Below are 57,671 nucleotides of genomic sequence, written 5' to 3'. Positions count from 1 at the left end.
AACCATAGTATAACCATACCAATTAGTCCCCAAACTTGTAATTGATAATCTACTTTTAAAGCATAATTGGAATAAGCCCAAATACAAAATGCGATAAATAATCCAGCGACTAAAAAATGTAAAAACATAAATAATGTCCAAACCGTAGGATTAGGACCAAAAAGCCCATACAATTGACTTTTGTTGTTTTCTAGATCATTTATCTCTAAATGTAATTGTGGTGACCAAAATTGTTGTTGCGCTTTTGGTAATTTAATAAACACATGATCATCCACTCTGGAGACTATAAATTGCTTCTGGTACAGTCGTTTAGCTTCAAAAGCTTCTAAAACAGACGTATGTGATTTATTTAATTCTATCTTAAATCGTGGACGCAGCACGACTTCATTTAAATTTTCGTTCATAATTATCTCATAATGAAAGTAAAATACTATTTTTTCTCAAACTAAACACTACCTTTGCACTCGCTTACAGGATATGTAATGCATAAAAAAACAAAGATATGGGTAATATAGTAGCTATTGTAGGAAGACCAAATGTTGGTAAATCAACTTTTTTTAATCGTTTAATTCAACGTCGTGAGGCAATTGTGGATGCTGTTAGTGGTGTTACAAGAGATAGACATTATGGTAAAAGTGATTGGAACGGAAAAGAATTTTCGTTAATCGATACAGGAGGATATGTAAAAGGAAGTGATGATGTTTTTGAAGCAGAAATCGATAAACAAGTTGTTTTAGCTATTGAAGAAGCAGATGCTATTATTTTTATGGTAAATGTGGAAGATGGTGTAACAGGAATGGATGAGGATGTTGCAAGATTACTGCGTAAAGTTACAAAGCCTGTCTTTTTAGTAGTTAATAAAGTAGATAATGGTAAGCGTGAAGAAGACGCTGTCGAGTTTTACAACTTAGGACTTGGTGAATACCATACTATTGCTAGTATTAACGGAAGTGGTACTGGAGATTTATTAGATGCTTTAGTAGCAGCATTACCAGAAGTAGAAGAGGAGGAAGAGGAAGTAGATGCTATACCACGTTTTGCAGTAGTTGGTCGTCCTAATGCTGGAAAATCATCTTTTATAAATGCCTTAATTGGTGAAGATAGATATATTGTTACAGATATAGCTGGTACAACCAGAGACTCTATTGATACAAAATATAACCGTTTTGGATTTGAATTTAATTTAGTAGATACTGCTGGAATTAGAAAAAAATCTAAAGTAAAAGAAGACTTAGAGTTTTACTCTGTAATGCGAAGCGTACGTGCTATTGAGCATTCTGATGTTTGTCTTTTAGTAGTTGATGCTACCAGAGGATTTGATGGACAAGTACAAAATATATTTTGGTTAGCACAACGTAACAGAAAAGGTATTGTAGTGCTAATTAATAAATGGGATTTAGTAGAAAAAGACCACAAGTCAACTATCGAATTTGAAAAATACATTAAAACACAATTAGAACCTTTTACTGATGTGCCAATTGTATTTATTTCGGTATTAACTAAGCAACGTATTTATAAAGCTATTGAAACCGCTGTTGAGGTGTACCAAAACCGATCTAAACGTATCAAAACTAGCGAGCTTAATGAGACTTTATTACCTATCATAGATAATTATCCACCACCAGCTTATAAAGGTAAATTTGTTAAAATTAAATACGTAATGCAATTGCCAACACCACAACCGCAATTTGCTTTTTTCTGTAACTTACCACAATATGTGCGTGAAGGATACAAGCGTTATTTAGAAAACAAATTACGTGAGTTGTATGACTTTAAAGGTGTGCCAATTAGCGTTTACATGCGTAAAAAATAATTTTAAGGAAATTTTAAGTTTCTTTTAAGACTAAAGATAATATTACAAGGTTACTTTCGTTTTTGAAAATAAAGAGCTACTAATCAGGCTTTATAACATCAACCAAAAACCAATGCGTAATCTAATCATTATCACTGCACTGCTGTGTACCACTTTTTCATTTAGTCAATCCAAAGAATTTATTATAACAGGTCAGGTGCTTGATGACTTAGATCAAGCACCTTTAGAAGCCGCAACGGTTTATCTAGAGCGTGTCAAGGACAGTAGTTTAGTAACGTATACTATAACAGATAAAGATGGATCTTTTAGTCTAGAAGATGCTAGTGCTGAAGAAAATTTAAACCTTCTAGTGTCTTACGTAGGTTACCAATCTTACAAGAAACAAATAGCTATCAAAGCAGGCGGAAATATTAATTTGGGTAAAATTAATTTGCAAATTAGTAATGCCTTAGATGAGGTAGTTATCAAGTCTTCAGCTCCTGTAACTATTAAAAAAGATACTTTAGAGTTTAATGTAAATTCATTTAAAACAAAAAAAGACGCAACTGTTGAGGATTTACTAAAACAATTACCAGGTGTCGAAATTGATGAAGAAGGTAAGATTAAAGTTAACGGTAAAGAGGTTAATAAAATATTGGTAAACGGTAAACCCTTTTTTGGAAATGATCCTTCTATTACAATAAAAAACTTAACTAAAGAGATTATTGAAAAAATCCAAGTTGTTGATACCAAAACAAAAAGTGAAGCCTTTACAGGAGAAGAAGGTGATAAAGAAAACAAAACCATAAACTTAACCATAAAAGAAGAAAACAATAAAGGTGTTTTTGGACGTGTTGCAGCAGGAGTTGGGACAGATAAAAGGTATGAATTTGCCGGAATGTTTAATAGGTTTGACAACGACCAACGTATTAGCGTTTTGGTTGGTGGTAATAACATAAACTCGCCAGGATTTAGTTTTGGTGAAATCGAAAAAATGTTTGGTAGTGGTGGAAGCCGAAGTTGGGATAGCAATGGTTCTTTTAGTATTAACGGAAGACAATTTGGAGGTGGTCAAGGGATTACAACCTCTAAATTAGCAGGAGCCAATTATGCAGATGCTTTAAGCGAAAAAACAGAAGTTGCTGCAGATTATTTTTTCTCAAACAGTAATTCTGAAAACGAAACGTCTTCCCAAAGGGAAACTATTTTATCCGATTCTAGATATTTTTCTAATTCTACATCTCGCTCAAATAACGATACACAAAGTCATACTGTAAATTCGGATTTTGAAATAAAAATTGACACTACATTTTTTATAAACATCAAACCATCCTTTGCTTACTCTAAGAGTACAACAGATTATACTAGTCAAGACGAAACTTTAGATCAAGATAGAGCGTTAACCAACCAATCTACATTATCATCGTTTGTAGATAATCGCGTTAAAAACTTTTCAAATGAAATTAGCGTTACTAAAAAGTTTGGTAATAAAGGTGCCTTTTTAAGATTTGGATTGGATAACAGTTTTAATAATAGTGAAAGTGAAGACTTTATAAATTCTAATACCGAAGTGTTTGGATCAAGTCCAGAAACTATTAACCGAAACCAATTTACTGATGGTGATAACTCAAGCAACAATTTACAAACTGACATAAGCTATAGATTGCCAGTTATTGAAAAAGAATTTTTTGTAAGTTTTGATTATGAATACCAACGTAATAAAGACGAAAACATACAAAGTACCTTTGATTACAACTCTGGTACAGATAATTATGATGCTTTTAATGAACTGTTAAGTACAGATTTTGAATACACTGATATAAAAAGTGCACCAGGAGTTAGCTTAAGTTATAATAAAGAAAAATGGTCAGCTAGAATAGGTGCAGATTACGTGTCTAGAACTTTGAAAAATCAAGATGGATTACGACCGCAATTTAATGTTGAAAGAGATTTTAAAGCAGTCGAACTACGATCTAATTTTAATTATAGATTTAGTAAAAAGGCTTCTATTTACGCCAATTACAGACTATCAAATAGACCACCATCTTTAAGGCAATTACAAGCGTTTGAGGATGTATCAAACCCATTAAATACAGTGGTTGGTAATCCTAATCTAGAGCCAACTAATGAGCATAGTTTTTACATGGGCTTTAATGCTTATAATTGGCAAGAACGTTCTGGTTTTTATATGTATGCTAATATTTCTAGAAGTCAAAATGCAGTAGTGTCCAGAACAACAATTGATCCAGCAACTTTAAAACGTATTACTACTTATGACAATGTAGACGGTAATCAAAGTGGGTATTTTGGATTGGATTATAGTAAAAAGTTTAAAATAGACTCTTTACAATCTGTAAGATTTAAAATTGGTAATTGGTCAAACTTTTCAAAAAATATAAACTATAATAACGACGTGCAATACGCAAGTAATGTATTGGTGTTTAATCCAAACTTTGGGATTGATTATGTTTATAATACTATTTTTGAGTTTAAACCACGTTACCGAATTTCATTTACAAATAACAAATATGATATTGAAGCTTTTGAAGACAGAAACTTCACATCTCATAATTTAGATTTAAATACTGCATTTTTTCTTCCAAAAGGTCTAGAATGTCGAAATGATGTCACCTATAATTATAATCCAAATATAGCAGATGGTTTTCAAAAAGATGCTTGGTTTTGGAATGCTAGTGTAGCGTATTCAGTATTAAAAGATAAAGGGTTAGTCACGCTAAAAGTTTATGATTTATTAAATCAAAATACCAACGCAAGGCGTACAGCTACTAATGACTATATACAGGATACGCAAAGTACTGTATTACGTCAATACTTTATGCTTAATTTTAGTTGGAAATTTAACAGTTTAGGGTCTAAGGGAGAAACTAGAGATAATGGTATGTATTACATGGATTAATTAATCCATAACCTACATAAAGTCTATAATAAAAAAAGCAGCTTACCTTAAAACGTAAGCTGCTTTTGTGTTGTATAATATGTGATTAAATAATGTGGATTGTTTATAGTTATGTGCTTTTTAATACATGCATTTATTTAAAATAGCTGAGGTGTTATGTTAGTAAAAGTTTGTAGATAAATTAAATATTGCAAGTCGTTATTTTAATCCAAAGTGATTTATAGGACCATTTCCTTTTCCTAAAATTTTGTTTTTCCCATTAGCAATAGCCATGTTTATATATTCACAAGCTTGCTTAACAGCATATTCTAAGTCATCGTCTTTACTTAAAAATGCAGCTATACTTGAAGATAAACTACAACCAGTACCATGTGTATTATTTGTGTGTATTCTTGGGTTTTTAAACACAGATAATGTATCAGTTGAATAATTGTACAATACATCAAACATATCGTCTGAAGTATCTTCTAAATGACCACCTTTTAATAATACAGATGTTTTAAACGTTAGGCCAATATCTTTTGCAGCAGCTTTAACGTTGTTTTTATGGATTACATATCCAATTAATGTTTCTGCTTCCTTACTATTTGGTGTAATTAACAATGCTTTTGGTAATAATTTTTTTAAGCAATCTATAGCTTGATCTGTAATTAACTTGTCGCCTGATGTTGCTATCATTACAGGATCTAGTACAACGTTTTTTGCATTGTATTCAGCTAATTTCATACCAACAATTTCTATTACTTCACAAGAATGGAGCATGCCTATTTTTATGGCATCAAAATCAATATCAGAGAACACAGCATCCAGTTGTTTTTTAATATGAAAAATAGGCATTGGATGTATATCAAAGACACCCTTGGTATTTTGCGCTGTAGATGCAGTTATGACACTTGCTGCAAATGCGCCACATGCCGAAATACTTTTGATATCAGCCTGTATTCCTGCGCAACCACCAGAGTCGCTACCAGCAATAGTTAATACACTTTTGTAGGGTGTTTTTATATTTTCCATGATTCTTTATTATAAGCACTATCCCAAAACATCCATTCTAATTTTGAAGCTTTTTCAAAAGCTTTATTCATGTTATTTATACTTTCATGTGATGCTTTAATAGTATGTTTGTTAGTTATTTCAATTGCACTTTTTACTGAATTTGCAAATGCTTCTCCACCATAGGTGTTAATCCAATCTTGGTAGGGATTGTTGTTTTTATTTGTCTGATTGGCTAAAATATAATCTCCAATCTGTTGGTAAATAGTAAAACATGGAAGCACAGCTGCAAGACCTTCTTCTAAAGATTTAGTATATGCCATACGCGATAAGTAACTTATATATAGTTCGCACGTAATTGAAGCTTCGTTTGTTATAATTTTTTGATTAAGAAAATTTTGATGCAAGGCATTTTCTACATTTATGATTCCTGTGGCTGCATTCAAAAAAAACTGTGTATCATTTTCATCATAACATTTTATACCTATTTGTGCCAAAATCTTTTTGTATTCAGATAAATAAATAGCATCTTGATTTATATAAAAATAAAATATGTCTTTTGGAAGCGTTCCAGCCATAAGCTCTTGTATAAAATGATGCGCTTTTATTTGTTCTAAAATGTGTGCTGTTTTTAAATTTATTTTTTCGTACCAGTTTGACATATAATTTCTTTTAATTGTGCTGTTGCTTGTTCTGGATTGTCAGCTTGTGAAATAGCCGAAACTATTGCTACACCATCTGATCCATGTTGTATTATACTTGCAGTATTTTTGTTGTTGATACCTCCAATACAAATAATAGGTATGCTGCATATTTTTTTTATTTCTTTTAAGCCTTCAATACCTAATGGCAAGTCTAAATCTTTTGTTTTTGTATTAGTATTAAAAATTGGAGATATGCCAATATAATTCACGTCTAGATGGTTAGCTTCCAAAGCTTGTTTTATATTACTTACAGACCAACCAATAATTTTGTTTTTGCCCAATAACTTACGAGCAAGTCCTACAGGCATATCCTTTTGACCAATATGTACACCATCTGCATCTATAGCTAAAGCAATATCTATTCTGTCATTTATAATAAGTGGAGTCTTGTATTTTAAACAAAGATTTTTTACAGCTAAGGCTCTAATATAAAATGCTTTTGTGTTTAGTTTTTTTTCTCTTAATTGAACTATGCTCACGCCACCTTTTAAACTAGATTCTAAAACATTTAAAAACGCTGTATTGTCAGTTATTCGTTCATCAGTAACATACATTAGAGAATAATCTTGCTGTTTCATTCTTTATTAGAAATTTGGTATAACGCATCAAGAAAATTTATTTGAAAACTCCCAGTGCCTTTTGATATTTTTTCAGCCTTATTACCTGCTTTTCCCATTAATTCCATTGCCATATATGAAGCCACATGGTAGTTTGAGTGTACTGCTACACAAGATCCAATGATGCTAGTCGCAGTGCAACCCATTCCGGTAACTTTGGCCATAATAGGTTTTCCTTTGGTTACTTTATCAATAAGCTCTCCAGTAATAATATAATCTACAGCACCACTTATAACAATGGTACTATTTAATTTTTTTGAAAGCTCTTGAGCTGCATTTAATGCGTTTTCTGAACTTATTGTACTATCAACACCTTTAGTATTATTGCTTAATTGAGTTAATGCTAAAATTTCTGATGCATTTCCTCTAATAACCGAAAGTTTGTATTGTTCAATAATTTGTAGAGCAGTTTTAGTTCTGTATGAAGAAGCGCCTACACCTACAGGGTCAAAAACAACTGGTATACTAAGTTGGTTAGCTTTTTTAATGGCTAATTCCATTGCTTCAACCCACTTTGGGCTAAGTGTTCCCATATTAATTACCAAGGCAGAAGAAATGGAAGTAATCTCTTCGACCTCTTCAATTGCATGAGCCATTACAGGTGATGCGCCAATAGCAAGTAATGCATTGGCAGTAGTGTTCATCACCACATAGTTGGTAATGTTATGAACTAAAGGTGTCTGTGCTTTTAATTCATTTAAAATTTTGTTGAGTTGTTGTTTTTTAGACATAGTATTTATTGTCAATTTTTATAATAAAAAAAGCCACTTTCGTAGCTGCGAAAGTGGCTTGTATAATTATATATCCAATTATGTACAAGGCTCGTTTCCCTCCGCTGTTGTTAAACATATCAGGTTCATAGGGTATAATCTCAGCCATATTTGGGCACCCCTAACGATTTTGTAAAGTTACTTTTTTTGTTTGAATTTGTCTATATAGTTTATTTGTTAAATGGTTAAATTGTTGAATATGATTTTATTCAACGTATACTTTTTGAGTGTATTCCATAATGTTTTTCAAAATGATTTTATTAACGCTTTCTTTATTAATAACTCCATTTTCATTATTTCTTCCCCAAAATTCATAAAGACTTTCTACTTCATCTGACAATAAAAAATAGTCATATTGTTCTTTCTTAAATCTTTGAAGTTCCTCAAAATTGAATGTTCTTTTCTGTATCAAATTTCCGTTTTCAATCTCCAAATATTCAAATATTCCGTTTTCAGGTTCTTTGTCAAATTCTCCTCTAAATTCATCAATTCTTATAAGTCCAGAATACCATTCAAACTTGTTATTTGGAAATAATTTATCTCGAAATGATTGCATATTAAAATTTATGTCAGTCAACCAATCTAGTTCTTTAATTAAAAGCTTATTATTTTTGACCTCAAATATCGCAACGTATCCTCTCCACAAAGCACTACAACTTATTTCAAATTTAGGACGTTTTTCTGGATGTTGTCGAAAGTACAGTTCTATTAGTTCAGTATTAAGATAATATTCTTGATTTTCATAAATTAGTTTATCTCTGATTTGACGTGTCATTTTTTAATTGCGTAAAACGTGTATGTATATGGTTTGTTGCGTGATTTAGGTACTAATTTAGCAATTATAAACCGAATAGAAAATCTGTGAGGGTTTTTGGAAGTATTGGAGAACCAGGCAAATTAATTATGTATGGTCTTGCGCCACGTGTTTAATAAGTTATTTTTCTTTCTTCTATGAGAGATGGTTGGTTGTGCGTATTAATTAATCTATAAATAATATTACCTTTTTTATCATATTTATATTCTATTGTTGTAATAGATTTTATAGTATCTGAATTTTTGAAAAATAGTTTTTCTCCATAAATATAATTATTTCTGTCATCAAATTTTCTGTTAGTGTAAGAAGTGAAAAGTTTTTTTCCTTTCTTATACCAATTTTGTTCATATTCATTCCCGTTTTTGTCATACTTATGCTCAATGATATTTTTAATACTATTGTCTTCTAGATTGTAACTTGTAGATTTAATTATTCGACCTTTTTTATCGTGAATTATAAGTGTTTTATCTTTGAGTTTATTGTTTTTGTCATAACCAAAATCAACATAATCAATTTTATTTGATGCGTATTCAAAAATTCTTTTTCCAGATAATTTATTGTTATGATAAAATTCAAATATGCTTTTTTTGAAATTCTTATGTAACTTATAAATAGAAAGGATATTTTCAGTAGAATCTGTATAACAAACGCTTTTGATAGTAAGTTCTTTTTTATTAAATAGTCGTTCACATTTTTTTCCGATTGTGTCTCCTTTAGAATTGATACTATAATCTTTGAATATTCTATTTTTTTTATCAAAGAATGAAATTTCTGAATATTTCATTTTTCCTTTTTTTATAGTGTCATCAATTTCAATTACATCATAAAATGTGATTTGTATTTTTTTTGGATTGCCTATATATTTTTCTTCAAATCTACTTTTGTAATCAAAAGTTTTACAACTTGTTACGGTTATTAAGATTAATAATATTAAATGGATTTTTCTCATTTTTGGAACAACACAGATATATAAAACCATTATATAATTTAATATTACCAACCTCCAGAAGCGCCTCCACCTCCAAAGCCACCTCCACCGAAGCCTCCACCAAATCCACCTCCTCCAGAAGAGCCTCCAAAACCACCTCCAAATCCTCCAGAACCGCTTCTGTAACCTCCACGTCCAGAGTTGCTTAAAATGATAGCTTCTAAAATACTTCGTGTCGTGTTGCTACCACCTCCAAAGTTATCTGTACCATTGCCACCTTTTTGGTTTTTAGATACAGAGATTAGTATGATGACAAACACAATAAACAAAAAGAATATAAGTCCTACAGGGAAGTCTCCTGCGTTGGTGTTCTGTCTAGAGCCTTGATATGCTCCAGTTAAAACTTCAAAAATAGCATCAGCACCACGATTTAAGCCTCCATAATAATTATTTTGCTTAAAGTATGGTATTATGTCTCTTTCTATAATACGACGCGACATAGCGTCTGTTAATAAATGCTCTACACCATAACCAGTACTAATATTTATTTTACGGTCGTCTCTGGCTAATAAAATAAATACACCATTATCTTCTTTTTCTTGACCAATTCCCCAAGCATGTGCCCATTGTGTACCTAAATAATTAATATATTCTCCATCTGTGGATGCTATTATAGCAACCACAATTTGTGTTGAGGTTGTGTCAGAGTATTTTATTAATTTGTTTTCTAAAGTGCTTTTCTCACTTGCGGATAACAAATTTGCATAATCATAGACGCTAGTTTGTCCACCATTTGATAGGCTTGGTTTTTCTGGTATTTTAAATTGTGCAAAACTTGTGCTAAACGATAGTAACAGTAATAATACAATGATTGGCATTGTATACTGTTTTATAGATTGCTTAAAAACTGCTAACCGTTGGTTTTTTAATTTCATCCTTTAGAGATCGTATTAGTCAACTGGTTAGTGTCATTGTCTTGGACTGGAAAATGGGTTTTTAGTTGTTGGCCTGCATGTAAAATACCATCTACTAACCCTTGTTTAAACTGACCATTTTTAAATTGATTTTGGATAATTAACTTAGTGTTGTCCCAAAAATCTTTAGTCACAACATCGTTAATACCTTTATCTCCATAAATACCAAATTTATGGTCGTTTACAGCAACGTAAATTAAAACACCATTTCTGTCTTTTGTATTATGCATTTTTAAAACAGAAAACACTTGTAATGCGCGACCTTCAAGGTTGTCATTACAAGTGTTTTCAATATGCACACGGATTTCTCCAGACGTATGGTCTTCTGCTATACGTATAGCCTCAACAATTTCTTGTTCTTCGGTAGTGGATAGAAAAGATTCTACGTCTTCAGGTATCATGTTTTTAGTCAAATTTAAATTCTACATCAGGTACGTTTTCAGATCCTGGATCAGCTTTGTATCTAGCCATTTCTTTAAATCCAAACCATCCTGTTAATAAGCTGTTAGGGAATTTAGAAGTATAAATATCATATTTATTTACTTCTTCATTATATCTATCTCTAGCAACATTTATTCGGTTTTCAGTACCTTCTTGCTGAGAGATAAATTCTTTAAACTGTTCTGTAGTTTTTAACTCTGGGTATCTTTCAAAAGAGGCAATAAGTCTACTAAAAGATCCACTTAATTCACTTTGTGCTTTTTGAAAAGCTTCCATTTTTTCTGGAGTTAAATTACTAGCATCAATATTAACAGATGTTGCTTTTGCACGTGCTGCAATAACTTCGTTCAACGTTTTTCTTTCAAAGTCAGCAGATCCTTGAACCGTTTTAATTACACTGCTATATAAATCATTACGTCTTTGGTAGGTGCTCTCTACATTAGACCACGCAGTTTTTGCATTAGCTTCTAAAGTTACTGCTGTATTGTTTATTCCTACTGCCCATTTGTATAAGCTAAAAGCAATTATTGCAATAATAATTACTGGTACAAGCCATTTTTTCATAATTGTTGGTTTTAAAGTTGTTCTTTTAGTTTGATTAGTTGATCTCTTACACCTTCCAATTTAGCTATAATTTCAAAATTATCAAGTGTTTTTTTTCTTTCTTCTTTTAAATGAATTTTTGCACCATCCAGAGTAAACCCACGTTCTTTTACTAAATGAAAAATTAGTTGAAGGTTTTTAATGTCTTCAGGTGTAAATTTTCGATTGCCTTTTGCTGTTTTTTTTGGCTTAAGCTCGTCAAATTCTTTTTCCCAAAAACGGATTAATGATGTGTTAACATCAAATGCTTTAGCGACTTCACCTATGGTGTAATACCGTTTTTCTGGAAGGTCTATAATCATTAATCTAAAGATTGGTTTTCAAGTGAAGCACGTTCTAATAACTTATTAAACTCTTCAGGTGTTAAACTACCATAGTAAAAGTTAATTGGGTTAATACGTTCTCCATCTTTAAATATTTCGTAATGTAAGTGTGGTGCTTCAGAGCGTCCTGTACTACCTACAAAGCCAATTAAGTCACCACGTTTAACACGTTGGTTTTTTTGGACATTATATTTAAATAAGTGCGCGTATAACGATACATAACCATAACCATGATCTATTCTAATATGGTTTCCATATCCAGCAGAATTACTGTCTGCACGCTCTACAATACCATCACCAGATGCATAAACAGGTGTACCTCTAGGAGAGGTAAAGTCCATTCCCCAATGCATTTTTCTTAATTTAGTAAAAGGGTCAGATCGCATACCATAACCAGAAGCCATGCGTGTTAAGTCTTCGTTGCTAACAGGTTGTATAGCAGGAATTGCAAGTAGTAGTTTTTCTTTTTCTTCAGCTAAAACAGCAATTTCATCTAAAGATTTGGATTGTACTACAATACGTTTTAATAGTTTATCTATGCGTTTTGAACTGCTAATAATTAATTCTGAATTATCATAACCATCTAGTTTTTTGTATCTATTTACACCACCAAACCCAGCTTTACGTTGCTCTTCAGGTATTGGGTTAGCTTCAAAATATAAACGGTAAATGGCGTTGTCACGATCTTCTATATTGGCTAAGACTGTTTCTGCCTCTTCCATTTTTTTATTAAGTAAATCAAACTGTAATTCTAAGTTTGATAATTCTCGTTTTAACGCTTTCTCTTTGGGCGATTCAAAGTAGTGACCACCAATAAAAACAAACAAAAAACCAAATAAGGCAGCAGCAACTAAGAATAAAGATATAAACTTAAATGTGCGTCTTTTTTTGCGCTCTATTTTTTTATAAGAGAGCGTTTCAGAATCATAATAATATTTTACCTTACTCATTATCTAATTTATACTATTTTTGCAATTAATAAACCTGAATTTTTCAGTTAATTAAATAGTAACGAATAACAAATATATAAATTGTTTTAATAAGCGTTAAGCTTATGCTAACAAGATTATCAACATAGTATTATGAACTCTCAAGACATACGCGCAACTTTCCTTAAATTTTTTGAAGATAAAAAACATAGTATCGTACCTTCTGCACCAATGGTGTTAAAGGATGATCCAACATTAATGTTTGTTAATTCTGGTATGGCTCCTTTTAAAGAATACTTTTTAGGTAATGGTCAACCAAAAAATAATAGACTTACAGATAGCCAGAAATGTTTACGTGTCTCTGGAAAGCATAACGATTTAGAAGAAGTTGGTTATGACACCTACCACCACACATTATTTGAAATGTTGGGTAACTGGTCTTTTGGCGATTATTTTAAAAAGGAAGCAATTGCTTGGGCTTGGGAGCTTTTAACCGAAGTGTATAAAATTGATAAGGATATATTATACGTTACCGTTTTTGAAGGAAGTGATGATGAGGATAACCTTAAAATGGATACCGAAGCTTTTGATATTTGGAAACAGTACATTAGTGAAGACCGTATTTTAAAAGGAAATAAAAAGGATAACTTCTGGGAAATGGGAGAGCAAGGACCTTGTGGACCTTGTAGCGAAATCCATGTTGATATTAGATCTGCAGAAGAAAAAGCTAAAATAGATGGTAAGACTTTAATAAATGAAGACCATCCACAAGTTGTGGAAATATGGAATTTAGTTTTCATGCAATACAACCGTAAAGCAAACGGAACCTTAGAAGGTTTGCCTAACAAACATATTGATACAGGAATGGGATTTGAGCGTTTATGCATGGTGTTGCAAAACGTACAATCTAATTACGATACAGACGTATTTACGCCAATAATTAGAGAGATTGAAACCATTACTGGGAAAGATTATAATAAAGAAGAAAAAGTAGATATTGCTATTCGTGTTATCTCTGATCATGTTCGTGCTGTAGCTTTTTCTATAGCAGATGGACAATTGCCAAGTAATACAGGAGCTGGTTATGTAATCCGTCGTATTTTACGTCGTGCAGTACGTTATGGTTTTACTTTTTTAGATAAAAAAGAACCATTTATTTACCGTTTGGTTAATGTTTTAACCGAAAAAATGGGATCAGCTTTTCCAGAATTAAAAGCCCAAAAGCAATTAATAGAAAATGTAATTAAGGAAGAAGAAGCCTCTTTTTTAAGAACATTAGATCAAGGTTTAGCAATTTTAGATCGTATTGTAGACAATGCAACAGATAAGCAAGTGTCAGGATCTAAGGTTTTTGAACTTAAAGATACCTATGGTTTTCCAGAAGATTTAACGGATTTAATTTTACGAGAAAAAGGATTCTCTTATAATAAAGGTGAATTTAATAAGCGCTTAAAAGAACAACAAGGTAGAGGTCGTGAAGCATCAGAGTTAAAATCTGATGATTGGACAGTGCTTATCCAAGATGAAGACCAAGAGTTTATAGGTTATGATCAATTAGAAGCTAAAGTTAAAATTACAAAATACCGTAAAGTCGTTTCTAAAAAAGATGGCGAAATGCACCAACTAGTCTTTAATCTAACACCATTTTATGCTGAAGGTGGAGGACAAGTTGGAGATAAAGGATATATACAAGCTGGGAATGGTGACGTATTTTATATTGTAGATACTAAAAAGGAAAACAACGTTATTATTCACTTAACTAAAGAGTTGCCTCGTGATGTAAATCAAGTGTTTGTAGCAAAAGTTGACGAGAAACAACGTTACAGAACAGAATGTAACCATACAGCAACACATTTATTGCATCAAGCTTTAAGAGAAGTTTTAGGAGAGCATGTAGAGCAAAAAGGTAGTGCAGTACACTCTAAATATTTACGTTTTGATTTCTCTCACTTTTCTAAGTTAACTGTTGAAGAATTACGTGATGTAGAAAACTTTGTAAACTCTAGAATAGAAAGTAAGTTACCATTACAAGAAGGTCGTAACGTACCAATGGAAAAAGCGATTGAAGAAGGTGCTATGGCTTTGTTTGGCGAAAAGTATGGAGATGCTGTGCGTACAGTACGTTTTGGTCAGTCTATAGAATTATGTGGAGGAACACACGTGGATAACACCGCAGATATCTGGCATTTTAAAATAGTGTCTGAAGGCGCAGTTGCTTCAGGTATACGTCGTATTGAAGCAATTACAAATGATGCGGTTAAGTCTTATTATCAGGACAATAATAGATCATTTTTTGAAATGAAAGATATGCTTAACAACGCACAAGAGCCTGTTAAAGCATTACAGAATCTTCAAGAGGAAAATTCAAGTCTAAAAAAGCAAATAGAACAATTACTTAAAGATAAAGCTAAGAATATAAAAGGCGAACTTAAAAATGAAATAACAGAAATAAACGGAGTAAACTTCTTGGCTAAACAATTAGATTTAGATCCTTCTGGTATTAAAGATTTATGTTTTGAGCTAGGTAGCCAATTTGACAACTTATACTTGTTATTTGGAGCAGAAAATGATGGTAAAGCTATACTGTCATGTTATGTGTCTAAAAGTTTAGTGGACGCTAAAGGGCTTAATGCAGGAACCATTGTTAGAGAATTAGGTAAACACATCCATGGTGGAGGAGGTGGACAGCCATTTTTTGCTACAGCAGGAGGTAAGCATCTAGATGGTATAGCTAATGCTTTACAGGCAGCTAAGGATTATATCTCTTAAATGTGATATATAAAAACTAGTTGTTTACTTGTGAATCTTCAAACCAAAATACCATTAAAAAAACAAGAGTATAATCTGATAGATTATAACTCTAAAGTGTTTTTATTAGGCTCATGCTTTGCGGAAAATATTGGCGAAAAATTTGAATATTTCAAGTTTCCGCACTATGTTAATCCGTTTGGTATTTTGTTTCATCCAATAGCGATTCATAATTTAGTATCTAATGCATTACATGGTAAAAAATATACAGAGGATGACGTGTTTATTAATAACGAGCAGTTTCATAGTTTTGATGCACATTCAAAATTAAGTCAGCATACCAAAAGCTTATTATTACATCAACTTAATGCAGCTTCGCAAAAGACTAGTCATTATTTAAAACAAAGCACACATGTTGTCATCACTTTAGGTACAGCTTGGGTATACCGTTACTTAAAGACTAATAAAATTGTAGCCAACTGTCATAAAATTCCGCAGCAGCAATTTCAAAAACAAATATTAAGTGTAGATGCTATTGTAGCAGCATTACAGTCAATTATACAACAAGTAAAAAAGGTAAATCCTAGGGTTAATTTTATATTTACAGTATCACCTGTTAGACATATCAAGGATGGTTTTATAGAAAACACACAAAGTAAATCGCATTTACTTGCTGCGCTTCATAAAGTGTTGGATGACCAATCTCATTATTTTCCTTCTTACGAAATTATGATGGATGAGTTACGTGATTACCGTTTTTATAACCAAGATTTGCTACATCCAAGTCCATTAGCGGTCGATTATATTTGGGATAGATTTAAAACGGTTTGGATGGCAGATTCTGCTATTGCTATTATGTCTGAAGTAGATACTATTCAAAAAGGATTACAGCACAAACCATTCAATCCAAACTCAACTGCACATCTTAAATTTGTACAACAATTGGTAGAAAAACAAATTACGCTAACAAATCAGTTTCCTAATATTAAGTTTTAGTAATTTGTAAGTAGTTGATTTGTAGCTTTTTTAATACAAATATTGCTTACAACTAATTATTTATCCTTTTTGTCGAATAAAAAATATTAAACGAAAAAGTAGGCTTATTTTTATAAAGCTATTAATCATTATATTTTCAAACACCAACTACAGAACTCCCAATCTAGTTTTTATGTTGGTGTTTTTTTTGTTACTAATGTTTTAAGTTTTTTTCGATTCTTAAAAGTCTCTTTTTAATTAGTAACGGAAGGTTTTACATGTTGCTAAATTTTTCAATAATTATTAAAATCTCAAATGCTTTTTTTATGTACTTTTATGGTATGCGAAAAATAGTAATAGGTATAGTAATTGCGTTTGTAATTTCTTTTGCAATAAAGAAATGTACAGAGGGAAGTGCAGATAAAACAGTTGTAAGAGAACACTCTGCGTTAATCCAAAAACAAATAAATAATGTTGGTAAATTAATTGTTACCGAAGGGTATTTTAGTGATGCCTACAGTTATAAAAATTCAAAAGCATTGTTTGCTAATTTAACTTCAGATAAACAGGCATTAGTTATTGTAAATGCTGAGGTTACTGTGGCTTATGATTTAAGTAAAATTGAATATGAAATAGATAGTATTAATAAGGTTTTAAAAATAAAATCTATTCCTAAAGAAGAATTAAAAATCTATCCAAATTTAGAATATTACGACGTAGAGAGTGGATACCTTAACGCTTTTAATCATGACGATTATAACAAAATAAAAGAAATTGTTACAACACGAATAACAAAAAAAATAGAGGCATCCAATTTACGTATTAATGCTAAAAACAGATTGGTAAGCGAGCTGTCTAAATTTTATATTTTAACCAATAGTTTGGGTTGGACGTTGCAGTACAACGACAGTAAAATAGATAATCCAGACAGGCTAGAAATTTTAAAACTATAGCTTATTATATAGGCTTTGCCATCCACCACCATTCATAACCTCTACACCATTGCTGCGTAAAATTGCTGCAGCACTACCAGAGCGCATACCACTTGCACAACAAGTAATTACTGGCTTGTTCCATTTTTTTATATCTGCAACTTTTGCTTGTATTTGTTGTAACGGAATATGTTTAGAACCTGGTATAGCTCCAGAGTCATATTCTGCTTTTGAGCGTACATCTAATATAATAGCACCTCGATCTGTAAATTCTTTTATTTTATTGGCTTTATTTCCAAAAAGAAAACTAAAAATTCCCATAGTATAATTGTTTATTACAAAGCTACTAATTTGAAACTTAAAAATCCTTAAATTTGTGTAACTTCAATTTGTGTAACTTCAACTTAAAAAAAAGCAGTATATGTCTCAAGCATACGTTAATCAATCCATTGAAAATAACATAGGTTACATCACTTTTTTTACACCAGAACATAATGCGATGCCTAGTCCAATTTTGAAACAATTGGAATTAGCTATTAAAGATGCAGGTAAAAATAATGACATTAAAGTCATTGTTTTAAAAAGTGGAGGCGAGCGTACATTTTGTGCAGGAGCAAGTTTTACAGAGTTAGTGGCTATTACTAATTTAGAAGAGGGTAAGCGCTTTTTTTCTGGTTTTGCAAATGTAATTAATGCGATGCGTAAATGTCCAAAGTTAATTATTGGTCGCGTACAAGGTAAAGCTGTTGGAGGAGGTGTTGGATTGGCAAGTGCAACCGACTATTGTTTGGCTACTAAGTTTGCTGCCATAAAACTTAGCGAAATTAGTATTGGAATTGGACCTTTTGTTATTGAGCCTGCTGTTACTAGAAAAATGGGGCAAACTGCGTTTTCTCAAATGACTATTGATGCCGAATCATTTTTTACTGCAGAATATGCAAAAGAAAAAGGCTTATATGCTAATGTGTTTGACACTGTTGAAGCGTTAGATAATGCTGTAGATACTTTAGCTGCTAAATTGGCAAGTTACAATCCAGAAGCTTTGTTAGAACTTAAAAGAGTACTATGGGAAGACACAAATGAGTGGTGTGTTTCTCTACTGGAGCGTGCCGAAATTAGTGGAAAACTTGTTTTAAGTGATTTTACTAAAGAGAAATTGAAGAGTTATAGTTAATTTTACACCACAATCTCCTGACTAGCAATCTTAATACCATCGTCAATTAAATGTCCTACTTCAGGTCTATTTTGTTTAATCGTTTCTAAATGATCTAAAATAGTATTACATAATTCATTTTCATTTCCTTTTTTAGCTAATTCAAACAACTCAACTGGTAATAACCAATCCATCGGAAAACGGTTAATTAATTGCTCTAACACTTTAGTTCTAGAAATAGTAAAGTTAGTCCCTTCTCTGTAATCACGTACCTGTTTGTAAAGCGCTATAAGTTCTAGTTTTTCAGGTGATTTTTCCTCATGTATAGTTGTGCTACTAATGGTGTGTGTAATTAAATCAAAACTATGTAAGTCGGCAGTACCAGAATATCCTGAAAGTACCTCCTTACCAACAGCCATATCATATTGTCCCCATTCTGGTTGGAATAAAACAGTATTGTTATGTGTTACCGTACAGTTTTTAAAGCTAATTAATATAATTTTACCTTGTAGGTTTCTAGTACCAGTAATAATTTCACCTTTAACAATAATACCACCTTCAAATTCCAAAGTAACTGTTTCGCCTTCATAAATATCGTAAGCGCGTAAATCTCTAGGCGACATGTCTTCAATAGCCAAATTGATACCTTTTAATTTGCCAATAGGCGATCCAAAACCATCAGGATGCTCTAAAGTGCTATGTCCAACTAGCTCTTTATCTCTGTTAGCTAAGGCAGTTTTTCCGGTAGTTTGTATGTAGCTTACTTTACCATTATGTTCTATCATATTAGTAAAAACACCAGATATTTGTAAACCAGTACTCAGCTCGATAGTTCCTAAAGCTTCGCTTTGTATCAGTTTTTTAATTGCACTTGGTCCACCAGTACGCAAAGCCATAGTATTTGCAAATTCTTCTAAAACTAAACTTAGATGTGCAAAATCCGGAGTGACATATAATTGTGGTTGCGGTTTTGTGATATCAAAATTCTGAAAGGTAGAGTCAATCGTGTAAGGTAACTTTTTTACCTTATCTGTCATACACCAAGCACTCTCACCAATAGACGATAATAAACCAGCACCATAAATTTTTGGATTATCTATTGTGCCAATTAAACCATACTCAACTGTCCACCAATGTAAATTTCTAATCAAAGCCATTTCACTTGGTTCACCCATGTTATTCTGTAAATCTTCAACTGCTTTTTCAGCTAAATCAATTTGATCTTGTGGTGTATTAGGAGCTTCTTTAATAATAGATAAGTGTCGCACAGCTTCATATAACTCGTAATCTTTGGCAGAGCTTATCGCTTTACAACCAATCTCACCAAAACGTCTTAAATACTCAGCATACTCAGGATTAGCAATAATTGGCGCATGACCAGCACCTTCGTGGATTATGTCTGGAGCAGGCGTATACTCAATATGTTCCAATTGTCTAATATCACTAGCAATAACAAGGACGTTATACGCCTGAAATTCCATAAAAGCATTAGGAGGTATAAAACCATCCACAGCAACAGCAGCCCAACCAATAGCTTTTAAAATACGGTTCATACCATACATATTAGGTATAGCATCCACACTAATACCAGTTTGTTGCAAGCCTTCTAGGTACGTATTATGTGCTACTTCACTTAAGTAATCCACATTTTTACGCATAGCATAACGCCAAACTGCTTGATCAATAGCAGAGTAATCCTCATAATCCTGAGGTTTAATAAATTGTCTTAAATGCTTAGGTAAACGATCTAAAATTGGATTAGATTCAATATTTTTAAACGCCATAGTATTGTGTTTCACTTGATGTAAAAATACAAAAATCGTACTAAAAGACTCTTAAAAAAAACAGTAGTTTATTCAAACAATCAAAACAACTTAGTATATTTGTACCATGATTAAATTAGCAACATTTTTATTTATAAGCGGAGGAGAAATATTTTTCATCCTACTTATCGTTGTTATGGTATTTGGTGCTAAAAATGTACCAGATATAGCCAAAGGTTTGGGTAAAGGTATGCGCCAACTTAAAGACGCAACTAATGATATTAAAACCGAAATCACAAAATCTGCAGAACGTAACGGTCTAGACACAAGCATCACCAATGATGTAAACGAAGAGCTTAAAAAAGTTAAAGACGATCTAGAAGAGTTTACAGGATCTGTACGTCGTAAACTATAATTCAAAATTTATTTTAATTATTTGGGCGTTACCACAAGGGTCGCGTCATCCATTATATCTTTTTTTGCCATATATGGCAGCAAAAAAAGGATGTCATTCCTACCGCTAACGCAAAGCATTACTCTTAAAAATGTATCGATTTACTATTTTGTGTAGTGGTTGTTTGTTAATTTGTAACTTTTATTAACTTTTCTTTAAGAATAATTTATATATTTAAGCATCAACCTTAAACTATATAAAATGAAAAAACGTGTACTTCAATTGTCATTACTAGTAATGACTTTTGCTTTTTTTAATGCCTGTCAGGATGAGGCCTATCTAGACAATCCTGAAGAAACCACAGTTAACGACGACCAAAAAGCAGCGTTGACTATCCCAGAAATTAATGCTATAATTAATACTAGTCTTACTGAAACCGGAAGTTTTGATTGGAAGGACGTCACACCACATACCTTATGGAGTGCAGTTGTTAGAGGTAATAATATCCTAACCATTGGATATGGAGAAGAAGGAGAAAGTTTTGCAGAGGTCAAAACAGAGCGCTTAAAGTCTACCTTGTCTAATATAGAACAACTAGTAGAAGCTAATGAAGCTTACAAAAAAAGCGAAAAAACAATGTTTGAACATGATATAATAAATGTTGTAGACGTTAAAGTAGAAAACTTTATAACTATAAAACAATTATTACAAACAGATGGTGTTAGATATTTAGAACCAAACGGTTATAATCACTACGAAACCGTAAATAATGCTCGCTCAAGCTCAGGTTGTGATAAAAATGCAGATGCCATAAACGCATCACATTACACAACAATAGCACCAAATAATGCACAAGTATCTTGGCATTTTAACAAGCATAATATTCCGCAAGCATGGAATTATAGTACTGGATCAGGTATAACTATAGGGTTGATTGATACAGGTGTATCAGCATCACAAAGCTTATTAAATTCCTCAGGAATTAATGATGGGTATTCTAATGGTCGTTTTGTACAAAAATATGGAACCTTTATAGATTCCTCTTGGTGGTGGTCTAGTAACTATGATGGACCTCATGATAAATGTGGACATGGTACAGCTATGGCGTCAACTATGGCAGCACCACGTAATGATAATGGTATGCCAGTTGGAGTTGCCTATAACGCAAATTTAGTAGCTTATAGAGCAACAGAAGATGTTTTGCTTAATGACTATCATGAGCGTAAAGGTGTGTCTGCAGCATTAACGCAATTAGGAAACAGAAGTGATGTCAAAATCATATCTATGTCAATTGGTTATGTGTGGTCTATTGGTAATATTAAAGATGCTGTTAAATATGCATATAGCAAAGGTAAATTAATTTTTGCAGCAGGTGGGACCTCTACTAGTTTTACAAATGGATTTGGCGTAATTTTTCCTGCAACTATGAGTGAGACTGTTGCTGTTACAGGTGTTGATGATGGTCCAAATTATGACAGATGCGAAGTGTGTCATAGCGGAAGTAAAATAGATTTTACAATTATTATGGAAGGTGATAATAACACAAGTAAAGCGCCTCCTGTATTAGGATTTTATAATGGAGATAGACGATACACAGGTGGATCATCTGTAGCAACAGCAACTACAGCTGGTATTGCAGCATTAGTTTGGTCAAGACATCCATCTTGGTCTAGAACACAAGTGTTAAATAAATTAAAGCAATCTGCCGAGTTTTATCCTAATAAGAACAGTAGTTTTGGTTATGGTAATATTGATGCCTTACAAGCAGTGCAGTAAAACATTTTAAGTGTTAGTTAAAAAAGCCTCTCAAAACATTGAGAGGCTTTTTGTTTTTTATTTATTAGTTACTGTCAACTTATGTTCCCAGCTAAGACCACTAATATCTGTCATCTTGATAGTATACTCACTATTGGTTATTGTTGTTAGTTTACCATTTTTTAAGTGTAATGTTGCTTTTGCGCCCAAAGGAACAATCAAACTATGTTTGCCAGGTTTTATTTTAGCGACATAAAAGTTTGAGATATTTTTAGGTTGTAAGCTTGATAATTCTTCTTGATTATAACTCATAATTAATTTATTTGTATCGTCAAATAGTTCAATACCAATAACCCAAGAGCCATAAACATCTACACCTTCTGTTCTAAAAACATCAAAAGATAATGTGTTATCTTCAATTTGTCCATTAGTAATTTCTAATTTTGGTTTCACAGATTTGTTATGGAGTGTTCCCCATAAACCACCATGAAAAACTTGATTTGTCATTAAGGTCATGCCTAAAATGGCTAAAGACCCAATTAGCACAACTTTAGGAAAAAGCTGGTCTTTAATTGGTAGAATACCAGAGCCTAACCAAGCAAACCATTTTTTTGTAGTGAAAGTATAATTGCGGTTTATTAAATAATTATCTAAAGAGTATTTTCCGCTTCCTGTTAAAAACAAAACAAATCCTGTAGCAATTCCCAATACACCAATTTGCCATTCGTCAAGACACGTTGTACCAATCCATCCTGACCCTAAAAGTATTCCCATTGCTAATCCAAAGACACCAATACTCATTAGTCTAGTAAACAACCCAAGGAGAATAAATAAACCTACAATTCCTTCTATTATTGTAAATATGACCATGTTTAACCAAAGTATATCTGGGTTTTCTACTAGGTATTGAATAATTGGTTTTATACCTAAAGCGTTTGGTAAAAAGTGGTTAAACTTTTCTCCAATGTATCCAGCAACCTCTGGGTCTAGTTTATCTGCCAAAATGGTACGCCTCCAAAATGCCGAAAAGTAAGTCCATCCAATTACTAGTCTTATTGCCAGCGTTAATAGGCCTGCGTCATTTTTTATATTTATAGTTTTCATTTTTAGTAAATTAGATAGTTAATGTTAAGAATCCATTTTTTGTAAGTTGAAAACCATAAAGGATTCCATTTTCTGTAACTACAATACTATCAGGTAATTGTTTAGGTGTTATATTAAATTTTTTAAGTGAAATACCACACACAAAGACTTTTATATTTAAGAATTTTGCTTCTTCTAAAAGGGTTTTAAATTCAGTGTTATTAGGAATATCTTTTACTGTTTTACCGCAAATAATTACGTAAAAGTCACCATAGTTAATACCGTCTTCCGTTGCTAAAGATTGGGCAGTTAGTAATACAGGTTTAAGTTGTGGGATATTTTTGGAAAGGATTAAGTAATTATTTTTTGTAGTATTAAAATCTTGTGCTTGTAATTGTTGAGTTCCACATATGAAGCTAAATAGAGTTGTGAAAATTAAGATTGAATTTTTCATCAGTTTTATATTTTAAAATTTAAGAAAACAAGAGGTCATTAGATGGTATATATTACCATAGCTAAAATTAACGGAAAGTATATTCTTGTAATTTCTGTTTTGGTTATCAAAAAAGTGTTATCAGCTTTGTGTGTACTGATACTCTAGACTAGAAAATATCTAATTACAGATAGTCCTTAAAATTTTGATATAAAATATAAAGGGGAATTTTAGAAACCGAGTAGTTTCCTTTTTGGTCAGGTTGTAAGTAACTTTTTGAAATATCTGATACAACAAATGCTGTATTAACATCAAGTATTATTGCTGTAAAGTCTACAGAAGAAGTGCTTTTTTGAAAACTAGTATTGGTAATTTCAAAATCATTACAATCCAAATAACTTACAGTCGCTTGGCTTTTGTTTGAAACTTCAGTTTGTGTTAAGCCAAGTTCAACTTGAATAAAATTTCTAACCTTACAAGGTGAAAGTAGTAACAGTAGTACTAATCCTAATAAAGGAAGTACCGTATGTTTTGTATGTAAGTTTAATTTGCCTTTCACAATTCAAATTTAAATAAACTTTAAGTAGTAAAATGTTAATCTTTTTATATAATTAGTTGATGTGTTTCATGGCGATTCTCTAACATCTTCTAATAGGGTTGCACTTAAATTTGTGTCGTCAGATTCAGAAGATTTATGTAATACAGATATGTCTCCAGTGGATTCTAAAACCACAGCCTCAACTTGTTTAAAGTCTAACACATTTGCTTCTCTTAGCTTAGCTATTAATTGCGATTTTTCAATTCTAGCATGTTTTAAATTGTCATGTAAAATGGTTTGACCTTTCATTAATAATAAAGGCTTATTTGATATTAAAGTGTTTATACTAGGAAACTTTTTTTGTAAAGTAGAAAAAATATAAGTTAAAAATAGTAAGCCTGCAATTGCAACGCTACCATGTGTAATGGAAGTACTTGACGTTAAAGTTGAAGAGATAATACTACCAATAGCAATAGTAAATGCAAAGTCGTATGCTGTAAATTTAGCAAACGAGCGTAATCCAATAATTCTGGTTAATATAATAATGACTACAAATAATATTAGGCTTCCTAAAATAGTTTCCCATAAAGGGTCACTTAAAGAATATATCCAATCCATGTTTATGTTTTAGTGGTTAATTTTTTACGTTATTAGCTTAAATTTCGTAAAAATAAATGGCAATAAAAAACTTTAGTTAAATGTTGTTAAATTGCTACTCTCTGCATGCAATTATAATGTTTGTTTTACTTTATTAATAAATTGCTTGTTCTTGGTTTTAAGGATAAGGACACCGCATTTGGCTTGCTCTCCAAATAAAGCAGCAGCGTTAGCTGGTTTTACAATATAAAAATCTTCAATATTATAAGAGTTTATTAATTCTAGAACCACTATCGTTTTAGGATACGCTATAGGATCAAGTAAATAATAATTAGGTTCGTTTAAATTTAGTAAAAACATAATCTTACAATCGCACTCTAATTTATCTGTGAAAAAAGCAGGTTTACTTTTGTTTTTAAATTTAATTCTAGAATATTCAGTTTGAGCTTTAAATAGTGTGTCAGCGTTTATTTTCTGCTTGAAAATAGTAACTCTATTGACTTTTAATTCTAGTTTCTCAAAATTATTTAACCATGTAATATTGTCGTTTAAAGTCAAGGTTTTATCCTCAGCAGTATTTTGAGCACTAATTATTTGTGCAATTAGAATTATAAAAATCAGTATTAATTTATGCTTCATATTATAAAAGTATACTATTTAGCTTATTAAATAAATAGTAACTAGTGAAAAAGGCGTTTGGTCGAGTTAAGTCTTTTTTTTAATGAGTATTATCAATAGGTTTAATAATCATGAATTAATCTTGAGCTAGTCTTTATTGCTCAGATTGATAAATTGTGGGTACTTTTGCACTAAATTAAAAAAGGAATTTAGATGTTGGATTATGTAGTAATTGGTGGCGCACAAGCAGGATTGGCTATGGCTTTTCATTTAAAACAAATGGATGTAAATTTTTTGGTGCTTGATGGAGAGTCAGAGGTTGGTGCATCTTGGCTAAACCGATGGGATTCTTTAAAGTTATTTACACCAACAGAATATAACCATTTACCAGGCTTAAAATTTGATGCACCTAAAGGATATTATCCAACTAAGGTTGATGTTGCTAATTATTTTAAGAATTATGTCAAAAAATTTAATATACCAATACAAGTAAACACTTTAGTGACCTCTGTTAGTAAAACTGAAACAGGTTTTTTTGTTCAGCATAAAGCTGGCGAAATTGAAGCTAAAAACGTTATTGTTGCAACAGGTCCATTCCATATACCATATACACCACCTTGTCATACCAAAATTTCTAAAAGCACTTTGCAAATGCATAGTAATTACTACAAAGGTGTTAGGCAATTACAACAAGGAGATGCTTTGGTTGTAGGAGGAGGAGATTCTGGGTATCAAATACTAAATGAAATCTCTAAGGATGCATCCAGAACAGTTTACTTTTCTGGTGATACAACAGTAAAATCGTTACCTCAAAATTTTTTAGGTAAAACGTTGTGGTGGTGGTTTACTGTTGTTGGTTTTTTAAGTTATAGTAAGTATAGTTGGATAGGAAAAAAAATTAACTCATCGACACAACCCGTTATTGGAACAGATGTTAAGGGAATTTTGACAAGAGAGAATGTAATTGCTGTAGGACGTACAAAGGATGCTTTAAATAATGATGTCTTTTTTGAAAAACAAAAAGTTTCAACCATTAAAAATGTGATTTGGGCAACAGGTTATCGTCCCAATTTTAATTGGATACAAGGTTTAGAATTGGATGCTAATGGTTATCCAAAAAATTATAGAGGTGTTAGCAATATTGACGGATTATACTTTATTGGTTTACCTTGGATGTATACACGTGGCTCTGCGACATTAGGTGGTGTGTCTAAAGATGCAAGTTATTTAGCTAATGTAATGGTTACAAAGGATAATATTAAATAGCTAATTAGTTTTTGGGCGTTTGTAGTAATATTCAAAAATGGGTCTCTCTATGTGGTCGTTTTCTTCATATTCATAATGAAACAAAATAGCTTCGGCATCTTTAATATCTTTTTCAGTAATTAAATCTTTGCAGCATTTAGCCAACTCTAAATCACTTTTAAAAAATGAACCAAGTCGTAATCTAAAAATGTTTAACGGACTTTTGTCACCAAGTAAATACCCAATTAAAGCAATAGGTTCGATTTCATCAGTATGGCAATTTTCTAATATGCGTCTTTCTACTTCGTTTATTTTAATTCTGTTTTTAAAATAATGCTGAAGGATGTATCTTTTTTCAAAAGTAATCATCTTATTAGTAAAAAAATCTTCGTTTTCTTCTATAGATAAAGTAAAGTCCATATAGTTAGTTTTTATTTTTTGCTAGTACTTTCACACAAAACATAGTTTTTAAAAATATCTTCTAATTCCTTCTCTGGATTATCTGTAATACCAGAATGAGTTTTAGAGCTTTGTATTACTGTACTGCGTGAAGCTGCTAACCATCTAAATCTGTCGGATAATTCAAACTGTCCAATAGTTCCGCTAGATTTGTCACCTTTACAAATTAAGTCCCAAGACTTTAAATATGTATTTAGTTCTTTTATATTTAGTTCGCATGCAAATGCAGCCAATTTAGCCTCGTCTATTTTAAATTTAACCTCTAGATATTTTTTTCTTTTAGAAAATAAAATAACACCAATGTTAAAAAACTCCTCACGTTCTACTTTAGGTACTAAACGTATTATCGCGTATTCAAAAGTAACTTTATCTTGCATCTTTAGCTTCTTTAACTAGTAAGTTAATCTTTTCAAGTCTGGAGTTTAAATACGTTTTGTAAGCAGCTTTCATTTGGTTTGGCGTAAAAGTGTCAGACTCATTTATTAGCCAATCTTCAGGTATGGTATTAATTATAGTGTCAATAGTATTTAAACTTAATATTTCAATAATTTGTTGCGATGCTTCATCAAATTTTGAAGCACGATCTAATAAAACATGATCTTTAATTAACGGAAATGTTCTGGTTAAATGATTCTCCCAAGTCTCCCAATTATGATGAAAATAAAAACTTGCTCCATTATCAATAACCCATAACTCTTTATTCCAATTAAGTACATTAGGGTTTTTAACTGTTCTGTCAATATTACTAATAATGCTATCTAATAATACTACTTTGGATGCTGTCAAAGGATCTGCAACGGATGCCAAAGGATCAAAGGTTATACTACCGCTTAAATAATGTAGTCCTAGGTTTAAACCTACGCTAAACTTAAGTAAGTCTTGTATTTCTTCATCTGGTTCTGTTTTGCTAAACGAGTCATCCAAATTCATAAAAACCAACTCTGGTACTTTTAACCCAATAGCTCTTGCTAATTCGCCACCAATAAATTCGGCAATTAATGCTTTTTTTCCTTGTCCTGCACCTCTAAACTTTAAAACGTATAAAAAGTCGTCATCTGCTTTTACAATAGCAGGTAAAGAACCACCTTCTCTTAGAGGAGTGATGTATTGTGTAACATCAACGGTTCTTATATCTAATTTACTCATTAGTAATATTATATTTTTCGGCTAATAGTTAAGCCATCTCTAATAGGTAATAAAACGGTTTCTATTCTTGGGTCTTCTTTTAAAAGTGTATTAAACTCTAAAACAGCATTGGTAGAAACGTCTTTTGGATCCACTGGTTCAACTACTTTCCCGTGCCATAAAACATTGTCAGATAATATGATTCCGCCAGGTCTTAATTTATCTATTATTAAATGAAAATAATTAACGTAGTTAGGTTTGTCAGCATCAATAAATACCAAATCAAAAGATTTGTCTAGCTTTGGAAGTATATCAATTGCGCTTCCTAAATGCTGATGTATTTGCTGTCCAAATTCTGATTTATCAAAATATTTACGCTGAAAATCTTCCAACTCCTCATTAACATCAATAGTATGTATTTCGCCTTCAGGATGCAACCCTTCCGCTAAACATAAAGTAGCATAGCCAGTAAAAGTCCCTAATTCTAAAATAGATTTTGGTCTTATTAATTTAGAAATCATACTAAGTACGCGACCTTGATAAGGTCCGGACAACATAATAGGTTGTAATATTTTTTGATACGTTTCTCTAGTTAATTGTTGTAATAATTCAGGCTCATCTTGACTGTGAGCAACCACGTAGTCGTCTAGTTTTTCTGGTAAAAAGTACATAAATAATGTTTAACCTATTATAGTGTTGTAAAGTGATTTTATTAAAAGCACAATGAGTAATACTGCTAAAACTATCAGTGGAATAATAGTTTTAAATTTAATGTAGTTTGCTACACTATCCCAAAAAGACTCTTTTTTCATTATCCTAAAATACGTTTAACAAGTTTGTCTTTAGCAGCTTGGTCATCTCCACATAACCATTGGATTACGTTGTCTTCCCAAATAGCATCACGTTCTGTTTCTGTAATGATTTTTCGGTCTATGGCTAAATCTAAAATTTTTCCAGGGTACGAGCTTTGTTTTTCGCTTTCCATTTCCCCTAAAGGATAAGGATCATCAAGTCCCATTAACACCTGTTTAGAACCTTGGTTTTTCAATAATAAATCTAATCCACCAGTATCGTGTACTAAAGTGTCAAAAAAGATGTTTTTATGTCCAACCGCTTTTCTTGGGTGACTTTTTCCTTCAAATAAATCGGGTCTACCATCAAAACCTTGGATACGTCGTCCTAAGTTTATTTGTGCTAATTGTCCACCATGCGCAAAACAAGTACGCATATTTGGGTACTTATCTTGATAACCATTTAATGTTAAAAAGTGGTACGCATCTGCACATTGTGCCAACATCCATATTAAATGAAAACGCCAAGAGGTGTTTTCTAGTTTTATAAACTTTTCACCATCGTAAGGGTGGATTTCTACAGCTAGATTATACTTGTTAGCCATTTCAAAAATAGGCTCATTTTCTTCATCAAAAATACAACGCCACGTTCCTATAGTATCCATGTAGTGGGTTGGTAAGCATAATAATTGCATGCCTAATTCTTCCACACAACGTTCAATTTCCCAACAGGCTCCTCTAACAAAACCAGGATGTACTACAAAACCGCAAGTAAATTTACTTGGGTTTTCGCGTTGCACTTTGGCATTAAAATCGTTTTGAAATTTAAGGGCTTGCTTCATTTCTTCTACACGCAAACCATTACCATATAATTGCGATAGATTTAAAACAACAGCATGGTCAATTTTAAAACGTTCCATCCAAGCTAGTTTTTCATCTAAAAAGAAACTAGAATCTGTAATTGGTCTGTTCCAATCTTTTTGAAGCATAAATTTTCGGTCTTTATCGACCCAAAAAATTTCTTTGTCTTGCATAAATTGAGGGATTTCCTCTGGATATGGCAATAAGTGTGAGTGACCGTTAATTCTAAGTTTGCGTTTTTCCATATGTTTTGTCATTGCTGGTCTTTAAACCTGGCAATCTTTGTCTTAATTATTTATTCTATTCATTTTTTGCTTGTCCAAAAAACGAATCAAAAAAAGACATCCAAGCCAAGGAATTTTTCAGTTTTAAACTGAAAATCGATACGAAAACTTCGCGTCGAACATAGTTCTCCTGATCTCGAAGCTTTTCTTTATCTATTCTTCGCCTTGGCGTTCAATTTTACAAATTGATTGGGGACTTTCAATTAAGCTAATGTTATTTTTAATCCCGACTTTGTTTTTTTGCTAACTGCTAACTAGTTTTCTAATTTTACCTTTTGGGGTGGTTGCATGATAGCCGAGCAGTTTGGGCATGTACGCTTGTCTAAATCGCCATAATATTTATCGAATATTTTTGGCATATCAGTTTCGATATTTTTTACTGTAAAATCTTCTTCATACAATTTAGTTGTGCAATTTTCACAAAACCAAAGTAAAGCATCTTGCACACCTTTTTCTCTTGGGTATTCAATGACTAAACCAACTGTATTTGCACCACGTTGTGGCGAGTGTGGTACTTTTGGTGGTAATAAAAATATTTCACCTTCTTTAATATGAATGTCTTTTGGGACACCATCTTCAATAACTTTTAAGATAATATCACCTTCAATTTGATGGAAAAATTCAGGTGTTTCGTTGTAATGGTAATCCTTTCTATTATTTGGTCCACCAACAACCATGACAATAAAATCGCCATCCTTCCAAACCACTTTGTTACCAACTGGTGGCTTTAAAAGATGTCTGTTTTCTTCAATCCAAGCTTTAAAATTTATAGGTGGAAATAATTTACTCATATTATAATATTTTGGGCGTTTCCCTAAATAGGGTCAGGCTTTCAAGGCTCGCTCTCTGCGAGGAGCTCAAACAAACCTTTCAAACCTTTAGGTTCACGAAATCAATATTTTAAAATATTAATCTGTGAGTAATCCTTAACGCAAATTCATCAATTCAATAAAATTAGTGATAATTGAACAGATTGCCACGATTTTTTAAAAAGAAAAAAATCTCGCAATGACAGATAGAATTATAAACTCTTTGTTCTTCCGCCATCAACCGGAAGATTAATTCCGTTAATATAAGCAGCGCGTTCACTTGCTAAAAAGGTGATTGCATCAGCTAGTTCTTCAGGCTTTGCAAAACGTTTTGCAGGCACAGCACTTTTCATAGCATTTGCAGATTCTTCTTCTGTATTTCCTGATTTAGCAGATTTATTTTTAATAATTTCAGCCAAACGATCTGTACCTGTCGCACCAGGTAAAACATTGTTTACCGTAATACCAAATTGACCAAGCTCATTAGCCAATGTTTTACTCCAATTGGCAACAGCACCACGAATGGTATTACTCACGCCAAGTCCATCTAAAGGTTGTTTTACTGATGTAGAAATTACATTTATAATGCGACCAAAGCCCTCATTTTTCATAAACGGAACCACTGCTTGTGCTAACACATGATTACATTTTAAATGCTGAGTAAAAGCAGCTTCAAATTCGTCTACATTTGCCGAAAATACTGGTCCTCCTTTTGGTCCACCTGTATTGTTTACCAATACATGAAACCCATGATTGTCTTTTATATACGCTTCTACCTTTTCTTTTAATTCCTTCGGATTAGAAAAATCGGCAACTATATAATCGTGATTTCTATGTTGAGGTAACTCGGTTAACGTTGCTTTTAACTTGTTTTCATTTCTAGCAATCAGTGTTACTTGTACACCTTCTTCAGCTAATGCTAAAGCGGTTGCTTTTCCTATTCCTGCTGTGCTTCCGCAAACTAATGCGTATTTATTGTTTAAGTCTAGATTCATGTTTTTAAACTTTATTGTTGTTGTTATAGCGTATTTGGTAAGTCTGTAAACTGTTTTCTAATTTTCTAATAGAGAGATTAAAACTATCAATCTCTATTTTAGAATAGTTGTAATTGCTGTCACAGAATTTTAAATAATGTTGAGCAGAGTTCCCAAAACCTTCTCTTAATATTTCTAATTCGTATATCTCAGACCAACTTACAAAAGTGTTGTCGGATAATGTAATTCCTTTATTGTTTAAAATTAATTGAGGTTCTCTATTTATTAATTTTTTAAAAGCTTGTGTTAAAATAAATAAGCAGATTATAAACATAAATAAGCCTATTAGGAAATCTTTGTTCTTTTCTTCAAACATCAAATAAGCTCCAGAGGTTACACCTATTGATAAAAATAAAACAATAAAAAAAGCTGTAGTAATTGAAAAGTAAATTTTTGTTTCTTGAGGTACTTTTGGATCTTCATAGACCAAGTCTTTCTGAATAAATTTTTTATCAAGTGTATCTAGAATTATTTTGTCTTTTTTGGATCGGTATTCTGTTTTTTCAAAAGAGGTTCCGTCTTCCCAAATAAGCATGCTGCGTATGGCTTCTTTTTTTAATGCGTGTACATTTCTAACATTGGTAAATGCCCAAATGCGCCATTTTGTTATTAAAACACTCCACGTTATCCAAGCAAAAACAAAACCTATAAACATACCAATTACTGCTACCCACTCTGGAAACACACCTTGCTTTGCTAGGAATAAAGTAAATAAAGGTGTGCCAATTAAGCATAAAAACACGGGAACGTTGACCATGATTTGCCCTTTGGTAATGGCTTGTTTTACACTTATGTCTTTATTGGTTTTCAATATTTTGATTTTGTAAAGAAGTGATTTGATGGGTTTGCTTAGATGTTAAATACTAGTTTTTTAAAGAATCTAGACAAAACTTGTGTGATGTGATTCTGAAACGCGTTCAGAATGACGTGCGAATAAAATTCTTATTTTAATAGCAGCTAATATTTTATACAAACATTCTTAGCTTCAGTAAAAAAGCGTAAGGCTTCAAAACCACCTTCGCGTCCAACACCAGAAGCTTTTACACCGCCAAAAGGCGTTCGTAAATCACGCATCATCCACGTGTTAACCCAAACTATTCCGGCTTGTAATTGGTTACTCATGCGCATGGTGCGTTTTAGGTTGTTAGTCCACAGTGTAGCTGATAAACCGTACTTTACTTTGTTTGCCATTAGTAATACTTCGTCTTCTGTTTTAAATGGCATAATAGTAACTACAGGTCCAAAAATTTCTTCTTGATTGACTCTGCAGTCATCATTTGGTACCTCAATAACTGTTGGTTCTAAATAGTAACCGTTTTCATAACCTTTTACAGTCACTTCATTTCCGCCACAAAGGATTATTCCATTTTCCGCTTTAGCGATATTTATATATTCTTTTACTTTTTCTAAATGTGGTTTGGATACTAATGCTCCAATATTTGTGGATGCTTCAGATGGATGACCAACTTTTAAAGCCTTTACTTTTGCAACAAAATCTTTCTTGAATTTTTCATAGATAGAAGCTTCTACAAAGATTCTGCTTCCGCATAAACAAATCTGACCTTGATTAGCAAATGATGAACGCACTGTTGTGTCTAACATATCATCATAATCGCAATCTGCAAAAATGATATTTGGGTTTTTACCGCCTAATTCTAACGATAGTTTTTTAAACATTGGAGCTGCTACTTTTGCAATATGTGCTCCTGTTGCTGTGCCTCCTGTAAAACTAATCGCTTTGATGTCTTCGTGCTCAATAATGGCTTGACCAGTTGAGCCTCCTAAGCCATGTACAATGTTTAAAACGCCTTTAGGTAAACCTGCTTGGTTACAAATCTCGCCTAATAAATAAGCAGTCATTGGAGTGATTTCGCTTGGTTTGGCAACGACGCAGTTTCCTGCAGCAATTGCTGGAGCGATTTTCCATGTAAATAAATAGAGTGGAAGGTTCCAAGGAGAAATACAACCAACAACACCAATGGGTTGACGTAAGGTGTAATTTATGGCTTGTCCAATACTTTCGTGACTTTCGCTGGCAAATTGTGTTATGGCATTCCCGAAAAAACGAAAGTTACTTGCTGCTCTTGGTATATCTACTGCTTTTGCTAAGCTAATTGGTTTTCCGTTGTCTTTACTTTCGGCTTCTGCAAAGCGTTGTAAGTTAGCTTCTAATAACTCTGAAATCTTTATTAATATTCTACTACGCACTTCTATACTAGTTTGTGACCAACTTGGAAAAGCTGATTTTGCAGCGATATATGCGTTTTCTACATCCTCTTTTGACGAGTTTGGAATTTGTCCGTAAACTTCTCCATTACTAGGATTGTAATTGTCTATCCAAAGGTCTTGCAATGGATTATGGAATGCTCCGTTAATGTAGTTTTGAATCTTCATTTATTGTTTCTTATAAGCCATTACTTTAATTTCAACCACTAAATCAGGATGTGGTAATTGATGTACAGCAACTGTGGTTCTGGTTGGTCCTGTTTGTTTATCAAAAAATTCAGCGTAAGCTTTATTATAATCTGCAAAGTCATTCATGTTTACTAAAAATGAAGTCACATCTACAACGTCTTTTAAACTGGCTCCAACTTTTTTAAGATTGGTGTCTATGTTTTTTAAAACTTCTTGCGTTTGTGTGTAAGCGTTTAGTTTTTTTGTTCCCATCTCGTCTATGATATCAACTCCAGCGATAGTGTTGTCTGCTCTACGAGAACTTGTTCCTGAAACGAAAATGAAATCGCCAACTTGTTTTACGTGTGGATAGGCTCCTCTTGGTGTTACTTTAGTTCCTTGGTTCATTAATTTTATTTTTTTTGCGTCATCCTGAACTTGTTTCAGGATCTCATTATTCCTTCTTTCTGTTCATTTTGCCTTGATGCAAAACGAACCAAAAAATCACGATCAAGCCAAGGAATTTTCAGTTTTGCAAACTGAAACCGATTTGAAAACTCCACGTCGAACTGCGTTCTCCTGTTTTCGGAGCTTTTCTTCATCTATTCTTCGCCTTGATGTTTCAATTCTTTTGAATTGATTTGAGGGCTTTATAATTTACTTAGTTTATTTTTAAGCCCTAAATTATTTTCATTTTTGCTAATTGCTAATTGCTAATTGCTAATTGCTAATTTTTAGTTACTTCAATCCTGCAACTCTATCGTCTTGTAAAATAGCTTCGGTTTCTTCCTTTACTTGTTTAAATATACTACTTAAATTATCGGTTGTGTTAATTTTTTTATCTGCTAGTAAGTTTAAAATAGCTTTGTCTTGCGCTCTTCCTTTTGTCATTGCAGTGTGATATGGAATGTCTTCTTTGAAAGTTACCATTGAGTATTTTGAGAAATAATCATTTGGAAATTCTTTTTCTAAGGCCATTTCAATCGCGCGTTTTTCTTGAAATATAGCTTGACCAACGTGGTCTTTCATTTCGTGAAAATTATCTATAGCTAAATCTGCAATAGCATCTGTGTCTTTTTTTCTAGTTTTTTCGTATTCTGTAAAAACAGTTTCCCAATCGCCTTCAAATTTATCTAATACAGCGTCAAACTCGACAACATCTTCAAAAGACGCATTCATGCCTTGTCCGTAAAAAGGTACTATTGCGTGTGCTGAATCTCCCATTAATAGGGTGTTGCCTTTATAGTGCCAAGGAGAACATTTTACTGTACCTAAAGGAGCTGTTGGGTTTTCAAAAAAGTCCTCCACCAGATTAGGCATTAAAGCTAATGCATCTGGGAATTCTTTTTGAAAAAACTCGGTTACAATTTCTGGATTAGTTAAGTTGTTAAAATTATATTCACCTTCAGCATAGCTTAAAAATAGTGTTACAGTAAAGCTACCGTCTAAATTTGGTAGTGCAATAACCATAAAATCTCCTCTAGGCCATATGTGTAAGGCGTTTTTGTATGTTTTGTAATCTCCTGTTTTTGTTGGTAATATGCTTAACTCTTTATAACCGTGTGTTAAGTAGTTTTGAGAAAAACTGAATAAAAATTTACGCTCTAAATAATAACTTTTGCGTAAAGCAGAACCAGCTCCATCTGTTGCTATTATGCAATCGGCATCTTCAATAAATTTGTCTTTAGAAGTATAATCTTCAAAAAGAGCAGTTGTGTTTTCAAAATCTACCGATTTGCATTTTTTATTAAAATGAAAGGTAACATTATCATGTTTTTCGGCTTCATTTAAAAGTAAAGCGTTTAATCCACCTCTTGATATCGAGTTTATATATTCATGATCACGACCACTATAATTGGATAAGAACGTGTTACCTTGTTTATCATGAATCATTCGACCATTCATTGGTATACAAAGTGCTTCTACTTGTTTTTCTATACCAACTAATTTCATTGCTTTATTACCTCTATCTGAAAATGCTAAATTGATAGAGCGACCTGCAGATATGTCAGTTTTGCGTAAGTCGGGACGCATCTCGTACACGTTAACATTATAGCCTCTTTGTCCAAGTCTTAGTGCTAGTAAGCTTCCGCAAAGTCCTGCACCAATGATTAATATGTTTTGTTTATTAGGCATGTAATTTTTTCTTTATTAACTGTATCTCTTCGTAAGTTAATCTTAACTTATTTAAGGATAACTGTTGTTGTTGATTATTTGAGTCATTAAAACTTAAAGTATTATTCATGCTGTTAAATTTTAATTCTTTAAAATTATGATACTCTATGTTTGTAACTACAGTGTCTTTAATTAAGACTAATATTCTTTTGTTTGTGATAAAAAGATAATCAAATTGATTATTGGCAAAAAAGCTTAGTAACCCTAGTATTTGATATTGCCAAAATCCAATATCACTTTTTTTCTTTAGTTTTAGTAATACTGTTTCATCACTTATTATTTTGTAAAAAGTGTTCAAAGTAAAATTATAGTAATTGTTTTAGACGCTCCACCATATTGTAAACATCTTGAAAACTATTATATAATGGTATAGGAGCACATCTGATAACATCAGGTTCTCTCCAGTCTGTTATAACGCCAGCATCTGTTAACTTGTCGTACAAAGATTTATCTGCATTTTTAACTTGGATAGACAGTTGGCATCCTCTTTCGTTAGGATTACTAGGAGTAATTATTTTTATATCCTTGTTGTTTAATTGGTTTATTAAAAACTCAAAATAACCAGTTAATACTTTTGATTTTTCGCAAAGCTTATCAAATCCAGCTTCTTGTATTACATCTAAAGACGCTCTAATAGCAGCCATAGATAATATTGGTGGATTTGAAAGTTGCCAACCCTCTGCACCTGGAAGTTGGTCAAAATCGTCACGCATTCTAAATCGTGTCTTTTTATTATGACTCCACCATCCAGTAAATCTATTTAAATCTTTATTATTAGCATGACGCTCGTGCACAAACGCACCAGATAAACTTCCTGGTCCAGAATTTAAATATTTGTATGTACACCAAACTGCAAAGTCTGCACCAGAATCGTGTAAATTTAATTGGACATTTCCTGCACCATGAGCACAATCAAAACCAACAACACAGCCATGTTTATGACCTAAATCAGTAATTCGTTTTAAATCAAAAAACTGTCCTGTGTAGTAGTTTACACCACCTATCATTACTAACGCTATCTCGTCACCATGTTGATTTAAAATAGCTTCTAAATCGTCGTAATTGGCTAGTTCTTCGCCTTTTCTAGCTTTCCATAATATCAAGCCTTCTTTGTCGTCATAGCCATGATGACGTAATTGAGACTCTACTGCGTATTTATCACTAGGGAAGGCATCAGCCTCTATTAAAATTTTATAACGCTTAGGTGTAGGTTGATAAAAACTAACCATCATAAAATGTAGGTTAGCAGTTAATGAATTCATTACTACAACTTCCAATGGTTTTGCGCCAACGATATTAGCCATAGTATCTGTTAAAAACTCATGATAATGTAGCCAAGGGTTTTTACCTTCGGTGTGTCCTTCTACTCCTAGATTTGCCCAATCTTGAAGCTCTTGGTCAATATAAGTTTTAGTTATTTTTGGTTGAAGACCTAATGAGTTTCCGCAGAAATAAATTAAATCCTTTCCGTTTTTGTCTTTAGGAATATGGAATTGTTGACGGTAGTCAGCCAATTGGTCTTCGTTATCTAATTGTTTAGCAAAATCTAAACCTAATTTATAGTTGGTCAAAATGGTTTGTTTTTTAGGTGTCCAACAAAAATAAGAATAATTAGGTTAGAAAGGAAGTAGTTGGTTAAGACAAAAAAAGGGTTTCATAAATATAAATTATGAAACCCTTTGAGATATATGTTGACGCATAAAGCGGAATTACTTTATATACGTTTTAAGTTTTAATTTGGACGTTTTCTAATTCATTTTTATTGAAATATTAGAAAAATTTAAGTTCCAATTACTATCATTCTGTTTATGATCCTTAGCTATTTTAATACCGTTGTAGTCTTGATAATTTTCAAAAGTTGTGATCATTGAGGGTTTTGAAGTATTACCTTGTCTAAAAATCCATTCTTTAATAATGTAGTTTTTATCGTAGTAAAAATCATAGGCATCACCAGGTGTGTAACCACCATCACTAGTATATGTTAGTGTTAATTTGTTTAGTTTAACCTTGCTAATTGGCGCTAATTCTACAATTGTATCAGTAATAGTTGTGCCTTTATCCCATGATATTTGAAAAGGTGCTAAAAGCCAAAATTTATCATTTATAAAACCACGATCAGCCATCATTGCTGTGCTATCCATATTGCTTCTGTTGTACGTTATAGTGTCTTTATCCGTAATTAGCGTAACTTGTTTGGATTTTGGTTGCCACGACCAAGAGCGTTCAAAATGTGTACTATCTTTATCTACGTTAAAAGTAAAGTCAATTTGGGTTACATTTTTCCAATGTGATATTCCGTTAGCGTTAGCAATTTTTTGAGCAGTAGTCAGTTGTATTTGAGTTGGTTTAACCTCTTTTTTACAAGAAAAACTAACTATGGCCATAAATATAAGTAATAATTTTTTCATCATTTTTTTATAGCAAAGATACGGAAGCCTTTTATTTAAAATAGAAATATTAAATTGGGAACAAATACCAATATTATGAAAACTGATTATTTTAACACCAATAAATCTACTTGGAACGAAAAAGTAAAAATTCATGCCACGAGTGACTTTTATGATATGGATGCCTTTAAAAAAGGAGAAACATCCTTAAAACACTATGAGTTAAAGGCATTACCAAATGTTAGCGGTAAATCGATGTTGCATTTACAATGTCATTTTGGTCAAGATACACTTAGTTGGAGCAGGTTAGGAGCTAAGTGCGTGGGTGTTGATATTAGTGATGAAGGTATAAAATTAGCCCAAACTTTAAATAACGATTTGTCTTTAAATGCCAAATTTGTTTGTTGTAATGTTTTAGACACCTCTACTCATGTCAAGGAAACTTTTGATATAGTGTTTACAAGCTATGGAGTTATAGGTTGGCTACCTGATTTAAAACCATGGGGAAAAATGATCGCTGAGAGTTTAAACAAAGGTGGCATCTTTTATATAGCAGAGTTTCATCCGATAGTTTGGATGTTTGATTATTTAGAAAAAAAGCCTGTAATGCGCTATGCTTATAATAGGGATGAGGTTATTTATGAAGAAGAACAAGGTACTTATGCAGATGAAACTGCTGATGTACTATCTAAGACCTATTCATGGAATCATGGTTTAGGCGAAGTTATAAATGCCTTAACCGAAGCTGGGTTACACATTGACTATCTAAATGAATATGATGAAAGTCCGTATAACGTATTGCCAGACTTAATAGAAACTAAATCTGGCAATTTTGAATTAAAAGAAAAACTATATCCTCTTATTTTTGAAATTAAAGCAACTAAGCTTTAGTTTTTGATAATCATTTTTGAACCTATAAGTTTATCAAAACTATAAATCTTTATAAAGTAAGATCCTGATTTAATTTGACTTAAATCTACTGTAGCTTCTTTGCTATTTGGGTTTTTATCAATTACTTGTTGGCCTAATATATTATAGACTTTAAAGTTGGTTACTTGTATGTTAGATATAAATGATACCAGACCATCTGTTGGATTTGGGTATAACTTAAAATTAATATTTTCAATATCCATAACACTTAATGTGCTATCTGTAATATCCAAATTAAAAGTCGAACTATAATTATTACAAGCATCAATTTGGTAAGTGACTGTATAGTTTCCTGTTGTTGATGCTGCTGTGTTAATTTCTCCAGTTACTGCATTTATTACTAATCCTGGCGTACTAGAGAACGTACCAATTGCACTACCTGTAATTATAGGCATTGGATTGCTATCCGTTATACTGTAACTGTTTGAAGCGTATTCAAAATCTGCAAAATCGTTATAATGTATGTCTAAAAAGGATACAATAACTGTAGCATAATCATCAGCAAATGGTACTAATGTTTGTGGTCTAGTATCATACGTATTTCCATTGTAAGTCCCTAAATCTCTTACGCGTCTATTAACTTCTGTCATTATACCATCTATACTTCCACCACCACCAAGTCCATCGCTTGCTGCAGGTCCAGATCCATGACGTTTATTGCTGTAAAAGTCTCCATCAAAATACGAGTTAGAATAAGGACGTGTGTCATCACAACTTGTTGATCCTCCATTAAAGTCACTTGGAAGCGTACGATATCCACTACTAACACCACATTGAGAGTAACCTTGTGCATTGTAAAAAGCACCTCCAGTATCACTAAATATACCACCTAAACTATTTGGACCTCTTACTAATTGTTCTTGTGTTAATCCTCCAATGTTATTAGTTACTAAGTTAGAAATTGTAGAATTAGATACTGTATTAAGAAAATTTGTAGTCGTGTTATTTAAATCTGAAGCCGAAATATTGTAACCAGCTTCTATTCTTGGTATAGCATGACTTTGACCATGTAAGTCTATGTAAAGACCTTTGCCAAACGTGTTCATAACATCAGCACTTGCAGTGTCAATAAAATTATGGTATTCATTCCAATAAAATAGCGCATCTGAATCTCCACATGTAGCCTCAGCAGACGCTCTGTTTGGATCTAATTTACTTCTGTGTAAATTGTTTATAATAATGTATGGATAACAACCTGTTTGATCATATACAGATTGCTGTATTTCTCTAATTAATATATCAGTATTGTCATCTCTTTCAACCGTTCCGCAGTTTCTATCAGGTAAACTATTATCGTTATCAGGATATGAAGTACCTCCAATAGTAAGACCTGACTGTTTTACACCACCATGTGGCGCTGAAATTATGATTGGAATATTACCTGGTATGTATTCAATATAATTGTTTCCGCTGGAATCAAATTGAGATATTCCCGGAAAAGGAGGAGCAGGTTGTTCTAAAGCAAAGTAGATTGTTTGCGAAATTTCGCTATTGGTAGCAGACGTATTAAAGGAACCATTAAATGTAAATGCCGATTGACCATCAGTGGTAATGGTTAAGCTACCTGATCCATTCCATCCATCACCATAAGTATCATAAACGATAACATAGTAACCAGCAGTAGTACTATTGTTTACTGGGTAATCCATAGGGATGGTTGAAGTGGAGTAAGGATTTGCTTGACTACCAGATCCATCATAACCGTTATCTATAGTCTCTAATAATGTTCCGTTAGGATCATAAAACTCAACTTTATTTTCTGTTGACCATTGTGGCCAATTAACAGATAAAACTACTTCTGTATTTTGAGCAGAACAAATTGAAAAGAAAACGATAGAAAATACTATAAGTAATTTTTGTTTCATGGGATTAATAGGTTAAATAACGATTTATTGTAAATGTAATTAGTATTGCGCTTAGCGAGTCTAATTACATTTACAGCTTAATTTTAATCGCTAAAATAACTTATTTAACCGATAAACAGTTTTTTAGGTCGTTTTATTTTAAGATGTTTGGCATCTTAGATTTAAACTTATTTAATCTAGGAATAGAAACATTTTGTATGTAAGGATTTTCAGGATGTAATTTTTCATAATCTTGATGATAGTCTTCGGCAATCCAAAATTTTAGAAACGGATAAACTTCGGCAGCAACTGTACTATTTAGTTTTTCAGCTAATGCCTTTTTCTTTGCGTCAATAATTTCTTTTTGTTCTTGATTTTGATAAAAAATAATAGATCTGTACTGACTGCCTCTGTCAGGACCTTGACCATTTACTTGTGTTGGATTTTGCGAAGCAAAATAAACGTCTACTAAGGTTTCAAAACTTACAATTTTTGGATCGTATATAACTTCTACTGCTTCAGCATGACCTGTTTGACCTGTGTTACTTTTCTCGTAAGTAGGATTTTGCGTATGACCTCCTGCGTATCCATTAATAACTTCGTCTACACCTTTAACGCTTTCATATACAGCTTCTACACACCAAAAACAACCACTTGCAAAATAGGCTTTTGCTTTTCCGTTTTGTAATGCAACAGTTACTGGAGTTGCTGTTTTGATAGCTTCTTGTTTAGGATTGGTTTGGGCTTGATTGTTACAGCTAAATAATAAGGCTAGAAATAATACTGATAATAATTTTTTCATTTTTCTTTTCTTTTTCAATTGGACGTATAAATTATAACATCCTTGCTTATTTACTTATAATTATTTCTTAAAAAAATAAATATATAGCAATAAAAAAGCCTTTACGTTATGTAAAGGCTTTATAATATAATGAAAAAGGTTTCTATAATTTAGAAAACATTTTTTCCATTTTCTCTCTTTGTTCATCTGCTAAAGCAGCATCAACAAGTATACGTCCACTATGCTCATCTGTAATAATTTTTTTACGTCCAGCGATTTCCATTTGTACTTGTGGTGGAATTGTAAAATAAGATCCTCCTGATGCACCTCTTTCGATTGGTACAACAGCTAAACCATTTTTTACGTTTACTCTAATACGGTTGTAAGCTTTTACTAAACGCGCTTCGATTTTTTTCTTGTAATCTTCAGACTTGTCTATAAGTGCTTTTTCTTCTTTTTCAGTTTCTTTTAAGATAGCATCTAACTCACTTTTTTTATGTTTCAAGTGGTTTTCACGCTCTTTGTTATGCTCTTTAGTTTTAGCAATAACGTCTTTTTTCTGCTCAATTTGAGCTTTAAATTCTCTGATATGCTTTTCAGCTAATTCAATTTCTAACTCTTGGTATTCAACCTCTTTAGTTAAAGAATTAAATTCTCTGTTATTTCTAACATTTTTTTGTTGCTCAGAGTATTTTTTAATTAAAGTTTTAGATTCTTCAATTAAATTTTTCTTAGCAGTAATTTCAGCATCTACAGAGCTTAAACTATCTTCTAATTTCTCTAATCTAGTTTTTAATCCTGCAACTTCGTCTTCTAAATCGCTAACCTCTAAAGGTAATTCTCCACGTACGCTTCTTATTTCGTCAATTCTAGAGTCTATTAATTGTAGATCATATAACGCTCTTAGGCGATCTTCTACTGTTGCTTCTTTTGTCTTTGCCATATTTTAAAAATACTTAACAGGATTGGTATTTGTGTTCGATAAAATGAATGCAAAATTAGGGATTTTTTTCGTAAGTATTGCTACTAAACCAATTTTTGTGTACTGTTCACTTTCATAATGTCCTATATCTACTAATAAAATGTTGTTTTCTGCTTGGAAAAAATCATGATATTTAAGGTCTGAAGTTACAAAAGCATCAGCTCCTGCTGCTTTTGCTGCATTTATAGCAAAGCTTCCGGAACCTCCTAATACAGCAACTTTTTTTATTCTTTTATTTGTTAATTTACTATGTCTAATTGCTGAAATTTCCATTTTTTCTTTCAAATAATGCAAAAACTCAATTTCGGCTTTGGGATTTTTTAGTTCTGCAATCATTCCCATACCAATATTTTGGTTTGTATTTTCTAAAGTGGTTACTTCAAAAGCTATTTCTTCGTAAGAATGTGTTTTAAATAAAGTTTGTAAAATGGTAGATTCTAAATGTTTTTGAAAGGTGACATTTATTTGTGTTTCAGCTTCGATATAATTTTCTCCTTTTTGACCTATTGTAGGATTAGCTTCTTGATTAGGTTTAAATGACCCTATCCCTTTTGTTGTAAAGCTACAGTTAGAATAGTTTCCAATTTGTCCTGCACCTGCTTTAAATAAGGCGTTTTTTATGGTTTCAACTTCTGATTCTGGTGCGAAAGTTGTTAGTTTTTTTATGGTTTGTTTTTGTGGTATTAATATGCGTTGATTAGTTAAGTTAAGTTGATCACATAACATGGCATTAACACCATTTTTATCATTATCCAAGGCTGTATGTATAGCGTAAATAGCAATGTTGTTTTGGATGGCTTTTAAAACGGTACGCTCTACATAATTTTTTCCGGTAAGACTTTTAAGGCCTTTAAAAATTATTGGGTGAAAACTTAATATAAAGTTGCAGTTTTTAGCAATTGCTTCGTCAACCACATCTTCCAATGTGTCTAAAGTTACCAATACGTTGGTTATCTTAGTGTTTTTATCGCCAATTAATAATCCTACGTTGTCAAAATCTTCAGCATAATTTAAAGGCGCAATTTCTTCAAGGTGATTAACAAGGTCTTTTATCAACATACTTTTTGGTCTTTAATATTTAAAACAAATATAAAATATTTACTTTCGTTACTATTATTGTTTGCTCCATTTCGTTTTTATTAAAAAAGATAAATGGGCTTTAAATATATTAAATGAAGTTTTTAAGATTTATTTTATTTCCTATTGTACCGTTTTATTATTTAATAACTTGGTTTAGAAACATCATGTTTGATAAAGGTTGGTTGGCTTCTAAATCTTATGATTTTCCAATTATTTGTGTTGGTAACCTTAGTACAGGAGGAACTGGAAAAACACCAATGGTTGAGTATTTAATACGTTTATTAAAAGATGATGTTAATTTGGCTACCTTAAGTAGAGGTTATGGACGCCAAACTAAAGGGTTTAAGCTAGGTGATGCTTCGACTAATGCAACAATTTTAGGTGATGAGCCTTTTCAGTTTTATAATACGTTTTCAGAAGATATTAAAGTTGCAGTGGATGCAGATAGACAATCTGGAATCTCTAATTTATTGCGTTTAAAGGATAAGCCAGATGTTATTTTGTTAGATGATGCTTTTCAGCATAGAAGAGTTAAAGCAGGATTAAATATCATGTTGACCACTTTTGATAATAGATATACTAAAGATATTGTATTGCCAACTGGTAATTTGCGTGAACCAAAATCAGGAGCTAAGCGTGCAAATATTATAGTTGTAACCAAATGTCCAGAAGAGATAACAGAAATTAATAAACAGGATATAATTGCTGAAATCAAACCTTTAGCTTATCAACAGGTGTTTTTTAGTAAGATACGTTATAGTGACAAAGTATATTCTGAAAACAAAACAATTGCAATAGATCAATTAACAGATGATTTTAAATTGGTAACAGGTATTGCTAATGCAAAACCATTAGTGTCCTATTTGAAGAGTAAAGATTTAAGTTTTGAACATTTAAATTTTAAAGATCATCATGAGTTTTTATCCTCTGAAATCGAGTATTTATCAAAGTATGAGCTAATAATCACTACAGAAAAAGATTATATGCGTTTAAAAACGGAAGCTTCTTTACAAGGTAAATTATTTTATCTACCTATTAAAATAGATATTGATAACAGTGATAAGTTTGATGCCATTATTAAGACGTATGGTTTAGGGTAGGGTTGTCTCCTTTTTCCGACAGCATTAAGGCATTAAAAAGTTTTTTCTCGAAGTCTTCTTGTTTAAAAGGTTTAGGGATAATATCTGTAAATCCAGCTTCTTCAAATTCTTGCATTTTATCCTCAATAGTAACAGCAGTTAATGCAAAAATAGTAAGTTCTTTATCAAAGGTTCTGATAATTTTTGTGGCTTCCATACCACTAATTCCTGGCATGTGGATGTCCATTAATACAACATCGTATTTGGTGGTTTTAACCATGTCAACAGCTTCTTCACCATTATCCACAACGTCACAATACAGTTTCATTTTATTCAGGATTTTTTTGGTGATCATTTGGTTGATCTTGTTATCCTCTACAACTAGTATTTTTATGTTGCTTAATTCAATTTCGTCAATTTCGTTAAAGTAGTTTGCCTTTTTCTCAACAATAATCTCATTACTTTTTTTCATAGGTATTTCAAAGAAAAAGGTAGTTCCTTTTCCTAGCTGACTTTTCATGTAAATTTTTCCTTTTAATATATCTATTAATCCTTTAACAATGGATAGACCAAGTCCAGTTCCTCCATATTTACGGTTGATTTGAATTGATCCTTGAGAAAAACTTTCAAACATATTTTGTTGCTTTTCTTCACTAATTCCAATACCATTATCTTCTACTTCAAATCTAACTTCAAAATTTTCTCCATTTTGATTCTGTTTGATAATTCTAATCCAAATATCTCCATCCTTTGTAAACTTAATAGAGTTACCAATAAGGTTAATTAGTATTTGAGAGATTTTTAATTGATCTGCATTAAAATTAGTTGGTAGGTCTCTGTCGTATTCTAAATGCAAGGTGATATTGTTGTCTAAAGCAGAATTGTTTAGTGCTGACATGACATTTTCAGCTTTCTTTTTAAGATTAAAAACTTCAGGTTCTATATCTACTTTATTGGCTTCAATTTTATTAATTTGAAGGATGTCATTAATAAAAGTTAAAAGGTAATCACCAGAAAATTTAAGTGATTTTAAGTGTTGTACTTGGGTAGGTTTTGGGTCTTCCTCCAAAAGCATATTTGTTAATCCTGTTACAGCGTATAAAGGTGTTCTTAACTCATGCGTTACCGTAGATAGGAAGTTAGCTTTGGTTTTGGTAGCCAATTCTGCTTTTTCCATTGCAATGGTTAATTCTGCATTTTTTTTATGTAAAATATTATTAGATTTTAATCTAATATTATTGTTTTTATATAACGAAAGCGTCAATAATGATAAAATTGTAATTAAAGCAATACTTAATATTGTTGTTAGTTTTTCTAACCAAGTTGAGCTTGCCTCTTTTTCTAAATCAGCTTCTTTTTCTTTTTGGTATTCTACGGGATTACTGTAAAGTTTGTCTATCCTTTTATCTGAAGAAAGAAAACCACGCTTAGCCATTAATAATGAATCGTTAAGTTTGATGTGTTTTTTTAAATAGGTATTTGATTTTTTATAATCTTCAGTTTCGTTATAAATATCACTTAATGCAGCATAAGCAATGTTAGTAATGGAAGGGAAGTTGTTTTTTTGTGCAATGGTTAATCCTTGTGTAATTAACTTTTCAGCTTCAGTAAATTGGCCTAACTTTATTTTATTTTTCCCTAAATGGACGTAAGCGCTACTAAGTATTTTATTGTTTAAATAGCTTTTAGATATGCTAACTGCTTTTTCATATTCTATTTCTGCTTCTTCGTAGTTTTCTAAGTTATAGTAGGCATCACCTTTATATAGGACCGACTCTGCTTCAAAATCATGTAAGTCTTCATTTTCAAAAAGAACTTCGGCAGATGTAAAATAATCTAGTGCGCGATTAAAATTATTTTTACTCATGTAAACGATACCAATCGTTTTGTAAGTTTCTGCTATGTTAATATTATCCTCTGCAAAGCGTTGCTTTTCAATAGCTTTAATTAGCGTTTGAAGGGCTTCGTTAGATTCCTCAGTAATAAATTGAATTTTTCCAATTTTTGAGTAGATTAAACCAATGTTTTTATTGTCATTAATTTGATTAGCCAAGGCTAAAGCTTCGTCTAAATCGCTTTGCGCTTTGTAATATTGATTGTTATCAATATTTTTTTGAGCTTGACTAATGTTAAAGTTTATTTTGCTCTTAATGACTTCCTTTTCTTTTTCTGTTAAGTTTTGTGCTTGTAGGTTTAATCCTATAAAACACAATATTAAGCACGTGAAAAATTTTATAAAATGGGATTTCATTGGTTGGGTATATATAAACAAATATAAATATTTATACTCTAAAAGTTATTTTTATTCCGATAAATTGGAAATCAAATCTATTATTCGGCTAGAGTAACCAGTTTCGTTGTCATACCATCCAATAATTTTTACCATATTACCTATAACAGAGGTCATTTGAGCATCAAAAATACAGGAGTGTGGATTGCCAACAATATCTATGGATACTATTGGGTCCTCAGTATATTCTAAGATGTTTTTAAATTTGCCTTTAGATGCATTTTTAAAAGCCTGATTTATGGCTTCAATAGTGACCGTTTTTTTAACATTAAAAGTAATATCTGTTAACGATCCATTGGCTACAGGAACTCTAATTCCGCATCCACCAATTACATTTGATAACTCAGGAAATATTTTTGTTAAAGCCTTGGCAGCTCCAGTTGTTGTTGGTACAATACTTTGTCCAGCAGCTCTAGCACGTCGTAAATCCCTATGTGGCTGATCGTGTAGGCTTTGGTCTGTGGTGTACGAGTGTATTGTTGTTATGTATGCTTGATTAATACCGCAAAGCTCATTGATTACGTCAATCATTGGAGCTGCGTTATTTGTAGTACATGAGGCGTTTGATATTATAGTTTCAGTACCATCTAAATCGTTTTGATTAATGCCTAAAACAATAGTTTTAATATCATCTTCAGTTGGAGGTACGCTTAAAATTACGCGCTTAGCTCCATTGTTTATATGATGTTGTAAATCTTCTGTAGTTTTAAATTTTCCGGTTGCTTCAATAACAAAATCTGGAGCAAATTGGGACCAGTCTATAGTTTTAGGATGTGTTTGGTTTAAAAGTGAAACAGATACATTGTTTACAAGTATAGTGTTTTCTGTGGAAGAAATTTCAGCAGGAAATACACCATGTATACTATCATACTTTAGTAAATGACTTAACGTTTTTGCATCTGCTAAATCATTTATGGCAACAACCTTAATATTGGGATTATTATGTAGTAGTCTAAAAACGCGTCTTCCAATACGTCCAAAACCATTAATAGCTACTGTAATCATATTTAATTTATGTGTTTTTGTGCTTTATAAGAAGAACGTACTAATGCGCTACTTTCTACATGTCTAAATCCAAGTTTTAGTCCTATTTCTTCATACTCTTTAAATTCGTCAGGAAGTATAAATCGTTTAACAGGTAAGTGTTTTTTACTTGGTTGTAAATATTGACCAATGGTAACAACATCCACATCGTTATCACGTAAATCGTGTAAAGTTTGAATAACCTCTTCACGCGCTTCACCAAGACCTAGCATAATCCCAGATTTTGTTCTGCGTTGTCCTTGTTGTTTTAAGTATTTTAATACGCCTAAACTTCTTTCGTATTTAGCTTGTATACGGACTTCTCTGGTTAGTCTTTTTACGGTTTCAATGTTATGAGATACCACTTCTGGAGCTACATCAATAATTCTGTCAATGTGCATTTCTACACCTTGAAAATCAGGGATTAATGTTTCTAGTGTTGTTTGTGGATTCATTCGTCTGACAGCATCTACTGTTTCTGCCCACATAATACTTCCCATATCTTTTAGGTCATCTCTATCTACACTTGTTAATACAGCATGTTTGATTCCCATAATTTTTATAGAACGTGCTACCTTTTCTGGTTCGTCCCAATCAACATCCTCTGGACGTCCAGTTTTTACACCGCAAAATCCACATGATCTAGTACAAACATTTCCAAGTATCATAAAAGTTGCAGTTCCTTCTCCCCAACATTCTCCCATGTTTGGACAACTTCCAGATGCACAAATAGTGTTTAATTTGTATTTATCTACTAATCCTCTTAATTCTGTATATTTTTTACCTGTTGGTAATTTAACGCGTAACCATTTTGGTTTAGGTTGTCTTTCTGGTAATATATTTGATGCAGTTTCTGTATTCATAGTTGCAATTTTGTAGATGCAAAGATACGAAGTATTTTGGTTAAAATTTAAGGAGTAGGAGTAAAGTAGGGTAAGCTAATAATTACTTTTTTTGAATAATTTCTGCTAATAATTTTTTAGCACGAAGTAACTTTACTTTTATATTATTAATTGGCTCTTTTAGCTCGTCAGAAATTTCTTTGTAACTTAATTCTTGAAAGTATCTTAGGTTTATTACTTCTTGATAATGTGGTTTTAGCTTTTTAATGTCACGAAGTAATTTAGCTAAATTTTGTTCTGTAATTAGTTTGTCTTCAACAGATGGTGTTTCGTCTAAAACTTGATAGACAGCATTGTCATCTGTATTTGAAATAGCTTGTTTAATGCTGTTTTTTTGTTTTCTAATAATATCAATATGAATGTTTTTAGAAATTGTAATTAACCAAGTATTAAATGCGTATTTGCTGTCGTAAGTTTTTATTTTGTCAAAAGCTTTAGAGAAAGTTTGAATGGTAATGTCTTCTGCATCGTTTTCATTTTGGATGCGTTTAAGTTGAAAACCATAAACCTTATCCCAATAATTATGAAGTAAATAATTAAACGCTTTTTGGTCGTTTTGTTTGGCTCTTTTTATTGCTTCTTCTATTTCCAATAATTTGGTTTTGAAATTTTATTGGCTATAAAGATACTAAATTGCAATACAATCAAGGTTATTTCTAGGATTGGTAACAATAAAATGGTGTCTTTTTCGTCTAATTTATTTGCAGAAAAGCCTAAACTTAAAAATTGAATGATAAAACGTAAAATAATTAGACCCAAAACAAAAGGCCATAAATAGGTGGTTATGGCTAATACAATCGCTAATGTCCAAAAAAGTATTTGCGAGATATAAAAACTAGCCAATAAAAATTGATGCTTAAATTTATAATATTGAGCAGTTGACACATGTCTGCGTTTTTGTTTAAACCAATCTTTTAATGAAGACTTTGGTATGGAAGATGTAAAACTGTCCTTATTGTAACAAATTGCTGTGTTGGTTGCATTAGCAGCTTCGTTGATAAAAAGATCATCATCTCCAGATCTAATTTTCATGTGTTTAATAAAACCATTAGTTTTAAAAAACTCATCTCTATGGTAGGCTAAATTACGACCAACACCCATAAAAGGAATCCCAACTTTTGCAAACGAAAAATATTGTGTTGCAGTCAGCAAGGTTTCAAATCTGATTAGTTTATTTAAAAATGAGTTTTTTATTTTGTTATACGCACCATAACCTAAAATAATGGTGTTCTCGTCATTAAAACTTTGACTCATTTTGTCGATCCATTGGTTTGAAACCGGTTGGCAATCTGCATCAATAAACAATAAATGATTGTGTGTGGCAGCTTTTATGCCTAGTGAGAGTGCGTATTTTTTATTTCCCCAAAAGGCTTCAATATTTTTGACATCTACAATTTTAATATTGCTATGTTTAGATTTAAAATCTTCAAAAACATCTAAAGTCTCATCGTGAGATGAGTCGTTTATTAGTACCACTTCAAAATTGGGATACGATTGATTTAATATGCTAGGTAGAAATTTTTTAAGGTTTTGTGCTTCGTTTTTGGCACAGATAACTACAGAAATTGGATAGTTTCTGTTTAAAGAGGTTGTAATACTTTTAGAAAAAGCAAAGCTGCCAAATAACACAGCATAATATAATACCTGAATAACAACCACAGCTACAAAGCTGTAGAATAAAACCTCAAGTATTAGCATGTATTAAGAATGTTGCGTTTCGTTGCAGTTGTCAAACTGATCTGGAGTTTTACCGCAAAATCCGCAAGATTCTCCTGTTGTGTTTAACATTGGATTTTGACTTGCGCAAGTACCAGCAAATTTACCATCTTTTTTTGCCCATATTTTAATTGCTATTCCAGCAAAACCTAATGCTAGAAGACCTAATGTAAGTAGTAAAAGTTTCAAATTATTTTTCTTTTTTTGTGACTACAAAGATACTAAATTTTAAAGAATAATGTAAAGGTTTTATAAAACCTCTAACAGTGTTTTTATCTTTTATATCTATTAAAGTTGTTTTTTATCGAATTTTTTATTCAAGCGAAAAATAAGTGTCTAACATTTGTTTTTTTTAAATATCTTAAACCCTTAACTTTTAATTATTTAGATTATGAAAAAATTATTGGCAGAATGTTTTGGAACTTTTTGGTTAGTTTTTGGAGGTTGTGGTAGTGCAGTCTTTGCAGCAGGTTATCCAGATTTAGGTATTGGATTTGTTGGTGTAGCATTAGCTTTTGGATTATCCGTATTAACAATGGCTTACGCTGTTGGTCACGTATCTGGAGCACATTTTAATCCTGCAGTATCTATAGGTTTATGGGCTGGTGGCAAGTTTCCTGCAAAGGAGCTACCTGGTTATATTATTGCACAATTAGTTGGAGCTATTTTAGCAGCTGCAGCATTATTATATATTATTTCTGGTAAAGCAGGATTTTCTGGTCAAGGTGGTTTTGCTGCTAATGGTTATGGCGCTTTGTCACCTGATGGTTATTCCATGATGTCTGCTTTGGTGACTGAGTTTATTTTGACCTTATTTTTTCTATTAATAATATTAGGAAGTACGTACCCTAAAGCACCAAAAGGATTTGCAGGTATTGCTATTGGTTTAGCTTTAACTTTAATTCATTTAATTAGTATTCCTATAACAAATACGTCTGTTAATCCAGCAAGATCAACTAGTCAAGCTTTATTTGCCGAAGGTGGTGAATATATGGGACAACTATGGTTGTTTTGGTTAGCACCAATTGCAGGTGCAATTGTAGCTGGTTTAATCCATAAAGCGCTGTTTAGTAAGGATTAAATCGTTGAATTTTGACATAAAAAAAAGCCTCATAATAGTTATGAGGCTTTTTTATATAGTATAACTAATTAGTCATTAATCTTTAACGAGATCTCTGCAACAGGTGTGTCATTTGATCTAAATTGACTACCTCCTTTAGGTTCTATGGATATACTTAACCCTAAAGCATCTTCTGTATATGGTATTTCTTGTAAGCGTCTGTCTGCTTCACTTAGCACACCAAGGTTAACCATTTTATCTTGTAAGTTAGCCCAAATTTGATATACTTTGTCATCAGGTAATTGAGGCAAGGATACTACATCAATCATAGATTTTTTTTCTTCTGGATTAATGTAAGCGACAGTCTTAAGGTTTTTAGCTCTAGTATTACCTGTTAACACATATTTTTCTGTTTCAGGATTATTTAATTGTTCAAACTGTTGTAATACTTTATTTAAAGTACTATTGTTATTGGATATATCACTTCTTAAATCAAAGATTTCATCAGCGATGGTTTGATTTTCATCTGCTAAATTATTGTTTTGATTAAGTAGATAAACAGAGCTTCCTGCAAATAATAGTGCAGCCACACTTGCTGCAATTGCTAAGCTATACCATTTTTTTGATTTTTCTGGTTTTAATGCTACTACTGGTTTATCGTCTAGAGTATCTAGAACATTATCTAAAATAGATTTTGGTGCTTTTACCGCATTTAATTGCGTAGTAAATTCTAGCTTGTCTTCAAGCTTTTGAAATGCTTTTTTAACTTGTGGGTATTCTGATATGTAATGCTCTACCTCTAAAGTTTCTGAAGCTGTAGTTAGACCTATTAAATATCTGTCTAATAAGTCAGTGTCTAAAAATGTTTTTACTTTCTGATTCATCATTTTACAATTAAGGGTTGTAAATTTTTTTCAATTCACGTAACGCAATTTTTAATCTTGATTTTATTGTACCTAACGGTATGTCTAATTCTTCGCTCGCTTCTTGTTGCGTCATTCCTTCAAAAAAGAGCGCGTTTATAACTATTTGATACTTTTCGTCTAACGTGTTTAAATGCTTTTTAATATCTAAAACATCCTCGTTTAAACTATTAGTTGTCAGTTTATATACGTTTGAATCTTCGATTTGGACTTCTTTGTTAGATTTATTATTTACAGATCTAATTTTATCGATTGCCGAGTTATATGCAATGCGGTATAGCCAAGTGAATAATTTGGCTTTATCAGGATTATAACTTTTACCTTTTTTCCAAACTTTTATTAAAGTCTCTTGAAGCACGTCTTGCGCTAAGTCGTCATCCGAAATCACTTTTTTTATGACTCCAAATAATGCATCAGCATAATTTTCGTATAACAAATTAATGGCTTGTTTGTCGCCATTTTTAAGGTGTGTTATAATATGTTTTTCTAAAGAAAATTCCAAGCTATTGTATTGTAGTTGTTAGTTAACTAATTTAAATTGAAGTTGTTTTATATTGTGTCAAAAAATATTTACTTCAGCTTCAATTGAAATATTAAAGATACGATAAATAGTATTTTGTATTAATTTTGAAAGGTTTAATATGTCTTCTCCTTTAGCGTCGTCATAATTAACTAGTACTAAGGCTTGTTTTTTATGCACGCCATAATTACCAAATGTTTTTCCTTTAAAACCTGCGGTTTCAATTAACCATCCAGCAGGTATTTTTATTTCGTTTTCAGAAATCACATAATGTGGCACTTCTTTAAAGTTATCTTGCAATTGTAAGAACTGAGATTTTGAAATAACAGGGTTTTTAAAAAAACTTCCTGAATTGCCAATAATTTTAGGGTCTGGTAATTTGCTTTCGCGAATAGCTATAACTGCTTTGGAGATGTCTTGTATTGTGGGTTGGGTAATATTCATGGTTTCTAACGCTGTAGTTATAGCACCATAATTAGTATGCAAAATGTGGTTTTTAGTTGTTAGTTTAAAAACCACACTTGTTATTATATATTTTCCTTTTGCTTCTTGTTTAAATATTGAATGTCTATACCCAAAATCACAGTCCTGCTTAGTAAAAGTTTCTGTTTTTAAAGTGTCTAGATTTAGAGCATTGCAAGAGTAAAAATGATCTTTTAATTCTACACCATAAGCGCCAATATTTTGTATTGGGCTTGTGCCAACATTACCAGGAATTAAAGACAAATTTTCTAAACCGCCAAAATCTTGTTTTAGTGTCCATTTTACAAATTCATGCCAGTTTTCGCCAGCTTGACACTCTATTAATACATGATTATCTGTAGTGTCAACAATAGTTTTTCCTTTAAGATTTAATTGTATCACTAAAGCATTTACAGGTTTGGTAAGTAACATATTGCTACCACCACCAAGGATAAATTTATTGGTGTTTTTATAATTAGAATAGATAAACCTTAAATCTTGGACAGTGCTAACTGCTACAAATTGTTTAGCGTTAACATCTATTCCAAAAGTATTATAAGGTTTTAAAGATATGTCGTTTAAAATATGCACTAGTCTTTATATACTTTTAATGCTTGTTTGATAATATTTACTGCTTTTTTTAAACTGTCTTGATTTAATACATAAGCAATACGGATTTGATTTAATCCAACTCCAGGTGTGCTGTAAAAACCTGCAGCAGGAGCGACCATAACGGTTTCTCCATCAATATCAAAATCTTCTAAAAGCCATTGTGCAAAAGCGTCACTATTTTTTATAGGTAATTGTGCGATACAATAAAAAGCACCTTTTGGATTAGCTACTTGGACACCATCTATTTTTTGCAATTCTGCGATAAGCACATTACGTCTTTCAACGTACTCTTCAATAACATCGTCAAAATAACTTTGTGGTGTTTCTAAAGCAGCTTCACTAGCAATTTGTGCCAAGGTTGGAGGACTTAATCTTGCTTGTGCAAATTTTAATGCAGTTGCGATAACTTCTTTGTTTTTAGAGACTAAACAACCAATTCTTGCACCACACATACTGTAACGTTTAGACACAGAGTCTATGACTATTGCATGGTCGTCTAAACCTTGTTCTTGTAATATAGAATAGTGTTTTGCTCCATCGTAAGCAAACTCACGATAAACCTCGTCAGCTATTAAAAATAAATCATGCTTTTTAACTATTTCGGCTAATTTTTTTATTTCGTCTTTTGAATATAAATAACCAGTTGGGTTTCCTGGATTACAGATTAATATTGCTTTAGTTTTTGGTGTGATAAGTTTTTCAAACTCTTCAATTGCAGGTAAGGCAAAATTGTCTTCTATTTTCGAAATTACAGGTACGACCTTAACACCAGATGCAGTTGAAAATCCATTGTAATTTGCATAAAACGGTTCAGGAATAATCACTTCGTCATCAACATCCATAATGCTTCCAAAAGCAAAAAGTAATGCTTCACTACCACCTGTAGTTACAATAATATCGTCATGTTTTACATGGATATCATTTTTTTGGTAATAGTTAGCGATTTTTTTGCGATACTCTTCAGATCCTTCAGATCGTGTATAAGCTAATATATCTAAGCCATGCATTTTTACTGCATCAAGAGCTGCTTGTGGTGTCTTAATATCTGGTTGCCCAATATTTAAATGATAAACAGTTTTTCCCATTTTATATGCTTTTTCAGCAAAAGGAACTAATTTTCTAATTGGTGACTGTGGCATTGATTGCCCTTTTTGAGAAATTTTTGGCATTACATATCGTTTAGGTTACAAATTTGCGAAAAATAATTGTAATGTTTCTTTAAAAAAAGACCTTTTAAAAGAGATTATAGTTAAAAGATTTGTAATTTTATTAAAGACATAATTTATTATACCATGGATGCGCATACATAAACTATTATTTTATTTTTTTTTAATCCTTACTTTTTGTGTTAATGCGCAAAGTAACTACAAGTTAACAGATAAAATTAAATCCCAGAAAATAGAGTTTGAGTTAATTAATAATATAATTCTTATTCCTGTCGAGGTTAACGGTATTACTTTAAAATTTCTGCTTGATACAGGTGTTAGCAAACCAATTCTTTTCAATTTTATAAAAGGCTCAGACTCGTTAAAAATTTTAAATTCAGAAAAAATTAAAATTAAGGGACTTGGAGATGGAGACTACATTGACGCTTTAAGATCTAGTCATAATACTTTTAAAATTGGAGACGCAATAAATACTGATCAAACATTGTTTGCAGTATTTGATTCCAGAATTAATTTGGCTCCTAAGTTAGGTACACCAATAGATGGTATTATTGGCTATGATTTGTTTAAGGATTTTGTTGTGGAGGTTAATTATTCTGGTAGATATATTAGGTTAAACAATCCTGAAAATTATAAGTATAAAAGGTGCAATAGATGTGAAGTTTTAGATTTAGAATTTAAAGATAATAGGCCTTATTTAAATACTAACGTAACTATTAAAGATAAATTAGTTCCAGTAAAACTACTTATGGATTCTGGAGGTAGTGATGCCTTATGGTTATTCGAGGATAAAGATAAGGGCTTGCAGCATAGCGAAAAATATTTTGAAGATTTTTTAGGTTCTGGACTTAGTGGAGACGTTTTTGGTAAAAGAACTAAAATAGAAGCGCTAAACTTAAATCGTTTTACTATTAAATATCCTAAAGTTGCTTTTCCTGATTCT

The 57,671-nt window shown here is 31.9% G+C and carries 60 protein-coding genes and 1 riboswitch (2 of these 61 running past the window's edge); of the genes, 13 read left to right on the top strand and 47 right to left on the bottom strand.

The genetic code is table 11. The features are described 5' to 3' along the window. On the bottom strand, window positions 1-404 hold the 5' portion of the coding sequence (locus WNY60_RS11495; RefSeq protein WP_342862454.1) for a GTP-binding protein. It extends 94 nt beyond the left edge of the window; 404 of the gene's 498 nt are visible here — the first part of the coding sequence; its start codon is at window positions 402-404; its stop codon lies beyond the left edge, outside the window. Window positions 405-502: 98 nt separating this feature from the next. Here WNY60_RS11495 and der point away from each other — a divergent pair, with 98 nt between their 5' ends. After that, window positions 503-1,813 carry a ribosome biogenesis GTPase Der gene (der, locus tag WNY60_RS11490; RefSeq protein ID WP_145002996.1) on the top strand — a complete coding sequence of 437 codons (1,311 nt, stop codon included), beginning with the start codon at window positions 503-505 and terminating at the stop codon, window positions 1,811-1,813. Between the two features lie 112 nt (window positions 1,814-1,925). Further along, window positions 1,926-4,709 (top strand): TonB-dependent receptor, encoded by a 2,784-nt coding sequence (locus tag WNY60_RS11485; RefSeq protein ID WP_342862453.1) that lies wholly within the window; start codon window positions 1,926-1,928, stop codon window positions 4,707-4,709. Window positions 4,710-4,907: 198 nt separating this feature from the next. Here WNY60_RS11485 and thiD read toward each other — a convergent pair whose 3' ends face one another. The 11 genes from thiD to WNY60_RS11430 form a co-directional block, all read right to left on the bottom strand. Continuing rightward, the gene (gene thiD / locus WNY60_RS11480; RefSeq protein WP_342862452.1) at window positions 4,908-5,723 is read right to left on the bottom strand and encodes a bifunctional hydroxymethylpyrimidine kinase/phosphomethylpyrimidine kinase; all 816 of its coding nucleotides are present in this window, start codon (window positions 5,721-5,723) and stop codon (window positions 4,908-4,910) included. Then, entirely contained in the window at window positions 5,711-6,364 is a 654-nt protein-coding gene (locus WNY60_RS11475) for a TenA family protein (protein ID WP_342862451.1), read from the bottom strand. Before WNY60_RS11475 ends, thiD begins: the two co-directional genes overlap by 13 nt. Then, a complete protein-coding gene (thiE, locus tag WNY60_RS11470; protein WP_342862450.1) occupies window positions 6,340-6,984 on the bottom strand; it encodes a thiamine phosphate synthase in 645 nt (214 codons plus the stop codon). Before thiE ends, WNY60_RS11475 begins: the two co-directional genes overlap by 25 nt. Beyond that, window positions 6,981-7,754: a hydroxyethylthiazole kinase gene (thiM, locus tag WNY60_RS11465; RefSeq protein ID WP_342862449.1), complete on the bottom strand. Its 774-nt coding sequence runs from the start codon at window positions 7,752-7,754 to the stop codon at window positions 6,981-6,983. The genes thiE and thiM overlap by 4 nt, the downstream gene beginning before the upstream one ends. Before the next feature lie 79 nt (window positions 7,755-7,833). Beyond that, a riboswitch (TPP riboswitch) is annotated at window positions 7,834-7,926 on the bottom strand. A 72-nt stretch (window positions 7,927-7,998) separates the two neighbouring features. After that, window positions 7,999-8,568, bottom strand: a complete 570-nt coding sequence (locus tag WNY60_RS11460; protein ID WP_342862447.1) for a hypothetical protein — start codon at window positions 8,566-8,568, stop codon at window positions 7,999-8,001. A 151-nt stretch (window positions 8,569-8,719) separates the two neighbouring features. Continuing rightward, window positions 8,720-9,556: a hypothetical protein gene (locus WNY60_RS11455; protein WP_342862446.1), complete on the bottom strand. Its 837-nt coding sequence runs from the start codon at window positions 9,554-9,556 to the stop codon at window positions 8,720-8,722. A 44-nt stretch (window positions 9,557-9,600) separates the two neighbouring features. Next, window positions 9,601-10,413, bottom strand: a complete 813-nt coding sequence (locus tag WNY60_RS11450; protein WP_339808433.1) for a TPM domain-containing protein — start codon at window positions 10,411-10,413, stop codon at window positions 9,601-9,603. A 53-nt stretch (window positions 10,414-10,466) separates the two neighbouring features. Then, window positions 10,467-10,910 (bottom strand): TPM domain-containing protein, encoded by a 444-nt coding sequence (locus WNY60_RS11445; RefSeq protein WP_145002969.1) that lies wholly within the window; start codon window positions 10,908-10,910, stop codon window positions 10,467-10,469. A gap of 4 nt (window positions 10,911-10,914) precedes the next feature. Continuing rightward, window positions 10,915-11,514, bottom strand: coding sequence for a LemA family protein (locus tag WNY60_RS11440; RefSeq protein ID WP_145002966.1), 600 nt, complete (start codon window positions 11,512-11,514; stop codon window positions 10,915-10,917). Window positions 11,515-11,525: 11 nt separating this feature from the next. Further along, window positions 11,526-11,855: a MerR family transcriptional regulator gene (locus WNY60_RS11435; RefSeq protein ID WP_292950066.1), complete on the bottom strand. Its 330-nt coding sequence runs from the start codon at window positions 11,853-11,855 to the stop codon at window positions 11,526-11,528. Next, the gene (locus tag WNY60_RS11430; protein ID WP_145002961.1) at window positions 11,855-12,826 is read right to left on the bottom strand and encodes a M23 family metallopeptidase; all 972 of its coding nucleotides are present in this window, start codon (window positions 12,824-12,826) and stop codon (window positions 11,855-11,857) included. Before WNY60_RS11430 ends, WNY60_RS11435 begins: the two co-directional genes overlap by 1 nt. A gap of 132 nt (window positions 12,827-12,958) precedes the next feature. Here WNY60_RS11430 and alaS point away from each other — a divergent pair, with 132 nt between their 5' ends. The 3 genes from alaS to WNY60_RS11415 all read left to right on the top strand — a co-directional run bounded on the left by alaS (window position 12,959) and on the right by WNY60_RS11415 (window position 17,481). Continuing rightward, window positions 12,959-15,574, top strand: a complete 2,616-nt coding sequence (gene alaS, locus WNY60_RS11425) for an alanine--tRNA ligase (RefSeq protein WP_342862444.1) — start codon at window positions 12,959-12,961, stop codon at window positions 15,572-15,574. 30 nt (window positions 15,575-15,604) lie between these two features. Further along, entirely contained in the window at window positions 15,605-16,549 is a 945-nt protein-coding gene (locus WNY60_RS11420) for a GSCFA domain-containing protein (RefSeq protein WP_342862443.1), read from the top strand. A gap of 320 nt (window positions 16,550-16,869) precedes the next feature. Then, the gene (locus WNY60_RS11415) at window positions 16,870-17,481 is read left to right on the top strand and encodes a DUF4230 domain-containing protein (protein WP_145002952.1); all 612 of its coding nucleotides are present in this window, start codon (window positions 16,870-16,872) and stop codon (window positions 17,479-17,481) included. Here WNY60_RS11415 and WNY60_RS11410 read toward each other — a convergent pair. Then, window positions 17,476-17,781, bottom strand: coding sequence for a rhodanese-like domain-containing protein (locus WNY60_RS11410; protein WP_145002949.1), 306 nt, complete (start codon window positions 17,779-17,781; stop codon window positions 17,476-17,478). The genes WNY60_RS11415 and WNY60_RS11410 overlap by 6 nt on opposite strands. Before the next feature lie 100 nt (window positions 17,782-17,881). Here WNY60_RS11410 and WNY60_RS11405 point away from each other — a divergent pair, with 100 nt between their 5' ends. Next, complete coding sequence (locus WNY60_RS11405; RefSeq protein ID WP_342862442.1) at window positions 17,882-18,634, top strand: enoyl-CoA hydratase/isomerase family protein; 753 nt, start codon at window positions 17,882-17,884, stop codon at window positions 18,632-18,634. A 2-nt stretch (window positions 18,635-18,636) separates the two neighbouring features. On the opposite strand, the gene WNY60_RS11400 is transcribed toward WNY60_RS11405, so the two are convergent. Continuing rightward, window positions 18,637-20,397 (bottom strand): aromatic amino acid hydroxylase, encoded by a 1,761-nt coding sequence (locus tag WNY60_RS11400; protein WP_342862441.1) that lies wholly within the window; start codon window positions 20,395-20,397, stop codon window positions 18,637-18,639. Window positions 20,398-20,503: 106 nt separating this feature from the next. Between WNY60_RS11400 and WNY60_RS11395 the strand changes: the two genes are divergently transcribed. Together WNY60_RS11395 and WNY60_RS11390 are read left to right on the top strand one after the other, a co-directional pair. Then, a complete protein-coding gene (locus WNY60_RS11395; protein ID WP_145002937.1) occupies window positions 20,504-20,791 on the top strand; it encodes a twin-arginine translocase TatA/TatE family subunit in 288 nt (95 codons plus the stop codon). A 240-nt stretch (window positions 20,792-21,031) separates the two neighbouring features. After that, window positions 21,032-22,546, top strand: a complete 1,515-nt coding sequence (locus tag WNY60_RS11390) for a S8 family serine peptidase (RefSeq protein ID WP_339808316.1) — start codon at window positions 21,032-21,034, stop codon at window positions 22,544-22,546. A 57-nt stretch (window positions 22,547-22,603) separates the two neighbouring features. Here the strand turns inward: WNY60_RS11390 and WNY60_RS11385 are convergent, their stop codons facing one another. The 5 genes from WNY60_RS11385 to WNY60_RS11365 all read right to left on the bottom strand — a co-directional run bounded on the left by WNY60_RS11385 (window position 22,604) and on the right by WNY60_RS11365 (window position 25,815). Further along, window positions 22,604-23,629, bottom strand: coding sequence for a TQO small subunit DoxD (locus WNY60_RS11385; protein WP_145002931.1), 1,026 nt, complete (start codon window positions 23,627-23,629; stop codon window positions 22,604-22,606). A gap of 10 nt (window positions 23,630-23,639) precedes the next feature. Continuing rightward, entirely contained in the window at window positions 23,640-24,062 is a 423-nt protein-coding gene (locus WNY60_RS11380; RefSeq protein WP_342862440.1) for a sulfur reduction protein DsrE, read from the bottom strand. 163 nt (window positions 24,063-24,225) lie between these two features. After that, window positions 24,226-24,600, bottom strand: coding sequence for a hypothetical protein (locus tag WNY60_RS11375; RefSeq protein WP_342862439.1), 375 nt, complete (start codon window positions 24,598-24,600; stop codon window positions 24,226-24,228). Window positions 24,601-24,666: 66 nt separating this feature from the next. Further along, the gene (locus tag WNY60_RS11370) at window positions 24,667-25,197 is read right to left on the bottom strand and encodes a YetF domain-containing protein (RefSeq protein ID WP_145002923.1); all 531 of its coding nucleotides are present in this window, start codon (window positions 25,195-25,197) and stop codon (window positions 24,667-24,669) included. A 111-nt stretch (window positions 25,198-25,308) separates the two neighbouring features. Then, window positions 25,309-25,815 (bottom strand): hypothetical protein, encoded by a 507-nt coding sequence (locus WNY60_RS11365; RefSeq protein WP_342862438.1) that lies wholly within the window; start codon window positions 25,813-25,815, stop codon window positions 25,309-25,311. A gap of 192 nt (window positions 25,816-26,007) precedes the next feature. Between WNY60_RS11365 and WNY60_RS11360 the strand changes: the two genes are divergently transcribed. Next, the gene (locus WNY60_RS11360) at window positions 26,008-27,060 is read left to right on the top strand and encodes an NAD(P)/FAD-dependent oxidoreductase (RefSeq protein WP_342862437.1); all 1,053 of its coding nucleotides are present in this window, start codon (window positions 26,008-26,010) and stop codon (window positions 27,058-27,060) included. Here WNY60_RS11360 and WNY60_RS11355 read toward each other — a convergent pair whose 3' ends face one another. The 14 genes from WNY60_RS11355 to WNY60_RS11290 all read right to left on the bottom strand — a co-directional run bounded on the left by WNY60_RS11355 (window position 27,061) and on the right by WNY60_RS11290 (window position 39,379). Further along, window positions 27,061-27,459, bottom strand: coding sequence for a hypothetical protein (locus WNY60_RS11355; protein ID WP_342862436.1), 399 nt, complete (start codon window positions 27,457-27,459; stop codon window positions 27,061-27,063). It lies immediately after the preceding gene. Between the two features lie 11 nt (window positions 27,460-27,470). After that, window positions 27,471-27,875: a DUF3037 domain-containing protein gene (locus WNY60_RS11350; RefSeq protein ID WP_342862435.1), complete on the bottom strand. Its 405-nt coding sequence runs from the start codon at window positions 27,873-27,875 to the stop codon at window positions 27,471-27,473. Continuing rightward, the gene (locus tag WNY60_RS11345; RefSeq protein WP_342862434.1) at window positions 27,865-28,644 is read right to left on the bottom strand and encodes a HipA family kinase; all 780 of its coding nucleotides are present in this window, start codon (window positions 28,642-28,644) and stop codon (window positions 27,865-27,867) included. The genes WNY60_RS11350 and WNY60_RS11345 overlap by 11 nt, the downstream gene beginning before the upstream one ends. 8 nt (window positions 28,645-28,652) lie before the next feature. Continuing rightward, window positions 28,653-29,294, bottom strand: coding sequence for an O-methyltransferase (locus WNY60_RS11340; protein ID WP_342862433.1), 642 nt, complete (start codon window positions 29,292-29,294; stop codon window positions 28,653-28,655). A gap of 140 nt (window positions 29,295-29,434) precedes the next feature. Beyond that, window positions 29,435-30,520, bottom strand: coding sequence for an amidohydrolase family protein (locus tag WNY60_RS11335; protein ID WP_145002903.1), 1,086 nt, complete (start codon window positions 30,518-30,520; stop codon window positions 29,435-29,437). A 293-nt stretch (window positions 30,521-30,813) separates the two neighbouring features. After that, window positions 30,814-31,350 carry a 3-hydroxyanthranilate 3,4-dioxygenase gene (locus WNY60_RS11330; RefSeq protein WP_339808326.1) on the bottom strand — a complete coding sequence of 179 codons (537 nt, stop codon included), beginning with the start codon at window positions 31,348-31,350 and terminating at the stop codon, window positions 30,814-30,816. A gap of 230 nt (window positions 31,351-31,580) precedes the next feature. Beyond that, window positions 31,581-32,363 carry an SDR family oxidoreductase gene (locus tag WNY60_RS11325; protein WP_342862432.1) on the bottom strand — a complete coding sequence of 261 codons (783 nt, stop codon included), beginning with the start codon at window positions 32,361-32,363 and terminating at the stop codon, window positions 31,581-31,583. A 4-nt stretch (window positions 32,364-32,367) separates the two neighbouring features. After that, window positions 32,368-33,213, bottom strand: coding sequence for a hypothetical protein (locus WNY60_RS11320; protein WP_342862430.1), 846 nt, complete (start codon window positions 33,211-33,213; stop codon window positions 32,368-32,370). A gap of 146 nt (window positions 33,214-33,359) precedes the next feature. After that, window positions 33,360-34,796, bottom strand: coding sequence for an aldehyde dehydrogenase (locus WNY60_RS11315; protein ID WP_342862429.1), 1,437 nt, complete (start codon window positions 34,794-34,796; stop codon window positions 33,360-33,362). Then, window positions 34,797-35,204, bottom strand: coding sequence for a RidA family protein (locus WNY60_RS11310; protein WP_342862428.1), 408 nt, complete (start codon window positions 35,202-35,204; stop codon window positions 34,797-34,799). 330 nt (window positions 35,205-35,534) lie between these two features. Further along, window positions 35,535-36,932 (bottom strand): NAD(P)/FAD-dependent oxidoreductase, encoded by a 1,398-nt coding sequence (locus tag WNY60_RS11305; RefSeq protein WP_342862427.1) that lies wholly within the window; start codon window positions 36,930-36,932, stop codon window positions 35,535-35,537. Then, the gene (locus tag WNY60_RS11300; RefSeq protein WP_145002882.1) at window positions 36,925-37,269 is read right to left on the bottom strand and encodes a PH domain-containing protein; all 345 of its coding nucleotides are present in this window, start codon (window positions 37,267-37,269) and stop codon (window positions 36,925-36,927) included. The genes WNY60_RS11305 and WNY60_RS11300 overlap by 8 nt, the downstream gene beginning before the upstream one ends. Before the next feature lie 7 nt (window positions 37,270-37,276). Beyond that, complete coding sequence (kynU, locus tag WNY60_RS11295) at window positions 37,277-38,542, bottom strand: kynureninase (protein ID WP_145002879.1); 1,266 nt, start codon at window positions 38,540-38,542, stop codon at window positions 37,277-37,279. Between the two features lie 177 nt (window positions 38,543-38,719). After that, window positions 38,720-39,379, bottom strand: coding sequence for a hypothetical protein (locus WNY60_RS11290; RefSeq protein WP_145006729.1), 660 nt, complete (start codon window positions 39,377-39,379; stop codon window positions 38,720-38,722). Window positions 39,380-39,454: 75 nt separating this feature from the next. Between WNY60_RS11290 and WNY60_RS11285 the strand changes: the two genes are divergently transcribed. Beyond that, window positions 39,455-40,249 (top strand): class I SAM-dependent methyltransferase, encoded by a 795-nt coding sequence (locus tag WNY60_RS11285; protein ID WP_342862425.1) that lies wholly within the window; start codon window positions 39,455-39,457, stop codon window positions 40,247-40,249. Here WNY60_RS11285 and WNY60_RS11280 read toward each other — a convergent pair. The 4 genes from WNY60_RS11280 to WNY60_RS11265 all read right to left on the bottom strand — a co-directional run bounded on the left by WNY60_RS11280 (window position 40,246) and on the right by WNY60_RS11265 (window position 44,954). After that, on the bottom strand, window positions 40,246-42,153 hold the full coding sequence (locus WNY60_RS11280; RefSeq protein WP_342862424.1) for a T9SS type A sorting domain-containing protein: 1,908 nt from the start codon (window positions 42,151-42,153) through the stop codon (window positions 40,246-40,248). The genes WNY60_RS11285 and WNY60_RS11280 overlap by 4 nt on opposite strands. Window positions 42,154-42,286: 133 nt before the next feature. Beyond that, window positions 42,287-42,934 carry a peptide-methionine (S)-S-oxide reductase MsrA gene (gene msrA, locus WNY60_RS11275; protein WP_339808335.1) on the bottom strand — a complete coding sequence of 216 codons (648 nt, stop codon included), beginning with the start codon at window positions 42,932-42,934 and terminating at the stop codon, window positions 42,287-42,289. Window positions 42,935-43,076: 142 nt separating this feature from the next. After that, on the bottom strand, window positions 43,077-43,856 hold the full coding sequence (locus WNY60_RS11270; RefSeq protein WP_145002867.1) for a C4-type zinc ribbon domain-containing protein: 780 nt from the start codon (window positions 43,854-43,856) through the stop codon (window positions 43,077-43,079). Between the two features lie 3 nt (window positions 43,857-43,859). Continuing rightward, a complete protein-coding gene (locus WNY60_RS11265; protein ID WP_342862423.1) occupies window positions 43,860-44,954 on the bottom strand; it encodes a Nif3-like dinuclear metal center hexameric protein in 1,095 nt (364 codons plus the stop codon). A 113-nt stretch (window positions 44,955-45,067) separates the two neighbouring features. Here WNY60_RS11265 and lpxK point away from each other — a divergent pair, with 113 nt between their 5' ends. Beyond that, window positions 45,068-46,075 (top strand): tetraacyldisaccharide 4'-kinase, encoded by a 1,008-nt coding sequence (gene lpxK, locus WNY60_RS11260; protein WP_342862422.1) that lies wholly within the window; start codon window positions 45,068-45,070, stop codon window positions 46,073-46,075. Here lpxK and WNY60_RS11255 read toward each other — a convergent pair. From WNY60_RS11255 to WNY60_RS11230, 6 genes are all read right to left on the bottom strand, one after another. Next, on the bottom strand, window positions 46,053-48,305 hold the full coding sequence (locus tag WNY60_RS11255) for an ATP-binding protein (RefSeq protein WP_342862421.1): 2,253 nt from the start codon (window positions 48,303-48,305) through the stop codon (window positions 46,053-46,055). The two genes, lpxK and WNY60_RS11255, sit on opposite strands and share 23 nt — an antisense overlap. A 51-nt stretch (window positions 48,306-48,356) precedes the next feature. Continuing rightward, window positions 48,357-49,349 carry a type I glyceraldehyde-3-phosphate dehydrogenase gene (gap, locus tag WNY60_RS11250; protein WP_342862420.1) on the bottom strand — a complete coding sequence of 331 codons (993 nt, stop codon included), beginning with the start codon at window positions 49,347-49,349 and terminating at the stop codon, window positions 48,357-48,359. Between the two features lie 2 nt (window positions 49,350-49,351). Beyond that, complete coding sequence (gene lipA, locus WNY60_RS11245; RefSeq protein ID WP_145002852.1) at window positions 49,352-50,230, bottom strand: lipoyl synthase; 879 nt, start codon at window positions 50,228-50,230, stop codon at window positions 49,352-49,354. Between the two features lie 82 nt (window positions 50,231-50,312). Then, window positions 50,313-50,861, bottom strand: coding sequence for a sigma-70 family RNA polymerase sigma factor (locus tag WNY60_RS11240; RefSeq protein ID WP_339808342.1), 549 nt, complete (start codon window positions 50,859-50,861; stop codon window positions 50,313-50,315). After that, on the bottom strand, window positions 50,852-51,967 hold the full coding sequence (locus WNY60_RS11235) for a glycosyltransferase (RefSeq protein WP_342862419.1): 1,116 nt from the start codon (window positions 51,965-51,967) through the stop codon (window positions 50,852-50,854). The genes WNY60_RS11240 and WNY60_RS11235 overlap by 10 nt, the downstream gene beginning before the upstream one ends. Window positions 51,968-51,970: 3 nt before the next feature. Further along, window positions 51,971-52,174 (bottom strand): hypothetical protein, encoded by a 204-nt coding sequence (locus WNY60_RS11230; RefSeq protein WP_028283727.1) that lies wholly within the window; start codon window positions 52,172-52,174, stop codon window positions 51,971-51,973. A gap of 202 nt (window positions 52,175-52,376) precedes the next feature. On the opposite strand from WNY60_RS11230, the gene aqpZ reads away from it, so the two are divergent. Continuing rightward, entirely contained in the window at window positions 52,377-53,066 is a 690-nt protein-coding gene (aqpZ, locus tag WNY60_RS11225) for an aquaporin Z (protein ID WP_145002844.1), read from the top strand. Window positions 53,067-53,134: 68 nt separating this feature from the next. Here the strand turns inward: aqpZ and WNY60_RS11220 are convergent, their stop codons facing one another. From WNY60_RS11220 to WNY60_RS11205, 4 genes are read right to left on the bottom strand one after another with little or no spacing between them, the layout of a single operon-like run. Then, window positions 53,135-53,929, bottom strand: a complete 795-nt coding sequence (locus WNY60_RS11220) for an anti-sigma factor (protein WP_342862418.1) — start codon at window positions 53,927-53,929, stop codon at window positions 53,135-53,137. A gap of 10 nt (window positions 53,930-53,939) precedes the next feature. Further along, window positions 53,940-54,470 carry an RNA polymerase sigma factor gene (locus tag WNY60_RS11215; RefSeq protein ID WP_028283724.1) on the bottom strand — a complete coding sequence of 177 codons (531 nt, stop codon included), beginning with the start codon at window positions 54,468-54,470 and terminating at the stop codon, window positions 53,940-53,942. Between the two features lie 57 nt (window positions 54,471-54,527). Continuing rightward, window positions 54,528-55,541, bottom strand: a complete 1,014-nt coding sequence (gene murB, locus WNY60_RS11210; protein WP_145002842.1) for a UDP-N-acetylmuramate dehydrogenase — start codon at window positions 55,539-55,541, stop codon at window positions 54,528-54,530. Next, window positions 55,541-56,731 carry a pyridoxal phosphate-dependent aminotransferase gene (locus WNY60_RS11205; RefSeq protein WP_145002840.1) on the bottom strand — a complete coding sequence of 397 codons (1,191 nt, stop codon included), beginning with the start codon at window positions 56,729-56,731 and terminating at the stop codon, window positions 55,541-55,543. Before WNY60_RS11205 ends, murB begins: the two co-directional genes overlap by 1 nt. 127 nt (window positions 56,732-56,858) lie before the next feature. On the opposite strand from WNY60_RS11205, the gene WNY60_RS11200 reads away from it, so the two are divergent. Then, window positions 56,859-57,671: the 5' portion of an aspartyl protease family protein gene (locus tag WNY60_RS11200; RefSeq protein ID WP_342862417.1), read on the top strand. The gene runs 525 nt beyond the window's last position; only the first 813 of its 1,338 coding nucleotides appear in the window; its start codon is at window positions 56,859-56,861; its stop codon lies off the right edge, out of view.

Source organism: Olleya sp. AS48 (genome assembly GCF_038900355.1).
Classification (GTDB): Bacteria; Bacteroidota; Bacteroidia; order Flavobacteriales; family Flavobacteriaceae; genus Olleya.
The sequence above is the reverse complement of the archived record's forward strand: the minus strand, read 5'-3'. Positions and strand labels throughout refer to the sequence as shown.

What these genes read in the sequence shown, in the direction of transcription:
- WNY60_RS11400 (WP_342862441.1), bottom strand. Translation starts at nt 20,397, where the DNA reads ATGGCGTTTAAAAATATTGAATCTAATCCAATTTTAGATCGTTTACCT.
- WNY60_RS11475 (WP_342862451.1), bottom strand. Translation starts at nt 6,364, where the DNA reads ATGTCAAACTGGTACGAAAAAATAAATTTAAAAACAGCACACATTTTA.
- WNY60_RS11350 (WP_342862435.1), bottom strand. Translation starts at nt 27,875, where the DNA reads ATGCAAGATAAAGTTACTTTTGAATACGCGATAATACGTTTAGTACCT.
- WNY60_RS11290 (WP_145006729.1), bottom strand. Translation starts at nt 39,379, where the DNA reads ATGAAAAAATTATTACTTATATTTATGGCCATAGTTAGTTTTTCTTGT.
- WNY60_RS11390 (WP_339808316.1), top strand. Translation starts at nt 21,032, where the DNA reads ATGAAAAAACGTGTACTTCAATTGTCATTACTAGTAATGACTTTTGCT.
- WNY60_RS11280 (WP_342862424.1), bottom strand. Translation starts at nt 42,153, where the DNA reads ATGAAACAAAAATTACTTATAGTATTTTCTATCGTTTTCTTTTCAATT.
- msrA (WP_339808335.1), bottom strand. Translation starts at nt 42,934, where the DNA reads ATGAAAAAATTATTATCAGTATTATTTCTAGCCTTATTATTTAGCTGT.
- WNY60_RS11360 (WP_342862437.1), top strand. Translation starts at nt 26,008, where the DNA reads ATGTTGGATTATGTAGTAATTGGTGGCGCACAAGCAGGATTGGCTATG.
- WNY60_RS11270 (WP_145002867.1), bottom strand. Translation starts at nt 43,856, where the DNA reads ATGGCAAAGACAAAAGAAGCAACAGTAGAAGATCGCCTAAGAGCGTTA.
- WNY60_RS11415 (WP_145002952.1), top strand. Translation starts at nt 16,870, where the DNA reads ATGCGAAAAATAGTAATAGGTATAGTAATTGCGTTTGTAATTTCTTTT.
- WNY60_RS11335 (WP_145002903.1), bottom strand. Translation starts at nt 30,520, where the DNA reads ATGGAAAAACGCAAACTTAGAATTAACGGTCACTCACACTTATTGCCA.
- WNY60_RS11455 (WP_342862446.1), bottom strand. Translation starts at nt 9,556, where the DNA reads ATGAGAAAAATCCATTTAATATTATTAATCTTAATAACCGTAACAAGT.
- WNY60_RS11460 (WP_342862447.1), bottom strand. Translation starts at nt 8,568, where the DNA reads ATGACACGTCAAATCAGAGATAAACTAATTTATGAAAATCAAGAATAT.
- WNY60_RS11235 (WP_342862419.1), bottom strand. Translation starts at nt 51,967, where the DNA reads ATGCTAATACTTGAGGTTTTATTCTACAGCTTTGTAGCTGTGGTTGTT.
- thiD (WP_342862452.1), bottom strand. Translation starts at nt 5,723, where the DNA reads ATGGAAAATATAAAAACACCCTACAAAAGTGTATTAACTATTGCTGGT.
- der (WP_145002996.1), top strand. Translation starts at nt 503, where the DNA reads ATGGGTAATATAGTAGCTATTGTAGGAAGACCAAATGTTGGTAAATCA.
- WNY60_RS11485 (WP_342862453.1), top strand. Translation starts at nt 1,926, where the DNA reads ATGCGTAATCTAATCATTATCACTGCACTGCTGTGTACCACTTTTTCA.
- WNY60_RS11255 (WP_342862421.1), bottom strand. Translation starts at nt 48,305, where the DNA reads ATGAAATCCCATTTTATAAAATTTTTCACGTGCTTAATATTGTGTTTT.
- WNY60_RS11450 (WP_339808433.1), bottom strand. Translation starts at nt 10,413, where the DNA reads ATGCCAATCATTGTATTATTACTGTTACTATCGTTTAGCACAAGTTTT.
- WNY60_RS11380 (WP_342862440.1), bottom strand. Translation starts at nt 24,062, where the DNA reads ATGAAAAATTCAATCTTAATTTTCACAACTCTATTTAGCTTCATATGT.
- thiM (WP_342862449.1), bottom strand. Translation starts at nt 7,754, where the DNA reads ATGTCTAAAAAACAACAACTCAACAAAATTTTAAATGAATTAAAAGCA.
- aqpZ (WP_145002844.1), top strand. Translation starts at nt 52,377, where the DNA reads ATGAAAAAATTATTGGCAGAATGTTTTGGAACTTTTTGGTTAGTTTTT.
- WNY60_RS11355 (WP_342862436.1), bottom strand. Translation starts at nt 27,459, where the DNA reads ATGGACTTTACTTTATCTATAGAAGAAAACGAAGATTTTTTTACTAAT.
- WNY60_RS11365 (WP_342862438.1), bottom strand. Translation starts at nt 25,815, where the DNA reads ATGAAGCATAAATTAATACTGATTTTTATAATTCTAATTGCACAAATA.
- WNY60_RS11220 (WP_342862418.1), bottom strand. Translation starts at nt 53,929, where the DNA reads ATGAATCAGAAAGTAAAAACATTTTTAGACACTGACTTATTAGACAGA.
- WNY60_RS11445 (WP_145002969.1), bottom strand. Translation starts at nt 10,910, where the DNA reads ATGATACCTGAAGACGTAGAATCTTTTCTATCCACTACCGAAGAACAA.
- lpxK (WP_342862422.1), top strand. Translation starts at nt 45,068, where the DNA reads ATGAAGTTTTTAAGATTTATTTTATTTCCTATTGTACCGTTTTATTAT.
- WNY60_RS11315 (WP_342862429.1), bottom strand. Translation starts at nt 34,796, where the DNA reads ATGAAGATTCAAAACTACATTAACGGAGCATTCCATAATCCATTGCAA.
- WNY60_RS11305 (WP_342862427.1), bottom strand. Translation starts at nt 36,932, where the DNA reads ATGCCTAATAAACAAAACATATTAATCATTGGTGCAGGACTTTGCGGA.
- WNY60_RS11395 (WP_145002937.1), top strand. Translation starts at nt 20,504, where the DNA reads ATGATTAAATTAGCAACATTTTTATTTATAAGCGGAGGAGAAATATTT.
- WNY60_RS11205 (WP_145002840.1), bottom strand. Translation starts at nt 56,731, where the DNA reads ATGCCAAAAATTTCTCAAAAAGGGCAATCAATGCCACAGTCACCAATT.
- WNY60_RS11285 (WP_342862425.1), top strand. Translation starts at nt 39,455, where the DNA reads ATGAAAACTGATTATTTTAACACCAATAAATCTACTTGGAACGAAAAA.
- WNY60_RS11430 (WP_145002961.1), bottom strand. Translation starts at nt 12,826, where the DNA reads ATGAGTAAGGTAAAATATTATTATGATTCTGAAACGCTCTCTTATAAA.
- WNY60_RS11325 (WP_342862432.1), bottom strand. Translation starts at nt 32,363, where the DNA reads ATGAATCTAGACTTAAACAATAAATACGCATTAGTTTGCGGAAGCACA.
- WNY60_RS11385 (WP_145002931.1), bottom strand. Translation starts at nt 23,629, where the DNA reads ATGAAAACTATAAATATAAAAAATGACGCAGGCCTATTAACGCTGGCA.
- WNY60_RS11340 (WP_342862433.1), bottom strand. Translation starts at nt 29,294, where the DNA reads ATGTACTTTTTACCAGAAAAACTAGACGACTACGTGGTTGCTCACAGT.
- WNY60_RS11440 (WP_145002966.1), bottom strand. Translation starts at nt 11,514, where the DNA reads ATGAAAAAATGGCTTGTACCAGTAATTATTATTGCAATAATTGCTTTT.
- WNY60_RS11330 (WP_339808326.1), bottom strand. Translation starts at nt 31,350, where the DNA reads ATGAGTAAATTATTTCCACCTATAAATTTTAAAGCTTGGATTGAAGAA.
- WNY60_RS11265 (WP_342862423.1), bottom strand. Translation starts at nt 44,954, where the DNA reads ATGTTGATAAAAGACCTTGTTAATCACCTTGAAGAAATTGCGCCTTTA.
- WNY60_RS11310 (WP_342862428.1), bottom strand. Translation starts at nt 35,204, where the DNA reads ATGAACCAAGGAACTAAAGTAACACCAAGAGGAGCCTATCCACACGTA.
- WNY60_RS11405 (WP_342862442.1), top strand. Translation starts at nt 17,882, where the DNA reads ATGTCTCAAGCATACGTTAATCAATCCATTGAAAATAACATAGGTTAC.
- WNY60_RS11370 (WP_145002923.1), bottom strand. Translation starts at nt 25,197, where the DNA reads ATGGATTGGATATATTCTTTAAGTGACCCTTTATGGGAAACTATTTTA.
- WNY60_RS11410 (WP_145002949.1), bottom strand. Translation starts at nt 17,781, where the DNA reads ATGGGAATTTTTAGTTTTCTTTTTGGAAATAAAGCCAATAAAATAAAA.
- alaS (WP_342862444.1), top strand. Translation starts at nt 12,959, where the DNA reads ATGAACTCTCAAGACATACGCGCAACTTTCCTTAAATTTTTTGAAGAT.
- gap (WP_342862420.1), bottom strand. Translation starts at nt 49,349, where the DNA reads ATGATTACAGTAGCTATTAATGGTTTTGGACGTATTGGAAGACGCGTT.
- lipA (WP_145002852.1), bottom strand. Translation starts at nt 50,230, where the DNA reads ATGAATACAGAAACTGCATCAAATATATTACCAGAAAGACAACCTAAA.
- WNY60_RS11435 (WP_292950066.1), bottom strand. Translation starts at nt 11,855, where the DNA reads ATGATTATAGACCTTCCAGAAAAACGGTATTACACCATAGGTGAAGTC.
- WNY60_RS11345 (WP_342862434.1), bottom strand. Translation starts at nt 28,644, where the DNA reads ATGAGTAAATTAGATATAAGAACCGTTGATGTTACACAATACATCACT.
- thiE (WP_342862450.1), bottom strand. Translation starts at nt 6,984, where the DNA reads ATGAAACAGCAAGATTATTCTCTAATGTATGTTACTGATGAACGAATA.